The following is a 52853-nucleotide window of genomic DNA, read 5'->3' as shown; positions in this document are numbered from 1 at the left end:
ACCGCCTGGCCTCGATGACCATCAGCGACGTCGGCAGCCGCGCCAACGCGCTGGTTGAACTGTCCGATCCGGAAGGCAACCGCGTAGCCGAAACCGCGCAGGGCGACGGCCCGGTCGATGCATTGTTCTCGGCCTTGTCGGCCGCCACCGGCATCCAGCTGACCCTGGACAGCTACCACGTGCACAGCGTCGGCATCGGCGCCGATGCCCGCGGCGAAGCCAACCTGAGCGTACGCCACGAAGGCGAGATCCTCGAAGGCACCGGCACCAGCCGTGACATCATCGAAGCCAGTGCCCTGGCCTGGCTGGATGTCACCAACCGCCTGCTGCGCCAGCGTGAAGGCAGCAAGACCGAGGAAGCCGTCAGCGCCTGAGCGCGACGGCAGAACATAGGCAACGGAACGTACTGATGAGCTCCGCACCCAAAACCCTGTACGACAAACTGTGGGACGCCCACGTTGTCGTCCCCGAATCCGACAACGCGCCGGCCGTGCTGTATATCGACCTGCACCTGATCCACGAAGTGACCTCGCCGCAGGCCTTCACCGAACTGCGCCAGCGCGGCCTGAAGCCGCGCCGCCCGGACCGCACCAAGGCGACGATGGACCACTCCACGCCGACCCTGCCGGCCGGCCCGGACGGCAAGCTGCCCTACGCCAGCAAGGCCTCCGAGGCGCAGGTCGAAACGCTGGCCAGGAACTGCGCCGAGTACGGCATCGAGCTGTTCGACCTGTCCTCGGCCAACCGCGGCATCGTCCACGTCATCGCCCCGGAGCAGGGTTTCACCCAGCCGGGCATGACCATCGTCTGCGGTGACAGCCACACTTCCACGCATGGTGCGTTCGGCTCGCTGGCCTTCGGCATCGGCACCAGCGAAGTCGGCCACGTGCTGGCCACGCAGTGCCTGCTGCAGCGCAAAGCCAAGACCATGGCCATCACCGTTGATGGCGAACTGGCCCCGGGCGTCGGCGCCAAGGACGTGGTGCTGCACATCATCGGCGTGATCGGCGTCAACGGCGGCACCGGCCATGTGCTGGAGTTCCGCGGCTCGGCGATCCGCGCGATGGACATGGAACAGCGCATGACCCTGTGCAACATGTCGATCGAGGCTGGCGCCCGCGCCGGCATGGTGGCACCGGACCAGGTCACCTTCGACTGGGTCGGCAAGACCCCGCGTGGCCCCAAGGGCGCTGACTTCGACACCGCCGTGGCGTACTGGAAGACCCTGAACACCGACGACGGCGCGCGCTTCGATGTGGAAGTGCAGATCGATGCCGCCGACATCCGCCCGACCCTGACCTGGGGCACGCACCCGGGCACCGCGATTGCAGTGGATGCGCCGATCCCGGCCGCCAACGACGCCGCTGCGCAGAAGGGCCTGGACTACATGAAATTCGAGGCCGGCCATTCCCTGGTCGGCACGCCGGTGGACGTGGTGTTCGTCGGCTCCTGCACCAATGGCCGCCTGAGTGACATGCGCGAAGTGGCGCAGGTGCTGCGCGGCCGCCGCGTCGCCGATGGCGTGCGCATGCTGGTGGTGCCGGGTTCGGAGATCGTCAAGCGCGACGCCGAGGCCGAAGGCATCCACGAGATCGTGCGCGCTGCCGGTGCCGAATGGCGTGAGCCGGGCTGCTCGATGTGCATCGCCATGAACGGTGACCTGGTCGCACCGGGCCAGCTGGCGGTGAGCACCAGCAACCGCAATTTCGAAGGCCGCCAGGGCCCGGGGTCGCGCACCCTGCTGGCTTCGCCGATGAGCGCGGCATGGGCGGCGGTGAACGGCCGTGTTGCCGACACCCGCGAATTGTTTGCCAAGGAGGTGGCGTGATGGAAATTACACAAGCACACCCTCATCCGGCGCTGCGCGCCGCCTTCTCCCGGTGGGAGAAGGGCTACGCACTGGAGCTGTACTGATGGCCGCACTGACCCGCATCGTTTCGCGCAGCGTGGTGCTGCGCCAGACCAATATCGACACCGACCAGATCATCCCGGCGCGTTTCCTGTCCACCACCGAGCGTGCCGGGCTGGGCAAGAATGCCTTCAATGATTGGCGCTGGCAGGCCGATGGCTCGCCGAATGCGGACTTCGCCTTCAACCAGCCGCACAACCAGGGCCGCGCCATCCTGCTGGCCGGGCGCAACTTCGGTTGCGGCTCCTCGCGCGAACATGCGCCGTGGGCATTGACGGATCTGGGCCTGCAGGCGATTGTCAGCAGCGAGATCGCCGACATCTTCCGTGGTAACTCATTGAAGAACGGCCTGCTGCCGATCGTGCTGGACGAAGCCGACGTGCAGGAACTGATGCAGAACCCGGATGACGAACTGACCGTGGATGTAGCAGCGCGTGAGCTGCGCACGTCCAGCGGCAAGGCGTACAGCTTCCCGCTGGATGGCTTCTCGCAGACCTGTCTGCTGGAAGGCGTGGATCAGCTGGGCTGGCTGCTGGGCCGGGTGGATGAAATCGAGCGGTATGAGGCTGCGAAGGCAGCCTGACGAAACACCCCTCCCCTTGCTGGCGTTGCCGGCAGGGGGAGGTCGGGAGGGGGTTGGCTTCGGCTTGTAATGCGCAAGCGGCAACGGCAGAAGCTACCCCTCCCCAACCCTCCCCTGCGCCTTCGGCGCAAGGGAGGGAGTAAATCCGCATCGCCCGCAGGGCAGCGCGCGAAACACCCCTCCCCTTGCTGGCGTAGCCGGCAGGGGGAGGTCGGGAGGGGGTTGGCTTTTGGCTTGTAGTGCTCAAACGGCAACGGCAAGAGCTAACCCCTCCCCGGCCCTCCCCTGCGCCTTCGGCGCAAGGGAGGGAGCTCCCAACAACAGCAGCAACCGGAACCCCTACATGCAAGCCAATATCGTCGTACTGCCGGGTGACGGCATCGGTCCTGAAATCACCGCCGTCGCCGTCGACGTGCTCAAGGCCGTCGCCACCCGCTTCGGCCACAGCTTCAGCTTCAGCGAACACGACATCGGCGGCATTGCCATCGACAAGCACGGCGAGCCGCTGCCGGCCGCCACGCTGGAAGCCTGCAGCAAGGCCGATGCCGTGCTGCTGGGCGCCGTCGGTGGCCCCAAGTGGTCCGACCCCAATGCCAAGGTGCGCCCGGAACAAGGCCTGCTGGCCATCCGCAAGGCGCTGGGCCTGTTTGCCAACCTGCGCCCGGTACGCACCCACCCGGCCGCGCTCAACGCCTCACCGATCAAGCCGGAACTGCTCAAGGACGTGGACTTCGTGGTGGTGCGCGAGCTCACCGGCGGCATCTACTTCGGTGACAAGACCCGTGACGCCGACAGCGCCAGCGACCTGTGCCGCTACACCGTGGTGGAAATCGAGCGCGTGCTGCGCAGCGCCTTCCGCCTGGCCCAGCAGCGCCGCGGCAAGCTGACTTCGGTGGACAAGGCCAACGTGCTGGAAACCTCGCGCCTGTGGCGCGATATCGCCGCCCGCATCGGCCGCGAAGAGTTCCCGGACGTGGAGCTGGAACACCAGTTGGTCGACTCCATGGCCATGCACCTGATCGCCAAGCCGCGCGTCTACGACGTGATCGTCACCGAGAACATGTTCGGCGACATCCTCACCGACGAGGCCTCGATGCTGGCCGGCTCGCTGGGCCTGTTGCCTTCCGCCTCGTTGGGGGAACAAGGCAAAGTCGGCATCTACGAGCCGATCCACGGTTCGGCTCCGGATATCGCCGGCAAGGGTATTGCCAACCCCTATGCCACCATCTTGAGCGCGGCGATGCTGCTGCGTCATTCGTTGGGGCTGGAAGCCGAAGCCGCCGCCATCGAACAGGCGGTCACCGCAGCACTGGATGGCGGCCACTTCACCGCCGACCTGGCCGCGCAAGGCCAGGCACTCAGCACCCGGCAAGCCGGCGCGGCCGTGCTTGCGCAGTTGAAATGATGTAACTGGACGCGGCCTTTGGCCGCGTCTTTTTTTGCGGGCTGTTCCCGCCTGGTGGATACCACGCTGCTTTTTTTCTTGGACCTGTCTCCTATTGGACCCGTTCTTCAGGTCCCGCATTGAAAAGGAATGACCTTGAACTACCGTACCCCCGACGACTTCCTGGCCTATGTGGCCAAGCGCGACCCCAACCAATCCGAGTTCCTGCAGGCAGTCAAAGAGGTAGCCCACAGCCTGTGGCCCTTCCTGCAGCAGAACCCGAAATACACGCAATACGGGTTGCTGGAACGTCTGGTAGAGCCGGAGCGGGTCATCCAGTTCCGCGTCGCCTGGGCCGATGACAAGGGTCAGACCCACGTCAACCGCGCCTGGCGCGTGCAGCACAGCTCGGCGATCGGCCCGTTCAAGGGCGGCATGCGTTTCCACCCCTCGGTGAACCTGTCCATCCTCAAGTTCCTGGCCTTCGAGCAGACCTTCAAGAACGCACTGACCACGCTGCCGATGGGCGGTGGCAAGGGCGGCTCGGACTTCGATCCCAAGGGCAAGAGCGATGGCGAGGTGATGCGCTTCTGCCAGGCGCTGATGCTGGAGCTGTACCGCCACCTGGGCCCGGATACCGACGTGCCGGCCGGTGACATCGGCGTCGGCGCACGCGAGGTCGGCTTCATGGCCGGCATGATGAAGAAGCTCAGCAATGACGCCGCCTGCGTGTTCACCGGCAAGGGCCTGGCCTATGGTGGCAGCCTGATGCGGCCGGAAGCCACCGGCTTTGGCACGGTCTATTTCGTCGAGCAGATGCTGCACCACGCCAAGCGCCAGACCCATGGCGCCAAGGTGCTGGTCTCCGGCTCCGGCAATGTCGCCCAGTACGCGGCCATCAAGGCCAGCGAACTCGGCGCCAAGGTCCTGACCTTCTCCGACTCCGGCGGCACCCTGTACGCACGCGATGGCTTCGACGAGCAGGGCCTGCAGGAAGTGATGGCGTTGAAGAACGAGCGCCGCGGCCGCCTGTCCGAACTGGCCGACGATGCCCGCTTCGAATTCCTGGCCGACCGTCGCCCCTGGCATATCCCGGCCGACATCGCCCTGCCCTGCGCCACCCAGAACGAACTGGATGAAACCGACGCCCGCACCCTGGTCCACAACGGCGTGCTGTGCGTGGCCGAAGGCGCCAACATGCCGTCCACGCTGGAAGCGGTGGATGTGTTCCTGCAGGCCGGCACGCTGTATGCACCGGGCAAGGCCAGCAACGCCGGTGGCGTGGCAACGTCCGGCCTGGAAATGAGCCAGAACGCATTGCGCCTGTCCTGGCGCCATGCCGACGTCGACGAGCGCCTGCACGTGATCATGAAGGAGATCCACGCCAACTGCGTGCAGCATGGCGTGCGTGCCGATGGCAGCGTCAACTACGTGGACGGCGCCAACATCGCCGGCTTCGTCAAGGTTGCCGACGCGATGCTGGCGCAGGGTCTGTACTGAGGCAGCACCAGGAAACGCAGCACAGCAACGGCGCCCCTGGGCGCCGTTCTCTTTTACGGTACATCATCGTTGGCCACTTCCACATGCCACCGATGCCTGCCGCAACCCACCGCACTGTACCGCCTGGTACGCGTGCAGCAGGCTGTTGGCACTGCCAACATTCACGGCGACATCAATGCACGCGCAGCGTGCAGGCCCCCTTCTCTGCCGATAGCTGCCAGCGAAAAATTCCTTCCGTACAGCACTACAACAACGGAAGCGGTGCGTGCTTGCTTATTCGAATGCATCTTCAGGCTTGAAATATTCCGGCTATGAAGCGCTGGCTACATTCAGCGCTCCCAACGGAATGGAAGCTGGAAATGGCGATCTCCCACTCAAGCATGGACCTGCACATCGACACCGCCGGCACGTCTGCGGACGATGATGCAAGGCGCAGGAATCTCTACGGCATGCAGATCCTGGAGTGCGGCCGCAACCGCACACTGCGCGTGCTGGCTGCCGGTGGCTCGCGCTGGGTAACCGACTTTCTCTCCAACAGCCCGCTGGGGCTCAACACCCGCACCGAAGTATCACGCGCGTCCATTGATGCAATCGCCCAGTTTGGTGCCGTGCACTCCAGCGTGGCGATGGCGCGCGCGCAAACCGCGCTCACCCATGAGATCAGCCGACGCCTGGTGGAGATGAAGACCGGCGACTCACAGGCCAGAATCTATCCCACCACCCTCTCCGCCAACATCGCCACCGCCGCCGGCTTTGCCGCGGATGCCGTCGATGCCACGGCGGTCGTCCACCCGAATGCACACGCCACCGTGCACTTCGCGGTAAAGGGCGCGTTTGCAGCCAATCGCGTCATCACCACGAGGAACACCGTCGCCGTTGCCAGTGCGCTGGCAAGAACCACGCGACGCGCCGTGGTTGTCATCGAAGACGGCCTGTATTCGATGGGAGGTTTTGCCGATTTCGAGGGGCTCTCACGGTTCCTCGATGACAATGCCAATGGCCAGCTGTGGCTGGATGATGCGCACTCGGTTGGCATGCATGGCAGCAACGGCCGCGGCAAGGCCATGGAAGCGCTGCAGCAGCATGCGGGACGCACCGTTGTTACCGGTTCCTTCGGCAAGGCCTTCGGCGCGGCGGGAGGTTTCATGGTCGGCCCGCGGGCCTTCGTTGGCGGTTTGCTGAAGGATTCGGTCGCCGACCGGTTCTCCTGCAACCTGGATGCCTCGGCGCAGGGCGCGATCCTGGCAGCGATGAAGATCCTGGCGACTCCCGCGGAACATCGTCGCTTGAGCACGACCCTTGCGGCGCGCCTGGCCTTGTTCGACAGCCTGCTCGGCGCGGCTGGCATCACCACCCAGCAGGCCGGCACCGATATCGCGTTCAGGGTCATTCCCTGCCGCGATGCCGCCGCGGCCATTGCCAGTGCGGATACGCTGCTGAGCCTCCATGACGCCATCACCACCCCGGTTTACTACCCCACCATCGCCCGCGGCCAGGGAGCAATACGGGTATCCCTATCCGCAGCGCATACCGTCGACCAGGTCCGCCAGCTGGGCACGGCACTGACGGCGCTGCTGGCAGCGCCGTCGCTACGCAACCGACGCAACACGCAGCAGGCAGCGCCATGAGCAAGGGGCAAGCGCCGCCGGCCAACCTTCCTCGCCCTGCATCGAAGATTTCCTTGTTGCCTGATCCAGGTGACGTCGGCATCGAGGACAAGCAATGCCTCGCTGCGCAGCGCTTCCCAGCGCGACAGGGACAATCCGCTACGCCCGCCGCAGCCAGCAGGTGGCGCACCGTTGCGCGCCGCCTGCCCATACCCGTCACTCTTCCCCAGCGGCAATACGGCAGCTTCGCGCGTCCGACGGCGATCAGACCGGGCTGATGCGAACGCTGCTGCTCGGCGCTGTTGCCAGCCTGCTGTCCGCCATCACCGCGCTGATCGTCAGCAGCCAGGCCAGCGCATCGATCCATCCGCTATGGCTGTTGATTGCACAGTATCTGGTAGGCGCGCTGCTGAACCCGCCACAGGAGCTTCCCAAGGCTCCCCTGCGCCTGCATGCCCTGCGCAGCGTGGTGGGGGTGTGGGCGTTCGCGGCGTACTACGCCGCGCTGTCCTGGCCGGGCGCAAGCGCGATCGAGGTCTCGATGCTGCTAAACGCCGCCCCCCTGCTGGTAACGTTCCAGGCAGTGCGCGACCTGCGCGCACGTGCAGGTGCGGTGCTGGCCTTCGCCGGCCTGGCCTTGACGCTGCAACCGGGAACCGCCGGTCTCAACCTCAACGGTTCGCATCTGCTGGCCGCTTCCGCCGCGCTGGCCTATGCCGGGTCGTTCCTGACCCTGGGCCAGCTTGCGCTGGCAGGTGAACGCGCCAGCACCACCAACGGTCTCTACAACCTGTCCGCCGGCATGTTGACCCTGATCCTGCTTGCCGCCATTCGTCCTGCCTGGCCGGCATCGCTGTGGCCGGTCGCCGCGATCGGCCTGATCGCCGCCGCGCGCATCCACGTCATCACCGTCGCCGCACGCAACCCCGGTGATGCCGCCCTGGTATCGGTCCTGACCAATCTCGCTTTCTTCTGGCTGGCGCTGGCCGATATCTACCAGGGCAATACCTATGGCGCGCTCAAATGGGCAGGCCTGGCGCTGGTGGCCTGCGGCATCGGCATGACACCGTTGCGCAGGCCCCGCTGATCAGCGCGAAGTCCAGCAGCACCCCTTTGCGCGGATCAGGCAAGCACCCGGTTGCGGCCTTCACGCTTGGCCCGATACAGCTGCCGGTCCGCGGCCGCCAACAGGGTACGAACGGTATCCTGGCCGGGTCCGAGCGTGGCAACGCCGATGCTGACAGTGACTCCCACCTCGGCATCCACCTCTTCAAAGCGCAGCCGCGCCAACCGGACCCGCAATTCCTGCAGGACCTCCACCGCCGCCTGCAGCGACATGCCCGGCATCACCACCAGGAACTCCTCGCCGCCATGGCGGGCCACGAACTGGCACTTGCCCAGGCGCAGCTGCAGCAGTCCGGCGATATCCCGCAACACCTGATCTCCCGCTTCGTGCCCGTAGCGGTCGTTGATCTGCTTGAAGTGGTCGACATCGACCAGCGCCACGTTCAAGGACGTGCCATCGGCTGCCGCCTGCGACAGCGCCCTCTGCAGGTACGCATCACCCGCACGCCGGTTCGGCAGGCCGGTCAGCGCATCGTGCATGGCCTGATGCTCCAGCCGTTGCAGCAGACTTGCGCGCTCGAAATCGGCCTGCTCGAGCGCACGATTCTTCTCGCTCAGTTCCTGTGTACGCGCGGCGATCTCGTCGTTCAGGCGTTTCTGCCGCAGCCGGTAGCTGGTCGCGCGCCAGCCCAGCAACAGCAGCAGCAAACCCAGCAACGCAACGCCGCTCAACCAACGCACCCAGGGCCGCTGCCAAAGCGGGGCGGCGATATCCAGGCTCAGTACCGCCTCGCCGCCGCGGCTGGTGTTCTCCCAATCCAGCGGCAGCGACATGGCCTGGATCCGCAGCCGATAGTGTCCCGGCGGCAGATTGGTGTAGACCGCTTCGATACGGCTGCCTGCATCCACCCAGTCCCGGTCGAAGCCCTCCAGCCGATAGCGATAGCGCATCTTGTCCGGCGCGCGGAAGCCCAAACCGGCATAGGCCACGGCAATCCGGTCCACGCCGGCGGGCAAGCCATAGGCGCTGCGCAGTGGTTGCGGATCGCCATCAACCACCACGCTTTCGATGGCGACGGGGAATTTGTTGAAACGGGTATTGCCGTCCACGCGTTGCGGATCGATCACCGCCAGGCCGCCGCCAGTGGGAAACAACAGCTCCCCTTCGTTGGTGAGCCAGCCTGCCGGCGTGGATGCGCCATTGCCCTGGCTGCTGGGCATGCCATCGGTATGGTCCAGCACCTGCACCGCGAGATGGGTGCGGGCACCGGCGGCTACCGCGATCAGGTCGCGGCGGTCCAGCCGGAACACCCCCTGGTTGCTGGACAGCCACAGGTGTCCGCCACCGTCATCGATCACCCGGAAGATCTTGTCCCGCGGCAGTCCGTTGCGGTGGTCGAACACGGTGATGTCCAGCCCCCGCTTGCGCAGCAAACCGTGGTCGGTTGCCATCCACAGGTCACCATTGTCGTCCCCCAGGAAATCGAAGACATAGCGGGCAGGAAAGTCGAGATCGGCCGACCACCCTTGCAGCTTGCCGTCCTTGCCCAGGCTCGCCATGCCACCGTTGGTGCCGATCCACAGCACACCCGAGGCATCGCGATACAAGGCATGCACGGCCAGGCTTGGCAATCCCTCCTCCAGTCCGTAGTGGCGCAGCTGCCCCTGCCGGTGATGAAACAGTCCTTCGGAACTGCCTATCCACAGACCGCCATCACTCTCGCTGAGCAGGCTGCGCACCAATGGCTGGACCGTACCGGGCAACGGAATCCGTTGCAGCACCTTTCCCGCCGCGTCCAGGTGGAACACGCCCTTGTTGTACGTGCCGGCCCACAACGCATCGCCACGTGTCGCCAAGGCCAGCACCGACGCATCGCGGCCATTGCCAGGGAGCAGCCGCACGCGGCTGATCGCCTCGTCGCGCAGCCGGTCGAGCCCTTCGGAGTGGCCAATCCAGACATTGCCGTCCGCCGATTGGATCAGCGCGCGCACATAGTCCGAGCCCAGCCCGTCCTCACTGGTCAGGCCACGCGCAGCCCCCTCGTCGATGCGGAACAAACCGTCGGTGCTGCCCGACCAGACCAGGCCCTCGCGATCGATCATCAGCGCCGGACTGACCTGGCCGGGGATCGCGATCCGTTCGATATTGCCTGCATTCCAGCGCACCAGGCGTCCAGCCGACAGGCTCAGCCATACCGCACCGCTGTTATCCAGGCGTACCGCATCCACCCGCTCGCCAGGCAGCAGATGCTGGCGGCGGCCATCGCCGTGCAGCCAATGAACGCCGTCATCGGCGGCGATCAACCAGCCGCCCTCTGCGTCGGGAAGCAGGTCACGCACCACCCATCCCGCAGTGTTGTTCCACGCGCCCAGCTGTCCCTTGCGGATCTGGTAGACGCCTTTTTCAGTGGCGACGAGCAAGGTGTCACCGCTGCCGGCATGCAGCGCGGTGATGGGCACCTCGGGCAAGCCGAGGGCACTGCCCGCATCCAGCAACTGCCCCGAAGGCAGCAACTTCAGCAGTTTGTCGTTTGCCCCGATCCAGAGGTCACCGGCGCCATCGCGCAACAGCGCGCTTACCGAGAGATGCCGGGCATCGGCGCCGCCAAGCGCTTCCCAGCGGCCGCGGTGGTAGCGATAAACGCCATCGGAAACCGTGCCGAACAGCATCGCACCATCGGCCTCGGGCAGGATGCTGAGCACCCCGGACAGCTCCATGCCGGGCGTATTCTGGCGGTCGAAGACGGTGAAGCTGCGGCCATTGAAGCGGACCACGCCCTCCCACGTACCCAGCCAGATGAAGCCATCGCTGCCCTGCGCGATCGACTGCACCAGATTGTGCGGCAGCCCCTGCTCCATACCCCAGCCGGCCACGGTATGCCGGGCCGCCTGCGCGCCGCCGGCCCACAGCAGGCTGCTGGCGAGTAGCACCCAAAGCAGCCCAGCCATGCGAATGCGAACGGCCTGCAGTGCGGCAATGAGCGTGGATGGGCTGTGGCGTCTGGACAAACCCGCCTCCGCAGGTCGCGTCGGCTCCCCCGCCGACGCGCCAATTTACCATCTCAAACGTGAAATCCATCGCCGTTTCTTACGCCGTCCTTACGCAGGCCGCTTATGCGCTGGCCTGCGGTCCGTTCCCGGCGGGCGGATCCTCAGTGGCCGGCCTCGTCCGCGCGCACCCGGAACCAGGCCGCATACAGGGCCGGCAGGAATACCAGGGTCAGCACCGTACCGACGATCAGCCCGCCCATGATCGAGATCGCCATCGAGCCATAGAAGGCACTGCGCGACAGCGGGATCATCGCCAGCACTGCAGCAAGCGCAGTCAGTACGATCGGCCGGAAGCGGCGCACGGTGGCATCGATGATGGCGTGCCAGCGGTCATGGCCGGCATCGATGTCCTGCTGGATCTGGTCGATCAGGATCACCGAGTTGCGCATGATCATGCCGGCCAGGGCAATCGTGCCCAGCATCGCCACGAAGCCGAACGGCGCCTGGAACAGCAACAGGAACCAGGTCGCGCCGATGATGCCCAGCGGTGCGGTGATGAACACCATCGCCGCCCGCGAGAAGCTGCGCAGCTGCACCATCAGCAAGGTCGCCACCACCGCCAGGAACAGCGGCATGCCGGCCTTGATCGAGTCCTGGCCGCGCGCGGAGTCCTCCACCGTGCCGCCGGTTTCCAGCAGGTAGCCACTGGGCAGGGCATCGCGGATCTCGCTCAAGGTCGGCACGATCTGTTCGACCACGCCTACCGGCAGCATGCTGTCGCCGATATCGGCGCGCACGGTGACGGTTGGCAGACGGTCACGGTGCCAGATGATGCCGTCCTCGAAGGCATATTCCAGCTTGGCCACCTGCGACAGCGATACCGATTTGCCGTTGGCGGTCGGGATGGCCAGGCTGCCGAGCATGTCCAGACGCGCCCGTTCGTCATCCGGGCCACGCAGCAGCATGCCGATCTGGCGATTGCCTTCGCGGTAGGTGCTCACGCTCATGCCCGACAGCGAACTGGTCAGGAACTGTGCGATCTGCGCACTGCTCACGCCCAGTACCCGCGCGCGGTCCTGGTCGACGACCAGCCGCACCACCTTGCTCGGCTCGCTCCAGTTGAGGTTGACGTTGGTGGTATGCGGGTTCTGCCGCACCTTTTCCGCCACCTGCGCGGCTATGGCCTGCACCCGCTCGATATGCTCGCCGGAAATACGGAACTGCACCGGGTAACCAACCGGCGGGCCGTTCTCCAGCCGGGTCACGCGCAGCTGCACGTCACCGAACTTCGGTACCACCTCCTTCAACAACCAATCACGCAGCTCCTCGCGCGCCTTGGTGTCCTGCGCCAGCACCACGTACTGGGCGAAGTTGGTGGCGGGCAGCTGCTGGTCCAACGGCAGGTAGAAACGCGGCGAACCGTTGCCGACATAGCCGACAAAGTTGGCCACACCCTTGTGGCCCTTGATCAACGCCTCGAACTTCTCGGCCTGGGCCTGGGTAGCGGTCAGCGACGCGCCTTCGGCCAGTTCGATATCCACCATCAATTCGGGCCGGGTCGAATCCGGGAAGAACTGCTGCGGCACGAAGCGGAAGATCACCAGCGAGAACACGAACAGACCTGCCGTGGCCAGGATCACCAGCCAGCGACGCCGCAGGCAGGCATCCAGGAACACCCGGAAGCGCTGGTAGAACGCGCTTTTGTAGGGGTCATGGTCGTGCGCCAGCTCCTTCGGCTTGACCAGGTTGGCCAACGCCGGATTGCGGTCGGCCCAACGCAGACGCAGCGCGCGCCAGCGTCCGGCGATGCTGCCCGGCTTGGGCGGCTGCGGGTTGTGCAGGTCCGGCAGCATCTTGTCGCCGAGGTAGGGAATGAACAGCACCGCGGCGATCCACGACACCACCAGCGCAATCGTCACCACCTGGAAAAGCGAGCGCGTGTACTCACCGGTACTCGACGCCGCGGTGGCGATCGGCAGGAAGCCGGCGGCGGTGATCAAGGTGCCGGTCAGCATCGGGAACGCGGTGGAGGTCCAGGCAAAGCTGGCCGCACGCAGGCGGTCATAGCCCTGCTCCATCTTGGTGGCCATCATCTCCACCGCGATGATCGCGTCATCCACCAATAGACCCAGCGCCAGCACCAGGGCACCCAACGAAATCTTGTGCAGGCCGATGTCGAACTGGTGCATGACGAAGAAGGTCATCGCCAGCACCAGCGGGATCGACACCGCCACCACCAGGCCGGTACGCCAGCCCAGCGAGAAGAAGCTCACCAGCAGCACGATCACCACCGCCTCGGTCAGCACCTTGACGAACTCGCCCACCGATTCCTTCACCGCATGCGGCTGATCGGAAACCTTGCGCAGCTGCATGCCGGCCGGCAGCGTCTTCTGCAGCTGCTCGAACTCGCTGTCCAGGGTCTTGCCCAGCTTGAGGATGTCACCGCCGTTCTTCATCGCCACCGCAATGCCGATGGCGTCCTCGCCCATGAAACGCATCTTGGCCGAAGCCGGGTCGGCGAAGCCGCGCTTCACCTCAGCGATATCGCCCAGCCGCACCGTGCGATCACCGGCCTGGATCGGGAAATTGCGGATGTCCTCGACCGAGGTGAACTGACCGGTCACACGCAGCTGTACGCGATCGGTCGGGGTCTCGAACCAGCTGGCCGGGGCCACCGCATTCTGCTGCGCCAGCGCCTGCTGCACCTGCTGCATCGACACGCCCAGCGTCGCCAGCTTGGTGTTGGACAGCTGGATCCAGACCTTCTCGTCCTGCAGGCCGAGCAGATCGACCTTGCCCACGTCATCCACGCGCTGCAGTTGCAGCTGGATGCGGTCGGCATAGTCGCGCATCAGCGCATAGTCGAAGCCCTTGCCGGTCAACGCGTAGATATTGCCGAAGGTGTCGCCGAACTCATCGTTGAAGAACGGCCCGATCACTTCGGCCGGCAACTGCGAATGGATGTCGCCGACCTTCTTGCGCACCTGGTAGAACAGCTCGGGCACGTCCTTGGACGGCATCGAGTCGCGCGCCATGAAGATCACCTGCGACTCACCCGGGCGCGAATAGGCCTGGATGAACTCGAACTGCCCGGTGTTCATCAACGCCTTTTCAATCGGTTCGGTGACCTGCTTGGACACCTGCTCGGCGGTGGCACCGGGCCACATGGTCTGCACCACCATCGCCTTGAAGGTGAACGGCGGGTCTTCGGACTGCCCCAGGTGCTTGTACGACCAGGCACCGATGATCGCCATCGCGATCATCATGAACAGCACTAGCGGGCGGTTACCGAGCGCCCATTCGGAGAGATTGAAGCGCTTCACGCCTCACTCCCCTTTCTTTGCGGACACGGCGGCAGGCGCAAGCACCGGCCGGTTGCTGCGATCAACGGCAGTCACCTGCTGGCCCTCGCGCAGCAGATGCCCACCGGCCGCAACCACCCAATCTTCAGTCTTCAGGCCCTGCAGCACCGGCACGCTTTCCGGACCATAAGCGCCCAGCGTCACCGCGCGCGCCTGCAACTTGCCATCGGCCGGGTTCACCACCCACACGCTGGCCTGCTGCGGCTGCTTGCCAGGCTGTACTGCCGCCAGCGGGATGCTCATCACACCGTCCTTGCCGTGGGCGATGAACACCCGCGCACTCTGCCCCAGCTCGACTGCGTCCAATGCCTTAGCCGCCAGACTGACCCGCGCGGCATAGGTACGCGCCTGCGGATCGGCAGCGGCGGCGATCTCGCGGATGCTGCCTGACAGACGCTTGCCCTGCTGGTTCCACAACTCGACCTCGACCGCCTGGCCAACGCTGAAATCGCGGATGGCGCTTTCCGGCAGGGCAATAGCCACTTCGCGCGCGCCATCGGCGGCCATCGTATAGATGGTCTGGCCGGCGGCCACCACCTGCCCGGCCTCGGCCTCGCGGCTGGCGATCATGCCGCCTTCCGGCGCGAGCAGCCGGGAATAAGCCGCCTGGTTGCGCGCCACGTCCAGATTGGCCCGCGCCGCATCGGCCTGGCCCTGCGCGGCCTTCAACGCCGCAGTCTGCGCATCCAGCGCCGACTGGCTGACCAGCTGCTGGCTGGCCAGGGTCTGGTAGCGCTTGTGCTCATCGCGGGCACGGACCAGGTCGGCCTCGGCGGCGGCGTATTGCGCCTGTGCCGCGCGTGCCTGCAGGCTGTAGTCAGCCACATCCAGCTCGGCCAGCAACTGCCCCTTGTCCACCCGCTGGCCGGCGTCGACTTCACGCCGCAGCAGCTTGCCGCTGACCCGGAAGGACAGCGCGGTTTCCTCGCGGGCACGCACCTCGCCCGGATAGGCACTGATCGCTACCCCGCCATTGCCGGCCGGGTGCTCCACCAGCACGGGTACAGCATGTACAGGCGCGGTTTCAGGCTTGCCGCAGGCAGCAAGCAAGGACAACAGCAGGCAACAGCCAATCCATCGAAGGTGGGTCATAAATAAGGTCGCAAACGCAAGGGGAGAGAGATGGCGGGATTTCACCGCCATTACTGAACGCATCGGTATAGTATAAATATCGAACCAGCTGGTCTAGTATTACCTGATGTGCCCGAAAACATCCTCCCGCGCCGCCACGACAGCGACGCCACGCAGTTCCGGTCCGGGTCGCCCCAAGGATCTGGGCAAGCGCGCGGCCATCCTTGAGGCGGCCAAGGAATTGTTCATCGAGCAGGGTTTCAACGGCGTCAGCATGGATGAGATCGCCGCCCGCGCCAGCGTCTCCAAACTTACGGTGTACAGCCATTTCGGCGACAAGGACACCTTGTTCAGCGAGGCAATCCAGGCCAAGTGCGTGGAAATGATGCCCGATGATCTGTTCGTCACCGACAACGAGGCCCCGCTGCGCGGCCAGTTGCTGGGTATCGGCCATGCCTTCTTCACTCTGATCAGCAGCGATGCGGCCATTGCCACCCAGCGCATGATGATGACCCCGGATACCGACGACCGGGTCCGGCAGATGTTCTGGCAGGCAGGCCCGGCCCGCACCGAGGCGGCCCTGGCCGAGTTCCTTGGCGCCCGCGTCAGCCGTGGCCAGCTGGCCATCGAGGATACGACCCTGGCTGCCCGCCAGTTCTTCTGCCTGATCAAGGGCGAAGTCCATACCCATATGATGTGTGGCCTGTGCGCCGCTCCGGACCAACTCAATGCCGACGTGCATATCGCCGCCAGCGTCGATTTCTTCATCCGGGCGTATGCCCCGCGCCAGCAAGCTGAATGAACCGGAGGTGCGAATGACTTCCGGCACTGCGTCCAACGCGGTCCCCGCCGCAATGTTGGGCCCGTACTTTGTGCCTGGTAACCGGTAAAATGGCCGGCCCACTGCGCAGGAATGATGAGCTTCCCATGACGATCAATTACTCCCACGTCCGCGAAATGATGGTTGAACAGCAGATCCGGCCCTGGGATGTGCTGGAGGTCCGCGTGCTGGACGTGCTGGCCCGCCTGCCGCGTGAGGCCTTCGTCGCCGAATCGCACCGTGCCCTGGCCTATGCCGATATCGAGCTGCCGCTGGGCCATGGCCAGAAGATGATGAAGCCGGTCATCGAAGGCCGTACCTTGCAGGCGCTGGACCTGCAGCCCACCGACGAAGTGCTGGAAATCGGCACCGGCAGCGGCTTCCTCAGCGCCTGCATGGGCGAACTGGCCCGCGAAGTGCTGAGCCTGGAAATCCAGCCCGAACTGGCCGAGCGCGCCCGCCAGAACCTGGACGCCGCCAAGCTGGGTAGCAATGTCCGCATTGAAGTGGCCGACGGCCTGAATTGGCAGAGCCAGCGTCAGTTCGACGCCATCTGCATCACCGGTGCGGTAGAAACCGTTCCGGTGGAACTGCTGAAGCTGCTGCGCACTGGCGGCCGCCTGTTTGCCATCCGCGGCGTCTCGCCGGTGATGGAAGCGGTGCTGGTCCAGGCCGACGGCAGCGTCGCCTCGCTGTTCGAAACCGATCTTGATTACCTGCAGGGCGCTGCGCCCGCACCGCAATTCCAACTCTAAAACCGTCCAAGGAAGCCGCAATGATCCGCCGATCCCTCACCCTTGCGCTGGCAGTCGCCCTCACTCCGCTGACTTCCCATGCCGCCGACCTGTTGCAGGTCTACGAAATGGCCCGCAACGGTGACACGCAGCTGGCTGCGGCTGAATCCACGCGCCTGATCAACAAGGAAGGCCAGGTACAGGCCCGCGCAGCACTGCTGCCGCAGATCGGCGGTGAAGCGTCCTTGAACCGTACCCGCACCAGTTACGACGACATCAGCGGCAGCTCCACCTCCAAGACCCGCAACTACGGTATCAACGGCAGCCAGACCCTGTTCAACTGGAGTCAGTTCGCCAACCTGCGCGCGCAGCGTGACGTCAGCAAGGCTGCCGATTTCGATCTCGAGTCGGCCAACGACGAGCTGATCGTGCGTACTGCGACCACCTACTTCAACGTGCTGGTCGGCATCGAGTCGCTGACTGCCGCCGAGACCAACGAAGCCGCTGCGAAGAAGCAGTTCGACTACGCCGACAAGCGTCTGGAAGTGGGCCTGGCACCGATCACCGACATGCACGAAGCACGTGCCCAGTACGATCAGGCCCGCGCCAATACCATTCTTGCCCGCAATGCACTGGAAGATGCCTACCAGGCGCTGACCGAGCTGACCGGCCAGCCGGTGCGCGACCTGCGCGGCCTGCCGGTCGACTTCCGCCCGGAAGTGCCAGCCAACCGCAGCAACGTCGACCAGCTGGTCGCCGATGCGGTCTCGCGCAACCCGGCGCTGAAGGCGCAGGAGCTACAGGTCAGCGCCGCAGAGTCCAACGTCTCCTCCGCCCGTGGCGGCCACTATCCGACCCTGTCCCTGGGCGGCAGCTGGGGCAAGAGCGCGCGTTGGGGTGACAGCACCGGCAGCGGCACTGCTGTTCCGGATGCCACCACCAACTCGATCGGCCTGACCCTGAACGTGCCGATCTTCGCCGGTGGTGCCACCCAGTCCGGTGTGCGTCAGGCGCTGGCCCGTCGCGATATCGCCCAGGATACCTTCGAGCAGCAGAAGCGTGCCCTCGACCGCAACACCCGCAATGCCTACCAGGCACTGGTTGCCGGTATCAGCGAAGTGGAAGCGCGTCGCCTGACCGTGGTCTCGGCACAGAGCGCCTATGATGCCTCGCAGGTCGGCCTGGAAGTCGGCACCCGTACCGTGTTGGACGTGGTGCAGAACCAGAAGACCCTGTTCCAGGCCCAGCTGGACTACGCAACGTCGCGCTACAACTTCCTGCAGGCCCGCCTGCAGTTGAGCCAGGCCATCGGCGATCTGGATATCAGCGAAATCCAGGACATCAACCGCCTGCTGACGGTGGATGCCGCTTCCAAGCTGCAGCCGAACAACGCGCAGTAACGCTGCGCGGAAACGTAATGCAGAAAGGCGGGCCTCGGCCCGCCTTTCTTGTTTCTGGAACATTGCTGGCGAGCACCACCACCCAAACGATGCCCCCACCAGTGCAGCACAGCATTGCTTCGTTGTAGGAGCGGCGTAAGCCGCGAAGCAAGCACCGTATAAGCGTGCACGGGTGCAGAGGACTCAAGCACCATCAGCTTCGCGGCTTACGCCGCTCCTACAAACAGGCCCCAGCGCTTCGCTTACCCCGGCTAGGCAGCGGACTCACTCGGCGGCGGCAACTGCGGTGTGATCAATGCAATCGTATGTTCCAGCGCGCCACGGCCATTGGCGACCAGCGCGCGCCCTGCCTGCACCATGCGCTCACGCTCGGCCACGTCCTGCAATAGACGCGACACGGCTGCCTCCACTCCGGCGGCATCAGCACAGATGCATAGCGCTCCAGCCTCATCCATCCGTCGCGAAATTTCGGCGAAGTTGTGCAGGTGCGGGCCGGTAACCGCGGCCGTACCCATCGCTGCCGGCTCCAGCAGATTGTGGCCGCCGATGGCCTGCAGGCTGCCGCCGACGAATGCCACCTGCGCGCAGGCATAAAACGCCATCAATTCGCCCAGGGTATCGATCACGAATACCTGCGCATCCGCATCGGGCCACTGCTGTGCCTTGCGCGTGGCTACGCGCCAGCCGGCCTCGCGCGCCAGCGCCTCGGCCTTGGCAAAGCGCTCGGGATGCCGCGGCGCCCACAGCAGCAAGGCATCCGGATGCTGCTTCAGCAAGCGCGCATGGATCTCGATCACCGCCTGCTCTTCACCTTCGTGGGTACTGGCAGCAATCCATATCGGTCGCGTCGCCGGTACATGCTGGTGGAACGCCTGCAGCACCGTCGTCGGATCCGGCGGATGGATATCGAATTTCAGATTACCCAGCGCCTGCACCTGCTCGGGCAGAGCGCCCAGCTCGATGAAGCGCTCCGCATCCGCCTGCGACTGCGCGGCGACGCAGGTCACCGTGCGCAGCGCACGCCCAACCAGCGCTTTCAGCACGCGATAGCCTTTCAACGACCGCGCCGACAGGCGCGCGTTGAGAATGTAGACCGGAATGCCGCGATCACGACAGCCAAACAACATGTTCGGCCACAGCTCGGTCTCCAGGATCAGCGCCAGGCTGGGCTGGAAGTGCTCGAGAAAGCGACTGACGCTGCCCGGCACGTCGTATGGCAGATACACATGATCCACCGCATCGCCCCATAGCGCACGCACACGCTGCGAGCCGGTGGGCGTGATGGTGGTGATGATCCAGCGGATATCCGGGCGCTGTGCACGCAACGCATTGACTAGCGGCGCTGCCGCATTGACCTCGCCCACCGACACCGCGTGCAACCACACCCGCGGTTGACTGCCGCTATCCGGATACGAGGCATAACGCTCGTCCCAGCGGCGGAAATATTCGCGCACACGAAAGCCGCGCCATACCAGGTGATACACGGTGATGGGCAGCAGCAGGTAAAGCACCGCGGAGTAAATGCCGCGCAGCAGAAGTTCAACAGGATCCTTACGCATCGGCGAAGGATACGGGAGAACACCGAAAATGCGAGAGACAAGGGCCGCGGCTGCACACTGCAACGCCGTGCCTGGACACCGTTCCAGCCATTCCCCGCGCATGCGCACCGCCCGGTCATCGCCAGCCGGGCCGGCATCTGCCCGCCCACTCCAGCAAACCCCATCTGCTCCCCCGTCACCGCCCGTGGCTTAGAATCGACGCATGTCCGATTCACCCTCCAGCGCCACCCGGCCCTCGCTGCTGCAGCCACGCCACTGGCCCACCTTTGCCTGGCTGGGCATCGCCTTCGTCGCCGCGCGCCTGCCATGGACGCTGCAGCGAGCATTGGGCCGTGGCATCGGCTGGCTGGCCCTGCACCTGGCACGCAGCCGCCGCCGCGCGGCCGAGGTCAATCTCAAACTGTGTTTCCCCGAGAAAGACGAGGCCTGGCGCCAGCGCCTGCTGCGCGACAGCTTCGATGCACTGGGCGTCGGTGTGTTCGAGTTCGCCCGCGCCTGGTGGGGCAAGATCGATGTCATCCGCCCGCAGGTGCAATGGGAGGGACTGGAGCACCTGAAGGCACTGCAGGCCGAAGGCCGTGGTGTGCTGCTGGTATCAGGCCACTTCATGACCCTGGAAATGTGCGGCCGCCTGCTCTGCGATCACGTACCGCTGGCCGGCATGTACCGTAAGTACCGTAATCCGGTAATGGAATGGGCGGTAAAAAGCGGGCGGCTCAAGTACGCCTGCGCGATGTTCGCCAACGAGGACATCCGCGCCACGGTGCGCCACCTGAAGAAGGGCGGCTTCCTCTGGTACGCGCCGGACCAGGACATGCGCGGCAAGGATTCGGTCTTCGTGCCGTTCTTCGGCATGCCCGCATCCACCATCACCGCCACCCATCAGTTCGCGCGGATGACCGGCTGCGCAGTGGTGCCGTACTTCCATCGCCGCGTCGGCAGTGGCTATGTGCTGAAGATCGCCCCGCCCCTGCCCGGCTTTCCCACCGACGATGCCGTTGCCGATACCGCCCAGGTCAACGCCGCGATCGAGCAGATGGTGCGCGAGGCACCGGACCAGTACCTGTGGATCCACCGTCGTTTCAAGCGCCAGCCCGAAGGCCGCAGCCACTTCTACGATTGAGCCGGGCTACACCGCAACCGCCGACTGGCTCAAGGGTCCTGCCCGTCGGTTTCGGCCAGCAGCGCACCGGCATACAGCGCCGCCAGCAATACCGTCACGCCACCCCAGAATGCGGAGTAGAACGCCAGATGGGTATTGAGCGGGAATACCGTCACCAGCAAGGCCAGCGCTGCCGGACGCGCGCGATCACGCGCCTGCGGGCCGGAATAGATCCAGGCCCGCAAGGCCATCGCCGCACCGGCGATCCATAGCAGCAGGCCCAGCACACCGGTTTCAGCAAGGATTTCCAGGACGATCTGGTGGGCGTGCAGCGCCGGGCCCTCGCCCCACACCGGATCCTGCGCCGGGGTTGGATTGCAGCCCGGGTAGGCATCACGAAAACCGCGCGCCCCCACCCCGTTGAGCGGGTGCTCGCGCACCATGCACAAGGCCGCGGACCAGATCTGGCCGCGCCCGGACAGGGCTTCGTTCAGCCCCTCGGCACCGCCGCCGAATGCCATCGCCGTGCGCGCAAAACGTTCGCGCACCTGTGCCGAGCCGCCCGCCAGCGCGCCAATGCCGACAACCGCCGCCAGCATCACCAGCAGCAGCCATTTCGTTCCCAGCAGGCGCCAGCCGGAGATCAGCAGAACCAGCGCATAGGTGATCAGCGAAGCGCGCGAACCGGCGAGCACCAGCACCGCGCCAACCGCCGCGGCGGCCAACAACCAGCCCCCACGGCCGAGACGCGCGCCGGCCAGGAACAGCAGGAACGGCGACAGACTGGCCAGGACCTGGCCGAACTTCAGATTGCAGGGGCCGAAGATGCCTGGCAGGCGGTCGGCTGCCGCGACCTCGTCCAATGAGCACAGCCCATGCCCGCTGCTCAGCCACTTGAGTTGATCCAGGCTCCAGAACAGGGGGCTGGTCCCACTACCGGCCTGCAGCAATGCATCCAGCGTCCACAACCCGCTGATCAACGCCAGCCCGCTGAAGGTGGTGTTGCGCCGCCGGGGTGTACCCACGGCTATCGCCACCAACCACATGAAAGGCAGATAGCGCAGCCCGCCGGCGACCTTGCCCCAGACTTTCCCCGGATCCTCCGCGCCTATCGCCGAACCGAGTTGCGGCAGCCAATACGCGCAGAACAACACGCTGGTCAGCGCCAATGCCGGCACACCCAGCAGGCTGCGGATGCCGCTTCCCTTGCGCAACCGCAGCAGCAACAGGCGCACCACGGTAAACAAGGCGCCCAGCACCAGCACCGATTCGGCGATACCCGGCAACGGCAACAATGCGACATAGGCGATCACCCAGATCGGCGCCCACCAGCCTGGCTGGCGCGGAGCCACTGCAGGGGACGGATCAGCCAGCAAGTTCTGCATAGACGTCCAGGGTCGCACGCTGCATCGACTGCAACGTATAGGGGATGCGTCGGGGAAGGGATGGTGGGTCTTGCAGCAGCTGCAGCGCGCTTTGCGTCAGCTGCTGCATGTCGCCCTGGGCGACCGCACCGGAGGGCTGCAGCTGGCCAAGCAGTTCGCCCACGCCGCCATGGTTCCAGCCGACCACAGGACGGCCAACCGACAGCGCTTCCAGTACGGTACGGCCAAACGCCTCCGGTTTATCCGACAACTGCAGGACCAGATCGCTGGCGGCATAGGCCTCGGCGATGCGGGCTGTGGGTTCGCTCAGCACTACCTGTTCGGCCACCCCCAGCGTTCCTGCCAGTTGCTCCAGCTCGCGCACATAGGTTTCGCGGCCCGGCTCGCGTACGCCCGGCATCCACAGCACCGCGGGTTGGCCCTCGCGTTGCAGCGCCGCCAGCAGATGCAAGGCATGCGCATGTCCCTTCAGGCGGGTGCCGCGCCCGGGCAGCAGCAACAGCGGTACCGCCACCGCCAGGGAGGGATGCAGTGCCGCCACCGCCAGCCGCGGCCGGCGGTCGCTGCGCTCCACGCGCGGGAACTGGCCTACGTCCACGCCGCGCGGAATCACCCGCAACCTGCCCGGATCGGTCTGCCGATAGTGCTGCAGCAGATAGTCACGCACGGTCTGCGATACGCAGACCACCCGTTCGCCACTGGCCATGATGCCGCTGTAGCGGCCGGGCGAATTCAGCCCGTGCATGGTGGTCATCCAGTGCGGCCGTTGGCTCGCTGGCATGCCGCGCAACGCATACCAGCCCAGCCAGGCCGGCAAGCGCGAACGCGCATGCACGATGTCGGCACCGGTTTCGCTGAACAGGCGCCGCAGCGAGGCCACGTGCCGCAGGGTCAGCAGCGACTTGCGGCCGATGTCCAGGGTCAGATGCTCGGCACCACTGTCCAGCAAGGGCTGCAGCAGGCGGCCACCGGCGGACACGACAATGGCCCGGTGTCCGGCGGACACCAGTGCAGCAGCAATTTCCAGGGTTGAACGCTCGACGCCGCCGGAATGCAGCGCAGGCAGCAACTGCACCACCGTCAAACGGCGCATCGGTCAACGATCAGTCGGCCAGGACGAACACCGAACCGCAATACGGGCAGGCAGCCTCGCCATTGGGTTCGTTCTCGATCGGCAGGTAAACCCGCGGATGCGAGTTCCACAGTGCCATTTCCGGCGTCGGGCAGCTCAGCGGCAGGTCGGCGCGGTGCACGGTGTAACGCTTCTCGGCATTGGCGGGCGCGGTGGCGGTATGGCTCATGGCGTCATTCACGAAAAAAACCAGGACCGCGCAATTCTAGCAGTGCCGGGCCGATGCAGCCGCTTCGAAGCACCCGGATGCGGCAAAAAGCCGGCGACAACCCCAACGCAGCCGGCCAAGCCCGCCCTACCCGGCTGCTGGTGTCGCTCTGGGCCCACCGGGTAGCGATCCTGTCGGTCAAAACAACGGCGCTGGCCCGTCACCCATGCTGAGTGCCGCCGGTTACAGCCGGCAACGGGGCGACCGCCGACCACCCCGTTGCCGGCTTGCCCTGTGCCGTCGTTACTTGAAGTCCCCGGCGACAAACACACTAAGCCGCTCCGGCTTGAGGTGTTTGCGGATGGCAGCGTTGACCTGCTCCACCGTCAGCGCCTGGTAGGCGGCATCACGTTGCGCTTCAAACGACATGTCGCGCCCGTAGTACAGATGGTCGCTCAACAGCCCTGCAATGGCGCCGTCGGCCGCGCGCGACTGCTCGCGCGCCACCTTTTTCTCAGCCACCGCGCTGCGCAGCTCCTCCGCAGTGATGCCGTCGGCGACCAGCCGGACCAGCTCCTCACGCAACGCCGCCTCCAGCTTGCCCATGTTTTCCGGCGCAGCGATGGCCTGGATGCTCAGGCTGCCGTTGTCATCACGGCCCGTGCGACTTTCGTCGGCACTCAGCCCGGCACCGACGTTGTAACTCAGGCCATCCTGCTGGCGGATGCGATCGCCCAGGCGCGCCTTGAGCGGGTCGCCACCGAGGATGGCGACGGCGATGTTCAGCGCCGGGAAGTCCGCATCAGCCAGATTGATCGAGATGTTCTGCCGCGCCAGCAGTACCGCATTGGGCTTGTCAGGAGTGACGAAGCGCTCATGCGTGGCCGCGACATCCCGGTAATGGGTGCTGATCGGCGCATAGGGCTTGGGCGACTTCCAGTCGGCGAACAAAGCCTGCAACTCGGTTTTCAATGTCACTGGATCGAAATCGCCAACCACCGCGATCTCACCTTCCGCAGTGCCGTAGAAATCCCTGTGATAAGCACGCACGTCCTCCAGCTTGAGCGCCTTCAATCGGGCCAGTGACTCGTCGATCGATTGCACGTGCAGCGGGTGCCCAACCGGCCACGGATCGAAATACTGGCTCAAGCCCAGCGATGCCTGGGTTCCCGGCTCCTTGCGCTGGAACTCCAGCCCGGTGATCGCCTGCAGCCGCAGCTGCTCGAACTCGGCCTGCGGGAATGCAGGGTTGCGCAGCACGTCGGCTGCCAGTCGCAGGGCCTCGGCCAAGCTTTCGCGCTTTCCGTTGAGGCCGATACTGGCACCCTGCATGCCACCGCTCACCTGCGCCTGGGTATTGAGCGCATCAAAGCGGGCGGCGATCTGGCCACGATCCAGACGCTTGCTGCCCGCCATCAGCATCGGTCCTACCCAGCTACCGGCCTCGCTGCGCCCGGTAATGGCCTGCTCGTCGGCGAAGCGGAACGTCGCCGTCAACGCTACCGTCTGCCCGCGATTACGCTTGGGCAGCAATGAAACCCGCAGGCCGTCGCCGATGACAAAACTCTCGGTACGCGCGGCGATGTTCTCCACGCTGGGATCAAACGCTTCACCTGCGCTGACTGCCGCTCGGCCCTTGTAGCCATCCACCAGGGCCGCAACGGCGGGCGCGGCGGGAATCACTGCGCGGTCCGGTACGGCAGTCGGCACAAAGCGGCCGAGCGTACGGTTCTGCGGCTTCAGGTAGGCCGCTGCAACACGATTTACATCGGCAGCAGTCACGCCTTCGATTGCATCGCGCTGCACGAACAGCAGGCGCCAGTCGCCGGCGGCCTGGTATTCGGACAATGCCATCGCCATCGCATTGACGTCACTGGCGCGCTTGTCGATGGCATTGGCGATACGCTGTTTGGCAGCCGTCACTTCCGCCTCGGTGATCGGCGCCGCGGCGATGGCTTCTGCCTGCTTCAACAACTCGGCCTCCACCTTGTCCGGGTCGCCGTCCTTGGGCAGCACCGACATCAGGGTGAACAAGCCAGGATCATGCAGGGTCTCGCTGCTGGCGGTGGCGAAGGCGGCCAGCCTGGTTTCCATCATCGCCTTGTAAAGGCGGCCATTGGGGTTGTCTCCCAGCACATTGCCCAGCACCGTCAGCGGCGCGTTGTCAGCCTGCGCCAGCGCCGGCACGTGATAGCTGGCGGCAACCAGCGACAGCTCACTGCTACGGCGCACGCTGACTTCGCGCTCGCCGTCCTGCACCGGTTCAACGGTGTGGAAGCCGGGCAAGGTCCGCATCGGCTTTTTCAGCGGTGCGAAATGCGCGGCCACCCGGGCCAGCGCCCGCCCGGCGTCAATGCGGCCGGCAACGATAAGCAAGGCGTTGTCCGGCTGATACCAGGTGCGATAGAACGCCTTGAGGTTCTCGATAGGAACATTCTCGACGTCCGAGCGTGCGCCGATCGGCATGTTCGCGTAGTTGTGCCAATCAAACGCCACCGAACGCATGCGTTTCATCAGCACGCCGACCGGATTGTTGTCACCGGCTTCCATCTCATTGCGGACCACCGTCATCTCGCTGTCGAGGTCGGCCTTGGCCACGTTGGCGTTGAGCATGCGGTCGGCCTCCATCCCCAGCACCCAGTCGAGCGTCTCGTCATTTGCCGGAAACGAAGCGAAGTAATTGGTGCGGTCCAGCGAGGTGGTCGCGTTCTTGCTGATCCCGCGCTGCTGCATCTCGCCCGGAATATCCGGGTGCTTCGGCGTGCCTTTGAACAACAGGTGTTCAAGCAGGTGCGCCATGCCGGTTTCACCATAGTTTTCGTGCAATGAACCAACGCCATAGACCAGATTGACGGTCACCGTCGGTTTGCTGGCATCGGCGAACAGCAGCACCCGCAGACCGTTCTGCAGGCGGTATTCGCAGACGCCTTCGACGCAGGGCCCGGCCTGCACGCCGCCGGGCAGGTCGGCGCTGGCCCGGCTCGCCTGTGCCAGTGGTACCACCGCCAGCGACAGGGCCACGGCCAGGGAACAACAAAAACGCTTCATCATCGGAATCCAGCCCTCGGCAGTTTGCGATCAATACCCGAATCCATGCACATCACCTTCCCTGCATCGCACCCGCGTACGCCAGGCAGCACTGCCCATCATCGCAAAACCCGGTGATGTGGTGGCATCCCGGCCTTGGCGCTGTGGCGACCGCACCCGCCTGCCAACAGCACCCGCCGGCGCGGCTGGCGACCTCAACGCCCACCCAGCCAGCCCCCAAGCGAATACACCGGCTGCAACAGGCGATCGCTCAGCGGCTCATGCTCGCCGCTGACCAGCGCATCCAGCATCATGCCGGGTTTGAGCGGCTCCAGCCGGCCATGGGCAAGAATGGCCTGATCGGCCAACTCGACGGTGACGCGATAGAACGCCTCCCTCATCACCGGCACTTTGGGTGTGAAGCTCGCCTCTTCACTGTCCACTGCAGTGCGGCTGATGTGGGCGATGGTGCCGTGCTGTGCACCGAACTTCTGATGCGGAAACGCCTGATAGCGCAGCACGACACGATCACCGGGCGCCAGCGCGCCAATCACGCGCCCGGGCACCATCAACTCGGCCTCGAGCCGACCATCGCCGGGCAATACACTGAGCAGCGGCTGGCCAGGGTGGACCGACTGCCCCGGCTTGACCAGCCGCGCAACCACCACGCCATCAACCGGCGCCTTCACCAGCAAAGCGGCATTGGCCTCGTTCTCAACCTGATCCAGGCGCAGTTGCGCCAGATGCTCCGCGTAGGTGGCTTCATTGGCCTTGTGCCGCCCCGGCAGCTCCTGCATGGCCTGCTTCAACTGCGCGATCAGGCGCTGCGCGGCAGCCTGTTGTCGACGCAGCGACTGCAACTGCACCGTGTAATCGAGCAGCAGCGCCTCCTGTTGCTCTGCCGCGGCAAACCCGGCCACCGATGAGCCCGCGGCTTCCCGCAGACGGACCAGCACGGCGTCGGCGATGCGTATCTGCTCGCAACGGGTGGCGATCTCCAATCCGATCTGCCGTGCCTCGGTGCGTGCCGCCTGCATCTGCTCGTGCAGGCCTGCAGCCTGCGCCGCCAACTGCTCCTTCAGCGCGTCGCGCGCCAGTGCGATGCTGTCTTCGCGTTGCCGCAGCCCAAGCTCCAGCGCCACATTCGCATCACCGATCTCGGGCATCGTCCGCTGGCTGACCACCAATGCCAGCGTGTCCCCCTCCACCACCCGCTTGCCATCATCGACATCCAGCCAGCGGACCACCCCGCCCACCGGCGCCACCACCGTCGCCATCCCCTGCACCGGCACCAGCCGGCCCGCAATAGCGGCCAAGTCGTTGTCCGTGCGAATGGAAAGTACGCCCCACCCGACGACCAATAGTGCGAATGTACCCGCGGCACATGCATACAGTTTTGCAGACCCTTTGAACCCCATCCGCGCCCACCTGCATTGATCGACAGCCTGCAGCTTTTCATTCGATTCGGTTTGCGACACACATGCACCAGCAGTTAAACGCATAAGACAAAAGCCAATCAAGCTATCAGCGTTTTCCCAAGGAAATCCCATTGGTTTCGCAGCTCGCAGTGCAGCCTAGCGACATCAAACAACACGGGCAGCAGTTGCAAGTTACATTGGCAAAAGTCGTCAATATCGATGACGAGTTTCGTTCGGATAATCCACGGACGTAATGAACATTGACAATAAGTCTTTGCCGACTGCGCAAGCTCGCAATGGCTTAGGCTTTTGGTCGGCTCTCATGGTCAACGCTCGAGGAGAAATTTATGCATGACCATCTGGGAATCCGCATCCGCAAAGCGCGGAGGAAGATGAAGATGACGCAGGCGGAGTTGGCCAGCCAACTGAAAGTAAGCCGTAGCGCGGTGGGTAACTGGGAAAGTCCGACGGGCATATCACCCAGCACGATGCGTCTGATCACCATCGCACTGGTGACCGACGTTTCATTTGAATGGCTGGCGACAGGGCGCGGGGAACTGGATGCAATCTCCGCGGCGATCCCCAGCGAAAACGCAGAGCTGGTGGATGACCCGTCGGAGCGGAGGTTGTTGCTGGCCTATCGCTCCTGCCGCGCAGCTACCCGCAAACTCGTATTGCAGATAGTGGAGGCGCAGAAGATTCCACAGTTCTGATGCTTGGCGGCGACCGGGAATTCAACCGGCGCCGCCTGTCCGATACACATGCCATTGATTGTGGAAGCGGCGTCAGCCGCGAAGCTGGCATTCCCAAGGTATCAGGCAATTCTTCCATCTGACGGAGCGCCTGCTTCGCGGCTGACGCCGCTCCTACAAAAGATCGGCAGTTCTCGCATCACCGGCAAAAGAAAAGCCGGCGCAAGGCCGGCTCTGCTTTGACGCATGCGGGTTGGCAATCAACCTGCGCGTTCGGCTTCCATCTGCTTGCGTATCTGCGCATCCACCGCGGCAATCGCGGTCATGTTCAGCACGCGGCGCGAACTGGCACTGCTGGTGAGGATGTGCACCGGCTTGGTCATGCCCATCAGGATCGGGCCGATCGCAACCCCGTTGGTGAACACGCGCACCAGGTTGTAGGCGATGTTGGCCGCTTCCAGGTTGGGCAGCACGAACAGGTTGGCACGGCCCTTGAGCGTGCTGTTGGGCAGCAATTTCTCGCGCAATGCCTCATCCCATGCGGTGTCACCCTGCATTTCGCCGTCCACGTTCAGGCGCGGGTTGCGCTTGAGCAGCGCCTCACGTACCTGGCGCATCTTCAGCGCGTCCTTGGAATCGTGGCTGCCAAAGTTGGAATGCGACAGCAGCGCGATCTTCGGCTCGATGCCGAACAGCTTCATGCGGTAGGCCGCCTGCAGCGTGGATTCGACGATCTGCTCGACGCTCGGGTCTTCCTGCACATGGGTGTCGACGAAGAAGAACACGCCCTGGTTGTTGATCACGCCGGTCATGGCCGAGGTCGAGCTGACCTTGGATTCCAGCGGGATCACGCTGCGCACATAGCCGAGCTTCTTGTGGAAGCGGCCAACCAGGCCCGACAGCATCGCATCGGCCTCACCGCGGGCCACCATCACCGCCGCGATCAGGGTAGGACGCGAGCGCATCAGGTTCTTGGCCGCGGCCACGGTGACGCCCTTGCGGCCGGTCATCTCGTGGTAGTACTGCCAGTACTCGTTGAAGCGCGGATCGTCGTTGATATTGGTGATTTCAAAATCGACACCGGCGCGCATGCGCAAGGCCAGCCGCTCGATGCGGGCCTCGATCACGTCCGGACGGCCGATCAGGATCGGGAAGGCCACGCCTTCGTCGATCACGTTCTGCACCGCCTGCAGCACCACCTCTTCCTCACCCTCGGCGTAGACCACCCGCTGCTTGTCCGAGCGCGCGCGGTCATAGACCGGCTTCATGAACAGACTGGTGCGGTAGACGAACTGGGCCAGCTTGTCGCGGTAGGCCGCCATATCGGCGATCGGGCGGGTCGCCACGCCCGAGTCCATCGCCGCCTGCGCCACGGCCGAGGACAGCTCGACCAGCAGGCGCCGGTCGAACGGACGCGGAATCACATAGTCACGGCCGAAGCTGGGGACCTCGCCGCCGTAGGCCGAGCCCAGGTCGGACGCTTCCTTGCGCGCCAGCGCGGCAATCGCGCGCACGCAGGCGACCTTCATTTCTTCGTTGATGGTGGTCGCGCCCACGTCCAGCGCACCGCGGAACAGGTAGGGGAAGCACAGCGCGTTGTTGACCTGGTTCGGGTAATCCGAACGGCCGGTGCCCATGATGATGTCCGGGCGCACCGCGTTGGCATCTTCCGGCAGGATTTCCGGGTAGGGATTGGCCAGGGCGAAGATCACCGGATCACGCGCCATGCTGGCGACCATGTCCTTGCTGAGGATGCCGCCGGCCGACAGGCCCAGGAAGATGTCCGCACCATCAACGATCTCGGCCAGCGTGCGCTTGTCGGTATCGCGGGCGTAGCGGGCCTTTTCCGGGTCCAGGTCGGTACGGCCGGTGTGGATCACGCCGTCGCGGTCGTAGGCCAGGATGTTTTCCGGCTTCAAACCCAACGAAACCAGCATATTGACGCAGGAAATACCCGCCGCGCCCATGCCGGTGGTGGCCAGCTTGACCTCTTCGATCTTCTTGCCGGTGATCACCATGGCGTTGAGCACGGCAGCACCGACGATGATCGCGGTGCCGTGCTGGTCGTCATGGAACACCGGGATGTTCATCCGCTCGCGCAGCTTGCGCTCGACGACGAAGCACTCCGGTGCCTTGATGTCTTCCAGGTTGATGCCGCCGAAGGTCGGCTCCAGCGAGGCGATGATCTCGACCAGCTTGTCCGGGTCGTTCTCATTGACTTCGATATCGAACACATCGATGCCGGCGAACTTCTGGAACAGCACACCCTTGCCTTCCATCACCGGCTTGCCGGCCAGCGGGCCGATATTGCCCAGGCCCAGCACGGCGGTGCCGTTGGTGATCACGCCAACCAGATTGCCGCGCGCGGTCATCTCGCTGGCCATGGCCGGGTCTTCCATGATCGCTTCGCAGGCATGTGCCACACCCGGCGAATACGCCAGCGACAGGTCACGCTGGGTCAACATGGGCTTGGTAGCCACCACCTTGATCTTGCCGGGCGGCGACATCCGGTGATATTCGAGGGCGGCCTGCTTGAAATCTTCGTTGGACATCGAGTTGTGAGCGCTAATGGGCAAGAAGGACGGGAGATGATAACGCCGTTAAGGCGGCTGGACCTGTCGCTATGCTGTCGCAGTCATGCTGCAACCGCACAATTCCGATCCTTCCACGCAACCGCATGTGTGCAAGTCTCCGCCCTGGGGATGACAGGCTCGGGACGGTAAAAAAGTCGCGGGGCCGCCTGCTCGGTTGCGAGCCCCGCGCAAAAACGCACACACACACAGGTAAAGCTCAGGCCCTCGTCGTCTGCGAAGGCGGCAGTTCCGACGGCTCCATGCCGGCGAGCACCAGTGCCAGGCGCTGCCGATCCAGCGCCCCCTCCCAGCGCGAAACCACCACCGTCGCCACGGCGTTGCCGATGAAATTGGTCAACGAACGGCATTCACTCATGAAGCGGTCCACGCCCAGGATCAACGCCATGCCCGCCACCGGCACCTCCGGCACCACCGCCAAGGTCGCGGCCAGGGTGATGAATCCCGCACCGGTAACCCCGGCCGCGCCCTTGGAGCTGAGCATGGCCACCAGCAACAGCGCGATCTGGTGGCCAAGGCTCAGTTCGGTGTTGGTGGCCTGGGCGATGAACAATGCCGCCAGGGTCATATAGATGTTGGTGCCATCCAGGTTGAACGAGTAGCCGGTAGGCACCACCAGGCCGACGACGGACTTGCTGCAGCCGGCCCGCTCCATCTTCTCCATCAGCGAGGGCAGCGCCGATTCGGATGAGGAGGTGCCCAGTACCAGCAGCAGTTCGGCCTTCAGGTAGCGGGCCAGCTGGAATACCGAGAACCCGCAGACGCGGGCCACCGCGCCCAGCACCACCACCACGAACAGCAGCGAGGTCAGGTAGAACGCGCCCACCAGCCAGGCCAGGTTGACCAGCGAGGCGATGCCGTACTTGCCAATGGTGAAGGCGATGGCGCCGAACGCACCGATCGGCGCAGCCTTCATCAGCAGGTGCACCAGTTTGAACACCGGGCTCGTCAGCGCTTCCAGCAGGGCCAGCACCGGCCGTCCTTTCTCGCCAACCGAGGCCAGGGCGATGCCGAACAGCACGGCCACGAACAGCACCTGCAGGATGTTGTCGCCAACGAAGGGGCTGAGCAGGGTCCTGGGAATGATGTCCAGCGCAAAGCCGACCAGGCTCAGCTCATGCGAGCGCTGCACGTAGCCATCCACCGCACTCTGGTCCAGATCAGCAGGATTGATGTTCATGCCGGCGCCGGGCTGCACCACATGCGCCACCACCATGCCGACCACCAGTGCCAGGGTGGAGAAGAACATGAAATAGGCCATCGCCTTGGCAAACACCCGGCCAACGCTGCGCAGGTGGGTCATCCCGGCGATGCCGGTGACGATGGTCAGGAAAATCACCGGCGCGATGATCATCTTCACCAGCTTGATGAAAGCGTCACCCAGCGGTTTGAGCTGCTCGGCGAACAGCGGCTCGAAGTGACCCAGCAGCACGCCCAGCGCGATCGCCACCAACACCTGTACATACAACTGGCGATAAAGCGGCAACCGACGCCCGCAAGGGCCGGCAACAGAAGCGGAAGGGGCAAGCATGACGGGGAACACCTCGAGTTCACTACCGGTTGTTTTTTACCCGCCAAAGCGCGCGCCGCCGATAACGCATTGGTGTTACTGCCAACACGCCGCGCGATCCAGCCAGCACTTCCAGGCCGGCCTCGCCAATAACCGGACAAGACCTATGGCCGGCTGCGACAGCGCTGCCAGACCATCGGGGGCATGCCGTTCTTTCCCACCCATCGGCGCCGCATGCGCTGGCTGCTGCCACTCACAGCCAGCGTAGCCATCACCGCGACCGGGCTGGTGGCCCTGCGCCATTTCGAGCGCAGCAGCCTTGCCGGCGACGCCGAGCGCGCGACCACCCAGTTGCACCTGCATGGCGAGGCCCTGCAGGCCCTGATCGAACGCCACCGTGTGCTGCCAGCGGTGCTGGCGCTGGATCCGGATGTGCGCAGCGCCCTGGCCCGGCCCACGCTCGACCAGGCGGAGCTGAAGCGCCTGAATCGCAAACTCGAGCGCGTCAATGGCGTGGCCGCCACCTCGACCCTGACCCTGCTCGACCGCAACGGACTGGCCCTGGCCGCCAGCAACTGGCGCATGCCACGCAGCAACAATGTCGGCAATGACTACCAGTTCCGCCCGTACTTCCAGCAGGCAATGCAGGACGGCAGCGGCACCTTCTATGCCGAAGGCGTGACCACCGCCATGCCCGGCTATTTCCTGTCTGAAGCGGTACGCGACGAGCGCGGCCAGCCGGTCGGCGTGGTGGTGGTCAAGGTCATCCTGCGGCCGCTGGAGCAGACCTGGGCCGATACCGCCGATATGGTTTTCGTCAGCGACAGCAACGGTGTGATCTTTCTCTCCAGTCATCGACCATGGCGTTATCTGACCCTGCAGGCACTGGATGACAAGGTCCGCGAGGAACTCCAGCGCACCCGCCAGTACACGCAGCTGCCCCGGCAGCTGCTGCAGCGTTCGCCCGGCACACGACTGGGCCCAAACCAACAGCGGGCGGAACTGGCCGATGCCGGCGACGTGATCTGGGTCTCGCAGCCACTGCCGCAACAGCAATGGACCCTGCATCTGCTGCGCAGTACCGCCAGCAGCAGCAACAGCGCGCGCAGCTTTGCCGCCGCGGTGATGGCCAGCCTGATCGCGGTGCTGCTGCTCGGTTATGGCCTATGGCAACGGCAACGCCTGGCGCGGTTGCGCGAGCGCAGCCGTCGCGAGCTGGAGCAACTGGTGGAACTGCACGCACAGGAGCTGCGTACCGCCCAGGACGGCGTGGTGCATGCCGCCCGTGCCGCCGACTATGGCGAGAGCGCCAGCCTGCAGCACCTGCCGCAGGGCGTCTGCGTGGTCGATGCCCAGCTCAACCTGGTGGCCTGGAACCGGCGCTATGTCGAACTGTTCCGGTTCCCGCCGGGGTTGATCCAGGTAGGCCGGCCGATCGCCGACGTCTTCCGTTACAACGCTAGGCGCGGCCTGCTCGGCCCTGGCCCGATCGAGCAAGCCATCGAACGCAGGCTCAACCACCTGCGATCGGCCACCCCGCACATGCACGAACGCGAGAGTGGCGACGGCAATGTGATCGAGATCCGCGGCAACCCGCTGCCGGATGGCGGCTTTGTCACCAGCTATACCGATATCACCGCCTACCGCAATGCCGCCCGCGATCTGCGTTCGCTGGCCGATACACTGAGCCTGCGGATCAGCGAGCGCACCCACGACCTGGCCGGCGCCAAGCGTGATGCCGAGGAGGCCAACCAGGCCAAGACGCGTCTGGTGGCCGCAGCCGTGCACGACCTGCTGCAGCCGCTGAATGCCGCACGCATGTTCCTGTCGGCGCTGCGCAGCCGCCTGCCCGATGCAACCAGCCGCGACATCGCCGACAACGTCGACAATGCGCTGACCGCACAGGATGGCATCCTGACCAGCCTGCTCGATATTTCCCGGCTCGAATCCGGCGCGCTTGAGAAACGGGTCCGTGACTTCGCGCTGGAGCCCATGCTCGAAGCATTGAGCATCGAGTTCGGCATCCTCGCCAATGCGCGTGGCCTGCGGGTCAGCCATGTCGCCACCCGCGCGGTGGTGCGCAGCGACGAGGCACTGCTGCGGCGTATCCTGCAGAACCTGCTGTCCAATGCCGTGCGCTATACCCGCAACGGGCGCATCGTCGTCGGTTGTCGCCGCGATGGCGAGCAGCTGCGCATCGAAGTCCACGACACCGGCACCGGCATCCCGGAGGCACGCCAGCAGGAGATCTTCGAGGAATTCCGTCGGCTCGACAATGCAGGCAGCGAGGAGCCGGGCGCCGGCCTGGGTCTGGCCATCGTTGATCGCATTGCCCACCTGCTCGATCACCGCATCGGCCTGCGCTCGACGCCTGGGCGTGGCAGCGTGTTCTCGGTCAGCCTGCCACGCGGTGATGTTGGCTGCTGCACCCTGCCGGTGATGTTGCCGGAGGAACCGCAGATGGACTCGCTGTTGGCCGGGTGCCGGACCTGGTGCATCGACGACGATCCACGCATCAGCCTGGCCACCCGCCTGCTGCTGGAACGCTGGGGCTGCCAGGTGGAGTTCGCCGGCGGCGTGGATGCGGCACAGGCCACAGCACAGCCAGGCAACGACCCCGACCTGCTGTTGCTGGATGTGCGCATGGGCGATATCAGCGGCCCTGCGCTGTTGCCCTTGCTGGTGGAACGCTGGGGCAACGAGCCCGGCGTGATCCTGTTCACCGCCGAACAGGACCCGGACCTGCGCGAGCTCGCACGCGAGCGCAACTGGGGCTTTGTTTCCAAGCAGGCACGAACCGCGGCGTTGCGTTCGCTGATGACGCATCTATACCAGCGCGCGAGCTGAGCCAGCACTGGTATGCGCTGCACGGTAGCGCCGAGCCGTGCGCGGGGCATTACCCGGAATGCCCCACCTGTAGAGCCGAGCCATGCTCGGCTGGGGCATTACCCGAAATACCCCACCTGTAGTGCCGAGCCATGCTCGGCTGGGGCATTACCCAAAATGCCCCACCTGTAGAGCCGACCCATGCTCGGCTGGGGCATTACCCGGAATGCCCCGCCTGTAGTGCCGAGCCATGCTCGGCTGGGGCATTACCGGGAAAGCCTCTGCCGAGCATGGCTCGGCACTACCCCAACGTCCTGGGCTACTCCGGCTCCCACTCCGCCTCCAGCGTCTTCAACAACACCGCCGCCTGCGTGCGGCTATTGCACTCCAGCTTCTTCAGCACGGCGGTGACATGTACCTTCACCGTGTTCTCGGCCAGCCCCAGCACATGGGCGATCTGCTTGTTGAGCAGGCCATCGGCCATGCACAGCAACACGCGGATCTGCTGCGGGGTCAGCCGCGCCAGCCGTGAGGCAAGCAGCGCGTCGTGCTCGGAGCGCACCGCTGCCAACGGGGGGAAGCAGGTATCACCGTCCATCACCGCAGCCACTGCAGCCCCTATCGATTCCACAGGTGCGGATTTGGGAATGAAGCCGACCGCACCGAACTGCTGGGCACGGCGGATCACCCGCGGATTGTCGTTGGAGGAAATGATGATCACCGGCAGCTCGGGCCGCTCACCCCGCAGCCACACCAGCGAGGAAAATCCATGCGCCCCCGGCATGGTCAGGTCCAGCAGGACCAGATCCACATCGGCGTGCCCGGCCACTGCCTCGGTCAGCGCCGAGACACTGGCCACTTCCAGCATCTCGCCCACGGCCCCGCCGTCGCGCAATGCATGCAGCACTGCGGCGCGGAACAAGGGATGGTCGTCGGCAACAAGTACCTTGATCAGACTCATCGCAGCAGTTTGGCACGGCCACCGCCCAGCTACCCTAGCCCTAGTCCCAAATCGTTATTGGTGGCTGCATTCCCGCTGTCTATCGTCCGCACACTTCCCCTGTGTCGAGGCAACGGATGGCCGATTTCCCCCTGTGCACTGCATTCACCGGCCTGCTGATGCTGGCCACCGCGCCCACCGCACTTGCCAACGACGACATCACCGCCAAGTTCAGCGGCCGCCTCTACTACGAGTTCGCCCATTTCGACAATGACACGCGCGGCCCCGCAGAACGCAGCGGCGACGATCTGCGCGCTGCGTGGTTGGGCGTGGCAGGCAAGGTGCACAGCGTGGGCTACAAGCTCGAGGCCGACTTCGCTGGCCATCGCCCGGTCGCACGCGACGTATATCTCACCCACAAGATCGGCACTGCCCTGCTGACTGTCGGCCAGTTCAAGCAGTTCTACACGCTGGATGATCGCAGCAGCGCCAACCACACCCCCACCATCGAGCGCAGTTTCCTGGTGCAGTCGCTGGGGACGGCTTACCGGTTGGGCATCGGTGCGCAAGGCAACCATGCAGGCATTTTCTGGAGCGGCAGCGTTTTCAGCCTGGAGAGCATCGACGTCTGGCAGGCCAAGGGGCACGTCATCGGCGGCCGCGTCGGCCACGCGCCCTGGCAGCAACCGGGCCATGTCCTGCACTTTGGTGTCTCCGGTGCCCACGAGCACCACAGCCATCCAGGTGCCGATGGCGCCCTGCCGCTGCGTGCGCAGGCTCGCACCACCGGCCACTACGGTGACAACGGCGGTTTGCCACTGGTGGACTTCCGCAGCGGCCGCGCAGTCTCGGTGAACCGCTACAGCTTCGAAACCGCAGGCGTGTCCGGCCCCTGGTCGTGGCAGGCCGAGTACGGCGGCGCCCGCTACGACGACGGCCAGCAACGTGGCGAAGTCCAGGCCGGCTACCTGCAAGGCAGCTGGCTGCTCACCGGCGAAACCCGTCCCTATGACCCCAAAGGTGGCCGCTTCATCCAGCTGGAACCGGAGGGGGACATCGGCGCCTGGGAACTTGTCGCCCGCTACGACCGCATCAACGGCCGCCAATGGCCAGCGCAGCAGCGCGATGTCACCGCTGAAGCCTGGACCCTTGGGGTGAACTGGTACGCCTCCAGCAAGGTCCGGCTGATGCTGGACTGGACCGACAGCCGGCGCCGTGATGAACTGCGCGGGCAGACGCTGGACCATACCGGCGTGCTTGCCGGACGCGCCCAAATGCACTTCTGAGCCCGCTTGTCAGGCCCGCCCGGGCGGGCGCCGTGCACACAAGAAAATAATTTTCACGTATTCTCCACCTTTCGCCCCAATCGCCATCCATAATCCCGGGTGACCACGGCAAGAGGCAGGATTCGTGCAGGAAAATTACTTTCATTCCGAAGCAGTTCTAGTCGGCAAGGGCCTCCCCAGCGGCGGCCCGTGGACGCCTGCGTCGATCGCAGCCGCCGCACCTTCGATCCTGGAGGAGCAACTGAGCCTGCCAGCCGCGGTGCTCAGTGCCCCGGCGCTGCAGCACAACCTGCAGTGGATGCGTCGGTTCGCGCAGGCCTATGGCTGCCAGTTGGCGCCGCACGGCAAGACCACCATGAGCCCGGCCCTGTTCCGCATGCAGCTCGATGCCGGTGCCTGGGGCATCACCCTGGCCACCGCGGCACAGACCGTCGCTGCCCATGCCGAAGGCGTGCAGCGCGTGCTGCTGGCCAACCAGCTGGTCGGCAAGGGCAACTTCGCGCTGATCGCCTCCCTGCAGCAGCGCGACCCGGGCTTCTGGTTCGCCTGCGTGGTGGACTCGGCCGCCAATGTGGCCGCGCTGGGCAGCTATTTCAGCGCGCGCGGGCAGCAGATCAAGGTGCTGCTGGAGATCGGCCTGGCCGGGGGACGTACCGGCGTACGCGATGAGGCGCAGGCGCAGGCGGTGCTGGAGGAAATTGCACGCTGGCCCGATGCCGTGGCATTGGTGGGCGTGGAAGTCTACGAAGGTGTCGCCGGCGACGAGGCCGGCGTCCGCGCCATGCTGCAGCGCAGCCTGGCACAGTGGCAGGCGATCCACGCCAATGGCGGCTTCCGCCAGTTGCCGGCCATCCTCAGCGGCGCTGGCTCGGCCTGGTTCGACGTGGTTGCCGAGGAATTCTCGGTGCTGGCCAACGATGCGGATGCACAGATCGTGCTGCGCCCGGGCTGCTATCTCAGTCACGACGTCGGTATCTACCGGCAGGCCGCCGAACGCATCCACGCCAGCAACCCGGTCGCCCGCGAAATGGGCAGCAGCCTGCAGCCAGCGCTGCGCCTCTGGGCCTATGTGCAGTCACGGCCGGAACCGGGCAAGGCGATCATCGGCCTGGGCAAGCGCGATGCCGCCTTCGATGCCGGCTTCCCGGTCCCCGCCCTGCACTATCGCCCCGGCGAGGCGGCGCCGAGCAACGCCGCCGCGCATTGGAAGGTCACCGCGATGATGGACCAGCACGCCTTCCTCGAAGTGCAGGCCGACGATGCGCTGCAGGTGGGCGACATGCTCTGTTTCGATATCTCCCATCCCTGCCTGACCTTCGACAAATGGCGCCACCTGCTGGTGGTCGATGACGCACACCGCGTCGTCGGCGCCGTTTCCACGCAGTTCTAACCGCTTCCTCCGGGCCTGTACGCATGACCGACGGTAATCTGCTGTTGATCTACGCCGCCTTGTCGATCCTCGCACTGATTGTGCTGATCGCCCGCTTTCGGCTTAACCCCTTCATCAGTGTCACCCTGGTTTCAGTGGGCCTTGCACTGTTTGCCGGCATGCCGGCACCGGAAATCCTGCCGGCCTATGAACAAGGCGTGGGCAAGACCCTGGGACATATCGCCCTGATCGTCGCGCTGGGCACCATGCTCGGCAAGATGATGGCCGAGTCCGGCGGCGCCGAGCGCATCGCGCGCACGTTGATCGCCCGCTTCGGCACGAAGAACGTGCACTGGGCGATGATGCTGATCGCCTTCTGCGTGGGCTTGCCGATCTTCTTCGAAGTCGGCTTCGTGCTGCTTATCCCGATCGTGCTCAACGTGGCCCGCCGCACTGGCGTGCCGCTGCTGCTGGTCGGCCTGCCGATGGTGGCCGGCCTGTCGGTCGTGCACGGCCTGGTGCCACCGCATCCGGCGGCGATGCTGGCGGTGAATGCCTATGGCGCCGATGTCGGCCGCACCGTGTTCTATTCGCTGCTGGTCGGCTTGCCGACGGCCGCCCTGGCCGGTCCGGTGTTCGCCAAATTCGTTGCTCCCAGGGTGCAGCTGCCCGCGCACAACCCGATGGAAGCGGCATTGCTCGATGAAGGCCATAGCCGCATTCCCGATGAGCAACTGCCCGGTTTCGGCATCACCCTGGCGACCTTGTTGCTGCCGGTCGGGTTGATGCTGCTCGGTGGCTGGGCCGACCAGATCGCAACACCCGGCTCGTCCCTCAACCACGGCCTGCGTTTCATCGGCCATTCGGTGGTGGCGCTGCTGCTGGCGACCTTGATGAGCTTCATCACCCTGGGCCTGCTACGTGGCTTCAGCCGTGAGCAGATCCTCAAGTTCACCCAGGAGTGTTTGGCCCCCACCGCTGCCATCACCTTGCTGGTGGGCGCCGGCGGTGGTCTCAACGGCATCCTCGTGCACACCGGCGTTGCGGCGGAAATCATCGGCCTGTCGCAGCGCTTTGAACTGTCGCCGCTGTTGATGGGCTGGACCATGGCCGCGCTGATGCGGATCGCCACCGGCTCGGCGACCGTGGCGATGACCACGGCCTCCGGCATCGTCGCGCCGATCGCCGCGGCGATGGGCTACGCCCACCCCGAGTTGCTGGTGCTGGCCACCGGTGCCGGCTCGGTGGTGCTGTCACATGTCAATGACGGTGGCTTCTGGCTGGTGAAGGAATACTTCAACATGACCGTCGCCCAGACCTTCAAGACCTGGACGGTGCTCGAAACCCTTATCTCCGTCGTCGCCCTGCTGCTGGTGATGGCCCTCTCCATGGTGCTTTGAACATGTCGCAGAATACGTTCGATATCGTCTATGAGCTGCGCCAGCGCCAGCATGAGTTCAGCCCGGTGGAAGCACGCATCGCCGCGGCCATCCTTGCCGACGTGGACGCCGCTGCACAGTACGGGGTCAGCGAACTGGCCGAGCGTGCCGAGGTCAGCGCCGCCGCCATCTCGCGTTTCGCCAAGGCCCTGGGCTGCGAGCACGTGCGCGAACTGCGCGCACGCCTGGCCTCCGCCAGCGCGGTCGGCAAGCGCTTCCTGGAGCAGCAGAACGCGCCGCCGGTATCGGCGCTGTACGCGCAGATCTGCGATGACATCCAGGAAAGCCTGCGCCACAACATCGCCAACCTGAAGGAAGACGTGGTGCAGGGCCTGGCCGAGGCGTTGTGCAAGGCGCGGATGATCCACATCTTTGGCCTGGGTGGCTGCTCCACCGTCTTCGCGCAGGAACTGCAAAGCCGCCTGGTGCGCTTTGGCCGCCCGGTATCGGCCTGCAGCGACGCGCTGATGATGAAGATCATCGGCGCCACGCTGGGACCGGACGACCTGGTGCTGGTGTTGTCGGTCAGCGGCATCACCCCGGAGATCGTATCCGCCGCCGATATCGCCCGCACCTACGGTGCGCGCATCGGTGCCATCACCCAGGCCGGCACCGCCCTTGCCGAGCGCAGCGACTGGCTGCTGCCGATCCAGATCGAGGAAACGGATTTCGTGTTCAAACCTTCCGCGTCGCGCTACGCGATGATGCTGGCGATCGACGTACTCGCCACCACCACCGCACTCAGCGACGCCAACGCCAACCACGAGCACCTGCGCCGCATCAAGCTGGCACTGGACCGCCACCGTGGCGGTGATTCACGCCTGCCGCTGGGTGACTGATCCATGCATGACTTCTTGATACGCAACGCGCTGATCTTCGATGGCAGCGACCAGGCCGGCGTGCAGGGTGATGTGGCCATCCATGCCGGCCGCATCGTCGCCGTTGGCCAGCTTGGCGATGCCGCGGCGGCAAATGTGATCGACGCCCAGGGCCTGGCCCTGGCGCCGGGCTTCATCGATGTGCATACCCATGACGACCTGGAAGTGATCCGCAATCCGGACATGCGCAGCAAGTTGTCGCAGGGCGTGACCACGGTGGTGGTCGGCAACTGCGGCATCAGCGCCAGCCCGGTGCATATCCGCGACCAGGTGCCGGACCCGATGAACCTGCTCGGCGATGCCGAGGATTTCCGCTACGCGGATTTCGCCAGCTACCGCAGGGCGGTGGAGCAGGCCGGTCCGGCGGTGAACGTAGCCGCGCTGGTCGGCCACACGGCCCTGCGCCAGAACCATATGGACCGGCTCGACCGTGCCGCCAGCGCCGATGAGATCGACGCGATGCGGACACAGCTGCGTGAGAGCCTGGCCCAGGGCGCGCTGGGACTGAGCAGTGGCCTTGCCTATGCCTCGGCCTTCAGCGCGCCATCGTCGGAAGTCGACGCACTGGCCATGGAGCTGCCGCGCAACGGCTTGTACGCCACCCACCTGCGCGACGAATTCGGCGGCATCCTCGATGCGATGGAGGAGGCCTTCAGCGCCGCACGTGCACCGCAGGCCGCCGTCCGCGTCTCGCACCTGAAGTGCGCCGGCATCGACAACTGGGGACGCAGCGGCGAAGTGCTGGCCAGCCTGCACGCCGCCTCCGCCACCCAGGACGTTGCCTGCGACTGCTACCCCTATGCCGCCAGCGCCTCGACGTTGGACCTGAAGCAGGTCACCGACGCCTTCGACATCCTGATCACCTGGTCCGAGCCCGAGCCCGACCAGGGCGGCCGCCTGCTGGCGGCGATCGCCGCCGACTGGAATGTGTCGCTGCTGGACGCCGCCATCCGCCTGCAGCCTGCTGGCGCCGTCTACCACGGCATGGACGAGGCCGACGTCCGCCAGATCCTTGCCCATCCACTGACCATGATCGGTTCGGATGGCCTGCCGCGCGACCCGCGCCCGCATCCGCGGCTGTGGGGCACCTTCCCGCGCGTACTTGGCCACTATTCCCGCGATGAGCAGTTGTTCCCGCTGCATACCGCCGTGCACAAGATGACCGGCCTGCCCGCGTCGCGCTTCGCGATGGGCGCGCGCGGCTTCATCCGCGCCGGCTGGTGTGCCGACCTGGTGCTGTTCGACCCGGCACGGGTACGCGATACCGCCAGCTTCCACGATCCGATCCGTGCCGCCGAAGGCATCAGCGCGGTCTGGGTCAATGGCTGCCTGAGCTACGACGGCCGGCAGGTCGTGGCCCGCGCAGGCCGTTTTGTCTGCCCCGAGGCTGCACCAGCCGCCTGAATGCAACCGCTGTACCCAAAACAAAGGACTACCGATGAGTGACATCAAACGCTATGGCGCCGAAGGCGGCGTAGGCCAAGGCAAGCAGCACATGCCGTTCTCGCGCGCGGTCGAAGCCGACGGCTGGCTGTTCGTCTCCGGGCAGGTACCGATGCGTGATGGCGAACTGGTGGCCGGCACCGTGACCGAACAGTCGCATGTGGTCATCGGCAACGTACTGGCGATCCTGGCCGAAGCCGGCTACGGCCCCGAGCATGTCGTGCGCTGTGGCGTATGGCTGGACGATGCCCGTGACTTCTACGCCTTCAATGGCGTGTTCAAGCACTACTTCGGCGAACACCCGCCGGCCCGCGCCTGCGTCGAAAGCCGCATGGTGGTGGATTGCAAGGTGGAAGTGGACTGCGTGGCCTACAAGCGCCCGCAGCGCGACTGATCCAACCGTAGTGCCGAGCCATGCTCGGCTGAAGCTGTACCGGTAATGCCTCTGCCGAGCATGGCTCGGCACTACACCTGATTTTCCTGGTAATGCCTCTGCCGAGCATGGCTCGGCACTACATCTGGATTTCCTGGTAATGCCTCTGCCGAGCATGGCTCGGCACTACACCTGGTTTTCCTGGTAATGCCTCTGCCGAGCATGGCTCGGCACTACAACTGGATTTCCTGGTAATGCCTCTGCCGAGCATGGCTCGGCACTACATCTGGATTTCCTGGCAAGGCCCCTGCCGAGCATGGCTCGGCACTACGGTGGATTTCTGGCCATGCATCTACCGGGCATGGCCCTGCACCGCGCGATTACCGCTACCAGAAAGCACCCAAAACCCGGTCCAGTGCCAATAGGCCCGGTTGCTATTGTGCCGGGGGAACGACAAAGTTCGCCTTTCGCTGGTGTAAGGTCCCCGCCCTGATGATTCAACTTGACGCCGTACAGACGGTCGCCTTTGCCGGCCTGACCCTGTTCGCCGGCTACGCATTGTGCCGTGCCATCCCGTTCTTCCGCCGCTACAACCTGCCCGAACCGGTGGTCGGCGGCCTGCTGGTGGCCCTGGCCGTGTGGTGGGCACATGGCCAGCAGACCACCCTGTTCACGCTTGATACCACGCTCAAGACCCCGCTGATGGTGGCGTTCTTCACCACCTTGGGCATCAACGCCAGCCTGCGCCTGCTGCGGGTCAGCGGCAAGCAGGTGATGCTGTTCCTGCTGATCGGCAGCATCTTCGCGGTGCTGCAGAACCTGATCGGCATCAGTGTCGCCAAGCTGTTCGGCCTGAATCCGATGTTCGGCGTATTGGCTGGTTCGGCCACGCTGACCGGCGGCCCGGCCACCGGCCTGGCCTTTGCCGGGCACTTCGAGCAGGCCGGCCTGGTCGGCGCGGAAAGCCTGGCGGTGACCGCCGCCATGGCCGGCATCATCTGCGGCGGCCTGGTCGGTGGCCCGGTGATCACCGTGCTGATGCAGCGCTTCAAGGTGCAGCACCCCAGCCAGAAGGCCACCGGTGCGCAGCTCGGCGAGGACGAAGCGGTGGTCGTGCGCTATCCCAGCGAATCGGCGCGCGAGTTCGATGCGTTGAAGAGCATCGTCGTGTTGCTGATGGCGATGTGGCTGGGCGTCTGGGTAGGCAAGGGTTTCGAAGGCATCGGCCTGACCCTGCCAACCTATATCGGCGCGATGCTGGTTGGCGCGGTGATCCGCAACATCGACGACTACACCGGCTGGATCAAGCTGTCGGTGCCGACCACCGACCTGATCGGCAACATCAGCCTGGCCTTGTTCCTGGCCATCGCGTTGATGGATCTGAAGCTTTGGGAATTGGCCGGCATGGGCTTGCCGCTGTTGGTCAACCTGATCATCCAGGTCTCGGTGGTGGCGCTGTTCGCGGTGCCGATCTACTGGCTGATGGGCCGCGATTACGACGCGGCGGTGATGGGCGGCGGCTTCATCGGCTTCATGCTCGGCACCACGGCCAACGCGATGGCAGTGATGCGGCGGCTGGCGCAGCGCTACGGGCCGGCGCCGCGCGCCTTCCTGGTGGCACCGTTGGTGGGCGCGTTCTTCATCGACTTCATCAATGCGCTGATCATCACCGGCTTCCTGAATTTCTGGCCGCACTAAGCCGTCGGTTCCGTGCGCCATACCCGTGCCTTGTGCACGGGTTGGCGCGACAATGGGCCCTTACCCGCCCCGTAACGCCGCTCTGCTGATGACATCCAACGCTGCGCCCGCGCTTTCTTCCCGCCATGACCTCGTCGTCATCGGCGCTGGTGTGGTGGGTCTGGCCACCGCCTATGCCGCAGCAAGACGCGGTTGCTCGGTACTGCTGCTGGATCGCAACGCCGGTCCGGCACTGGGCACCTCGTTCGCCAATGGTGCCCAGCTCAGCTACGCCTATACCGACGCGATGGCCGGCCCGGCAACCTGGGCGCAGCTGCCGGAAATGGCATTTGGCCGCAACGGACCTTTTCGCACACGCTGGTCAGCCGACCCGGACTTCCTGCGCTGGGGCCTGGCCTTCCTGCGCCAGGCCAGTACGGCAGGCCTGCAGCGCAATACCCTGGCCACGCTGGAACTGGCACTGGAATCACGCCAGGCCATGCAGGCCCTGCTGCAGCAACACCCCATCGATTTCGACCATGAGGTCTCCGGCAAGCTGCACCTGTACCCGTCCACCGAGGGCGTACAAGGCGCAGCGGCGATGATCGCGCTCAAACGTGGCCATGGTGTGCAGCAACGGCTGGTCAATGCAGCCGAAGCCACCGCCATCGAACCTGCACTGACTGGCGCGCAATGGCTGGCCGGCGGTGTCTACTCGCCGGATGAAGAAGCCGGCGACCCCTTCCGCTTCAGCCAGGGCCTGCTGCAGGTGTTGCAGCAGCAATACGGCATGCAGGCACTGTTCGGTTTCGATACGCAGTCGCTGCGTCGTGCGGATGGGCAGTGGCAGCTGCAGGCCCGCGATGGCCGCACGCTGCAGGCAGCACGCGTACTGGTCTGTGCTGGCATCGACAGCCCTGCCCTGCTCAAACCCTTGCGCCTGCGCATGCCAGTGATGGCGATCAAGGGCTATTCCTTCACCGCCCCCTTGGGCGCCAATGCACCCAGGGTCAGCATCACCGACACCAAGCGCAAACTGGTGTTCTGCCGCCTGGGCGAGCGCGTCCGCGTTGCCGGCCTGGCCGACCTCAACGATTGGAATCCCGCGCCCGAACCGGCGCGGCTGGCAACGCTGATCGCGCAGGCACGCGCCTCGTTGCCCGAAGCCGCGGATTATGAGCACATCGAAAGCAGTTGGGCCGGGCTGCGTCCGGTCACGCCGTGGACTTCGCCGATCATCAAAAACCTCGGCGACGGCCTGGCCTGCAATATCGGCCACGGCATGCTCGGTTGGACATTGGCGATGGGCAGTGGCGAACGGGCGGTGCAGCAGTTGCTGGGTACGCCCTGAACCAACTCAGGTTTCGCTGATCTGGTCCATGCGGATGCGGTTGGCGAACAGCGAGAACGCCAGTGCGCCGGCCAGGCCATTGGCGCGGTTGATCCACTGCGGCAACCAACGCGGCGGTGCCAGAACGCCGGCCTCGAACAACGGCGTCAGCGCCTGTGCGTCTTCCAGGGTCATCTTGCCGGCGAACAACCAGCGGCAGGTCTGCAGCTTTTCATCACGCAGCATCTGCCGGAAGAAGGTGTGCACAGAGACCAGGCCGCGCAGGTAGACGGTGTCCTTGGTGAAGGCAGCGCCGCCGCTGGTGGGCACGCCCCGGAACACGCGCTGTGCGGAAGAAAAACTCTCCTCGGCAGTCTGCCCTGCTGCGCGGAAGTAGTTGAACACCTCGATGAAATCGGCCCCATCGCGCGCCATCGCAATCGCCTCGATGCGCAGGCTGATGCGCTTGAGCCGCTGGATGTCGATGCTGCCGGTGATCTGCTCGGCGAACGTTGCCAGGCCTTCCTGGGTAGCGGTGATACGCGGCGAGGACAGCGCAAGGCTGGGCAAGACCACCTGGTCGCGGCCGTTGAGCGCGGTCAGCGAATGTACCAGCGCTTCGTGGTGATAGAGCTGCGCACGGTCATAGGCGCTGAAGGTGGCGCGGGTGCGCAGGCGGATGCGGGTTGCCCCGGCGGCAGCCTTGGCAATCAACTCCGGATCCAGCTCCACGGTGATCATGCGCCCGGCGAAGAACTCATCCAGGTCGCTCTGCAGCATCAGTTGCAAGGCCGTGGCCGATACCGGCACCTGCTCTTCCGGTGCCAGCAACTCGTGGTCCAGTTCCTGCGCGATCTGGATGAAGTGCCCTGCCGCATCGCGGGTGGTCGGGCCATTGCCCGGCATCGGCTGCTCGGGCACGCCGAACAACTGGGTGGAATAGTCGTCCACCGCGCGCGTGCCCAGGCCTTCCAACAGACTGGCGGCCAGATCCCAGCTGCGCGCAGAATCCTGGATGTAACTGCCCAGCGGATGGCTCGCGTCCACCGCATCCATTACCGCCGCCAGTTCGCGCCGGGTTTCGCTGAAGTCGAGCTTGGGGTAGTCCACCTGCGGCAGCATCGGGTTACCGCGCGCCACGCTCTCCAGAAACGGTGCCTGCGTATCCGCCGGCCAGCTGGTCAGGCTCAGCAGGCGGATGCCTTTCACCGCCGCCACCATGCGCGCGTCAAGCGCGGCGTGATGGCTGATGGCTGGATCGTTGTGGGTATCAACTGTGGTCATGCCTGCCTCGATCAAATCAGGTAATAACGCGCAGCCATCGCTCTTGCAGGAGCGGCGGGAGCCCAAGCAGCGGCGCAAGTCGCGAAGCCACGACCGCATTAGCACGCGAACAGCCTACCCCTCCCCAACCCGTCCGGCCCGAAGGCATAGCCTTCGGTCGTTCATCAGGCCGCGCGCCAGTGGCGCGCAAGCGGGCCTTCTTCACCCCCTTCGCTACGCAAAAGGGAGGGAGCCTAGGCAGCGGCGTAGGCCGCGAAGCCTCGACCGCATCAGCGCGCCCCCCCCTTCACCGTGCAAAAGGGTGGCAGCCCAAGCAGCAAAGGCAAGCTTCAACGCCGTTTGCCCTTGTTGATCGGCCGCCATTGCGCACCGCGCCCACTGTGTTTGCGTTCGGTCGCCTGCTCTGCCTGACGCTGGGCCAGCTTGGCTGCGGCCTGCGCCACTTCCTCGCGCAGCTTGAGGTAGCTCTCCAGCCGGCTCTCGTCGATGTCGCCGCGCTCGATGGCTTCCTGCACCGCGCAACCCGGTTCGCTGTGGTGCGAGCAATCGCGGAACTTGCATTGCGTGGTCAGCTCTTCGATATCGGCAAAGCCGCCTTCAGCCAAGGTCTCCTCGCCGGTCGGCTTGAGCTCGCGCATGCCGGGCGTATCGATCAGGCAGGCACCGTAGGGCAGCGGCATCAGCGCTCGATGGGTGGTGGTATGGCGGCCGCGCGAATCATTGCTGCGCACTTCGTTGGTCTTCATCCGATTCTCGCCCAACAGCGTGTTGGTCAAGGTGGATTTGCCGGCGCCGGAGGAACCTACCAGGACCACGGTATTGCCCGGGCCCAACCACGGCAGCAGGGCGGAGACGCTCTCCGGGTCCTTGCCGTTGATCGCCAGCAGCGGAATCTGCTGCGCGGCCAGGTCTTCCAACACCGCCAGCGCGTCTTCGCTGTATTCAGTCTGGTCGGCCTTGGTCAGCACCACCACCGGAGAGGCACCACCGCCGCCAACCAGCAGCAGGTAGCGCTCGATGCGGCGCGGATTGAAGTCGGCGTCCAGGCCACAGACGATGAATACCGTATCGATATTGGCCGCGATCACCTGCTGGTGATAGTGCTCACCGGCCGCACCGCGCTTGATCGAGGTATGCCGTGGCAGCAGCGCGACGATGCGCTTGCCGTCCAGCAACACCCAATCACCTACCGCCGCGCGCTCATGGCTGGGAAAGCGCGGCCGCTGCCATTCCGGCGGCGATTCGGTCTTGAGGCTGTTATCAGGTGCATCTGCAACCACATAGCCGGAACGGTGCTGTTCGATCACGCGCCCCGGGCGGGCCTGCGGGTGGGCGGCAAAAGCTTCCTGCCATTGCGGGTCCTCGGGAGCACCGGGCCAGGGCCAGCCGATATGGCGCAGCGAATCGAAGTCGATGGAATCAGTCATTGGGGGATTCTACCGGGGTGGCGCTTGGCGCCGGGAATGGCGGTTCAGTTGCGCCTGGTGTTTGGGCCAAAGCCGTAGCCAGAGCCCCCCCTCCCCAACCCTCCCCTTGCCTGCGGCAAAGGGAGGGAGCCAAGCCTTGCCCCCTCCCTTGCGCGTAGCGCGGGGAAGGTTGGGAAGGGGTGCCTTTGCCTTGTTTTTGCCTGTAACCAATCCGCATTCCCGAATCCCCAATCACGCCACCAAACGCTCGCCCCGCAGCGCAACAATTCGGCTACCATGCAGAATCCACGCCCGTGATGGCCCTGAGAAAATGTCAAGCCCTGTCAAACCGCTAGCCACTCGTGAACGCCTGTCCGAAGTCCGCTACGAAATCCGTGGTGAACTGGCCCGACGAGCGCGGGAGCTGGAGGCCCAGGGCCGCAAGCTGATCAAGCTCAACATCGGCAATCCCGGCAATTTCGGCTTCCGCGCACCTGCACACCTGCAGCACGCCATCGCCGATGACATGGGCCGTACCGATCCCTACACCCACCAGCAGGGCCTGCCGGTCGCACGTGAAGCCATCGCCGCCGCCTACGCCCGCCGTGGTGCGCCCGATGCCGTGGCTGACCGCGTGTTCCTGGGCAATGGCGTATCCGAACTGATCGATCTGTCGCTGCGCGCCCTGCTCAACCCGGGCGACGAAGTGCTGGTGCCGTCGCCGGACTATCCGCTGTGGTCGGCCGCCACCATCCTCAACGATGGTCGACCGGTGTATTACCGCTGCCGCCCGGAAAACGGCTTCCTGCCCGATCCGGTGGAGATGGAAGCGCTGGTGTCCTCGCGCACCCGCGCCATCGTGTTGATCAACCCGAACAACCCAGCCGGCGCCAGCTACCCGCGCGAGCTGCTGGAGAAAATCGTCGCCATCGCCCGCAAGCACAACCTGCTGCTGCTGGTGGACGAGATCTACGACCAGATCCTGTACGACGGCGCGCAGTTCCAGCCGGTCGCACCGTTGGCCGGCGATCATCCCTGCCTGACTTTCAGCGGCCTGAGCAAGGTGCACCGCGCCTGCGGTTGGCGGGTGGGCTGGATGCTGCTGTCCGGTGCCGGCGAGCAACTGGGCGAATTCCGCGCCGCACTCGACCTGCTCAGCGCGCTGCGCCTGTGCGCCAACGTGCCCGGCCAGTACGCCATCGAAGCCGCGGTCAACGGCCCGGATACCATCTCCGAACTGTGCAGTCCCGGCGGCCGCCTGTATGAAACCCGCCGTGCGGTGATCGAGGCCTGTGAGGCCAGTGAGCACCTGTCGCTGGTCGCGCCGTCCGGCGCGCTGTATGCCTTCCCGGCCGTGATCGGCCCCGCGGCGCAAGGTTTTGATGACCACGACTTCGCGCTGCAGCTGATGGAAGAAGAAGGCGTGCTGGTGGTACCAGGTTCCAGCTTCAACGTGCCCTACCGCAACCACTTCCGCGTCACCCTGCTGCCCGAGGCCAGCGTGATGCGCGAGGTCTTCGGCCGCATTGACAAACTGCTCAGCCGTCGTGCCGAAGCGGTCACCAAGGTGGTACAGCTGAAACCACGCAGCGCGGTGGGTTGATTGGACTTGATGAGCGATAACGCAGCCACCTCCACGTCTTACCTGGCGCTGGGCGACTCCTACACCATCGGCGAAGGCGTGCCGCAGTCCGGCACCTGGCCCTTCCAGCTCGCCGCCGCGCTGCGCGCGCAGGGCATCGTGCTGGACGACCCGCAGGTCATCGCCACCACCGGCTGGACCACCGACGAACTGGCTGCCGCCATCGACGCCGAAGCCCCGCAAGGGCCGTATGCACTGGTGAGCCTGCTGATCGGGGTCAACAACCAGTACCGCGGACGGCCGCTGGCCGAGTACCGGCAGCAGTTCGAACAACTGCTGCAGCGCGCGATCGCCCTGGCTGGCGAAGACCCGCGCCGGGTACTGGTGCTGTCCACGCCGGACTGGGGCTTTACCCCGTACGCGCTGCAGAACGGCCGCGATGCGGCCCAGGTCGCCCGCGAGATCGACGATTTCAACGCCGCCGCACACGCCTGCTGCGGGGATTATGGCGTCGCCTTCGTCGATATCACCCCGACCAGCCGCGACCGTGGTGACACCCCGGAGATGCTCGCCGATGATGGCCTGCACCCTTCAGCGGCCATGTACCAGCGCTGGATGGAAGCGGCCTTGCCTGTCGCTGTGGAACTGCTGCAGGCAGCCCCCGCCGCGTGACTGGGCACTCTGGCCAGCAAGCCTTTCCGGCCGAGGCCGCCAGGGCCATCGCCGGCGCATTTGCTCCAATACAGCCCTGGGGCAACCGCTGGGACTACTACTACACGCTGGGCAAACTGCGCAGCGACCCTCTCTACCCGGGCGTGCTCGAAGCACTACGTGGCAGCGCAGCCCCATTGCTGGACATGGGCTGCGGCCTGGGCCTGCTTGCCCACGCGCTGCGCCACGACGGCCAGCACATGCCGTACCGGGGCGTGGACAACGACGCCGCCAAGATCCAACGCGCCGACAAGGTGGCCAAACGCGCCAGCCTGACTGCCGGCACCTTCGAAGTCATGGACCTGGCCACCACCCTGCCTGTCCACCGCGGCAGTGTCGCCATTCTGGATGTACTCCAGTACCTGCCCGAGCAGGCCCAGCAAGCCCTGCTCCGCAATGTGGCGGCGATGCTGGAGGATGACGGAAGGCTGGTGATGCGCATGGCGCTGGCCGACCACACCCGCCGTGGCCGCATATCGCGCATTGGCGACCGCGCGGCCAACCTGATCGGCTGGATGCAGTTCAGGCCCCGCCACTATCCCGATGCCGACTCTTTGCGCGCATTGCTGCAACAATGCGGCCTGACCGTCAGCCTCACCCCGCTGTACGGCAACACCCCATTCAACAACTGGCTGCTGGTCGCCCGACGCGGTTGAGCCACGGTCAAGCCGTTTGCACCGATAATGGCGGCATTCCCTGCCGGCCCAACCGGGCCGGCGCAGCAACGAGATTCCCGTGAAGAAGACCTATAGCCTCGCCATCGAAGGCAAGCACCCCGACCGCCTGCTGGAAGCCAGCAAGCACGACATCCGCAAGTACACCAAGCGTGAGCGCGGCAAGACGCTGCCAGCCGGTGCCGATAGCTGGGGCTTTGACAGCAAGCTGGGCGTGGACGAAGCCTCTGCCGGGCCGGTGGGCTACGACGAGCTGTTCCGTGCCATTGATGCACTGGTGGCCGCTGGCAATACCCAGTTCTACGTGGAAGTGCTGAGCAAGCCGGTCAAGCGCAGCCCGCGCCCGGCGGCTGAAGCAGCTCCGGCCGCAGAGACCGATTTCGAAGATTGACCGCGCAGTGCCGAGCCACGCTCGGCAGAGGCCTTCCCGGCAAAGCCCAATGTAGTGCCGAGCCATGCTCGGCAGGAGCCTTCCCGGCAAAGCCCAATGTAGTGCCGAGCCACGCTCGGCAGAAGCCTTCCCGGCAAAGCCCAATGTAGTGCCGAGCCATGCTCGGCAGAGGCCTTCCCGGCAAAGCCCAATGTAGTGCCCGAGCCATGCTCGGCAGGAGCCTTCCCGGCAAAGCCCAATGTAGTGCCGAGCCA

General features: G+C 65.3%; 39 protein-coding genes. 25 read left to right on the top strand and 14 right to left on the bottom strand.

The window, feature by feature from the left end:
• From RT131_RS12505 to RT131_RS12475, 7 genes are all read left to right on the top strand, one after another.
• The coding region (locus tag RT131_RS12505; protein ID WP_313173134.1) for an alpha-isopropylmalate synthase regulatory domain-containing protein at positions 1-374 on the top strand (374 nt) is incomplete at its 5' end.
• Positions 375-409: 35 nt separating this feature from the next.
• The gene (leuC, locus tag RT131_RS12500) at positions 410-1828 is read left to right on the top strand and encodes a 3-isopropylmalate dehydratase large subunit (protein ID WP_313173133.1); all 1419 of its coding nucleotides are present in this window, start codon (positions 410-412) and stop codon (positions 1826-1828) included.
• Positions 1829-1913: 85 nt separating this feature from the next.
• Positions 1914-2492 carry a 3-isopropylmalate dehydratase small subunit gene (gene leuD, locus RT131_RS12495; RefSeq protein ID WP_313173132.1) on the top strand — a complete coding sequence of 193 codons (579 nt, stop codon included), beginning with the start codon at positions 1914-1916 and terminating at the stop codon, positions 2490-2492.
• A gap of 343 nt (positions 2493-2835) precedes the next feature.
• Positions 2836-3897 carry a 3-isopropylmalate dehydrogenase gene (gene leuB, locus RT131_RS12490; RefSeq protein ID WP_313173131.1) on the top strand — a complete coding sequence of 354 codons (1062 nt, stop codon included), beginning with the start codon at positions 2836-2838 and terminating at the stop codon, positions 3895-3897.
• A 135-nt stretch (positions 3898-4032) separates the two neighbouring features.
• The gene (gdhA, locus tag RT131_RS12485) at positions 4033-5376 is read left to right on the top strand and encodes an NADP-specific glutamate dehydrogenase (RefSeq protein ID WP_313173130.1); all 1344 of its coding nucleotides are present in this window, start codon (positions 4033-4035) and stop codon (positions 5374-5376) included.
• Between the two features lie 359 nt (positions 5377-5735).
• Positions 5736-7004: an aminotransferase class I/II-fold pyridoxal phosphate-dependent enzyme gene (locus tag RT131_RS12480; RefSeq protein WP_313173129.1), complete on the top strand. Its 1269-nt coding sequence runs from the start codon at positions 5736-5738 to the stop codon at positions 7002-7004.
• Between the two features lie 256 nt (positions 7005-7260).
• Positions 7261-8070: a hypothetical protein gene (locus RT131_RS12475; protein WP_313173128.1), complete on the top strand. Its 810-nt coding sequence runs from the start codon at positions 7261-7263 to the stop codon at positions 8068-8070.
• A 35-nt stretch (positions 8071-8105) separates the two neighbouring features.
• On the opposite strand, the gene RT131_RS12470 is transcribed toward RT131_RS12475, so the two are convergent.
• The 3 genes from RT131_RS12470 to RT131_RS12460 form a co-directional block, all read right to left on the bottom strand.
• Positions 8106-11057 carry a diguanylate cyclase gene (locus RT131_RS12470; protein ID WP_313173127.1) on the bottom strand — a complete coding sequence of 984 codons (2952 nt, stop codon included), beginning with the start codon at positions 11055-11057 and terminating at the stop codon, positions 8106-8108.
• Between the two features lie 143 nt (positions 11058-11200).
• On the bottom strand, positions 11201-14362 hold the full coding sequence (locus RT131_RS12465) for an efflux RND transporter permease subunit (RefSeq protein WP_313173126.1): 3162 nt from the start codon (positions 14360-14362) through the stop codon (positions 11201-11203).
• 3 nt (positions 14363-14365) lie between these two features.
• Entirely contained in the window at positions 14366-15493 is a 1128-nt protein-coding gene (locus RT131_RS12460; RefSeq protein WP_313173125.1) for an efflux RND transporter periplasmic adaptor subunit, read from the bottom strand.
• Positions 15494-15599: 106 nt separating this feature from the next.
• Here RT131_RS12460 and RT131_RS12455 point away from each other — a divergent pair, with 106 nt between their 5' ends.
• The 3 genes from RT131_RS12455 to RT131_RS12445 all read left to right on the top strand — a co-directional run bounded on the left by RT131_RS12455 (position 15600) and on the right by RT131_RS12445 (position 18426).
• On the top strand, positions 15600-16274 hold the full coding sequence (locus tag RT131_RS12455) for a TetR/AcrR family transcriptional regulator (protein WP_313173124.1): 675 nt from the start codon (positions 15600-15602) through the stop codon (positions 16272-16274).
• A gap of 125 nt (positions 16275-16399) precedes the next feature.
• Entirely contained in the window at positions 16400-17047 is a 648-nt protein-coding gene (locus RT131_RS12450; RefSeq protein ID WP_313173123.1) for a protein-L-isoaspartate O-methyltransferase, read from the top strand.
• Between the two features lie 20 nt (positions 17048-17067).
• Positions 17068-18426 carry a TolC family outer membrane protein gene (locus tag RT131_RS12445; RefSeq protein ID WP_313173122.1) on the top strand — a complete coding sequence of 453 codons (1359 nt, stop codon included), beginning with the start codon at positions 17068-17070 and terminating at the stop codon, positions 18424-18426.
• A gap of 251 nt (positions 18427-18677) precedes the next feature.
• Here the strand turns inward: RT131_RS12445 and waaA are convergent, their stop codons facing one another.
• Positions 18678-19985, bottom strand: coding sequence for a lipid IV(A) 3-deoxy-D-manno-octulosonic acid transferase (gene waaA, locus RT131_RS12440; RefSeq protein WP_313173121.1), 1308 nt, complete (start codon positions 19983-19985; stop codon positions 18678-18680).
• A gap of 202 nt (positions 19986-20187) precedes the next feature.
• Here waaA and RT131_RS12435 point away from each other — a divergent pair, with 202 nt between their 5' ends.
• The gene (locus RT131_RS12435) at positions 20188-21108 is read left to right on the top strand and encodes an LpxL/LpxP family Kdo(2)-lipid IV(A) lauroyl/palmitoleoyl acyltransferase (RefSeq protein ID WP_313173120.1); all 921 of its coding nucleotides are present in this window, start codon (positions 20188-20190) and stop codon (positions 21106-21108) included.
• A 29-nt stretch (positions 21109-21137) separates the two neighbouring features.
• Here RT131_RS12435 and RT131_RS12430 read toward each other — a convergent pair whose 3' ends face one another.
• The 5 genes from RT131_RS12430 to RT131_RS12410 form a co-directional block, all read right to left on the bottom strand.
• Positions 21138-22472 (bottom strand): O-antigen ligase family protein, encoded by a 1335-nt coding sequence (locus RT131_RS12430; RefSeq protein ID WP_313173119.1) that lies wholly within the window; start codon positions 22470-22472, stop codon positions 21138-21140.
• On the bottom strand, positions 22453-23565 hold the full coding sequence (locus RT131_RS12425; protein WP_313173118.1) for a glycosyltransferase: 1113 nt from the start codon (positions 23563-23565) through the stop codon (positions 22453-22455). The genes RT131_RS12430 and RT131_RS12425 overlap by 20 nt, the downstream gene beginning before the upstream one ends.
• A 10-nt stretch (positions 23566-23575) precedes the next feature.
• Positions 23576-23773, bottom strand: coding sequence for a zinc-finger domain-containing protein (locus RT131_RS12420; RefSeq protein ID WP_282267169.1), 198 nt, complete (start codon positions 23771-23773; stop codon positions 23576-23578).
• 282 nt (positions 23774-24055) lie between these two features.
• Positions 24056-26800 carry a pitrilysin family protein gene (locus RT131_RS12415; protein WP_313173117.1) on the bottom strand — a complete coding sequence of 915 codons (2745 nt, stop codon included), beginning with the start codon at positions 26798-26800 and terminating at the stop codon, positions 24056-24058.
• 194 nt (positions 26801-26994) lie between these two features.
• Positions 26995-28095 (bottom strand): HlyD family efflux transporter periplasmic adaptor subunit, encoded by a 1101-nt coding sequence (locus RT131_RS12410; RefSeq protein ID WP_313173116.1) that lies wholly within the window; start codon positions 28093-28095, stop codon positions 26995-26997.
• A 449-nt stretch (positions 28096-28544) separates the two neighbouring features.
• Here RT131_RS12410 and RT131_RS12405 point away from each other — a divergent pair, with 449 nt between their 5' ends.
• Positions 28545-28910 (top strand): helix-turn-helix transcriptional regulator, encoded by a 366-nt coding sequence (locus RT131_RS12405; RefSeq protein ID WP_313173115.1) that lies wholly within the window; start codon positions 28545-28547, stop codon positions 28908-28910.
• Positions 28911-29149: 239 nt separating this feature from the next.
• Here RT131_RS12405 and RT131_RS12400 read toward each other — a convergent pair whose 3' ends face one another.
• Positions 29150-31441 (bottom strand): NADP-dependent malic enzyme, encoded by a 2292-nt coding sequence (locus RT131_RS12400; RefSeq protein WP_313173114.1) that lies wholly within the window; start codon positions 31439-31441, stop codon positions 29150-29152.
• Between the two features lie 238 nt (positions 31442-31679).
• A complete protein-coding gene (locus RT131_RS12395; RefSeq protein ID WP_313173113.1) occupies positions 31680-33011 on the bottom strand; it encodes a dicarboxylate/amino acid:cation symporter in 1332 nt (443 codons plus the stop codon).
• 183 nt (positions 33012-33194) lie between these two features.
• Between RT131_RS12395 and RT131_RS12390 the strand changes: the two genes are divergently transcribed.
• Entirely contained in the window at positions 33195-35837 is a 2643-nt protein-coding gene (locus RT131_RS12390; protein WP_313173112.1) for a PAS-domain containing protein, read from the top strand.
• A 298-nt stretch (positions 35838-36135) separates the two neighbouring features.
• Here RT131_RS12390 and RT131_RS12385 read toward each other — a convergent pair whose 3' ends face one another.
• Positions 36136-36777 carry a response regulator transcription factor gene (locus RT131_RS12385; RefSeq protein ID WP_313173111.1) on the bottom strand — a complete coding sequence of 214 codons (642 nt, stop codon included), beginning with the start codon at positions 36775-36777 and terminating at the stop codon, positions 36136-36138.
• Between the two features lie 116 nt (positions 36778-36893).
• On the opposite strand from RT131_RS12385, the gene RT131_RS12380 reads away from it, so the two are divergent.
• The 8 genes from RT131_RS12380 (at position 36894) to RT131_RS12345 (ending at position 46572) form a co-directional block, all read left to right on the top strand.
• Positions 36894-38042, top strand: a complete 1149-nt coding sequence (locus RT131_RS12380; protein ID WP_313173110.1) for a porin — start codon at positions 36894-36896, stop codon at positions 38040-38042.
• Between the two features lie 124 nt (positions 38043-38166).
• Positions 38167-39432 carry an amino acid deaminase gene (locus RT131_RS12375; RefSeq protein WP_313173109.1) on the top strand — a complete coding sequence of 422 codons (1266 nt, stop codon included), beginning with the start codon at positions 38167-38169 and terminating at the stop codon, positions 39430-39432.
• A 23-nt stretch (positions 39433-39455) separates the two neighbouring features.
• On the top strand, positions 39456-40811 hold the full coding sequence (locus RT131_RS12370; RefSeq protein WP_313173108.1) for a gluconate:H+ symporter: 1356 nt from the start codon (positions 39456-39458) through the stop codon (positions 40809-40811).
• 2 nt (positions 40812-40813) lie between these two features.
• Positions 40814-41689: a MurR/RpiR family transcriptional regulator gene (locus tag RT131_RS12365; RefSeq protein WP_313173107.1), complete on the top strand. Its 876-nt coding sequence runs from the start codon at positions 40814-40816 to the stop codon at positions 41687-41689.
• 3 nt (positions 41690-41692) lie between these two features.
• Positions 41693-43132, top strand: a complete 1440-nt coding sequence (locus RT131_RS12360; RefSeq protein ID WP_313173106.1) for a D-aminoacylase — start codon at positions 41693-41695, stop codon at positions 43130-43132.
• Between the two features lie 34 nt (positions 43133-43166).
• Positions 43167-43565, top strand: coding sequence for a RidA family protein (locus tag RT131_RS12355; RefSeq protein WP_313173105.1), 399 nt, complete (start codon positions 43167-43169; stop codon positions 43563-43565).
• 471 nt (positions 43566-44036) lie between these two features.
• Complete coding sequence (gltS, locus tag RT131_RS12350) at positions 44037-45242, top strand: sodium/glutamate symporter (protein ID WP_313173104.1); 1206 nt, start codon at positions 44037-44039, stop codon at positions 45240-45242.
• An 88-nt stretch (positions 45243-45330) separates the two neighbouring features.
• A complete protein-coding gene (locus RT131_RS12345) occupies positions 45331-46572 on the top strand; it encodes an FAD-dependent oxidoreductase (protein ID WP_313173103.1) in 1242 nt (413 codons plus the stop codon).
• A 6-nt stretch (positions 46573-46578) separates the two neighbouring features.
• Here RT131_RS12345 and RT131_RS12340 read toward each other — a convergent pair whose 3' ends face one another.
• Both RT131_RS12340 and rsgA read right to left on the bottom strand, forming a co-directional pair.
• Entirely contained in the window at positions 46579-47835 is a 1257-nt protein-coding gene (locus tag RT131_RS12340) for a flavohemoglobin expression-modulating QEGLA motif protein (protein WP_313173102.1), read from the bottom strand.
• 329 nt (positions 47836-48164) lie between these two features.
• Complete coding sequence (gene rsgA, locus RT131_RS12335) at positions 48165-49262, bottom strand: ribosome small subunit-dependent GTPase A (protein ID WP_313173101.1); 1098 nt, start codon at positions 49260-49262, stop codon at positions 48165-48167.
• Positions 49263-49572: 310 nt separating this feature from the next.
• Here rsgA and RT131_RS12330 point away from each other — a divergent pair, with 310 nt between their 5' ends.
• The 4 genes from RT131_RS12330 (at position 49573) to RT131_RS12315 (ending at position 52599) form a co-directional block, all read left to right on the top strand.
• Positions 49573-50844: a pyridoxal phosphate-dependent aminotransferase gene (locus RT131_RS12330; protein ID WP_313173100.1), complete on the top strand. Its 1272-nt coding sequence runs from the start codon at positions 49573-49575 to the stop codon at positions 50842-50844.
• A gap of 9 nt (positions 50845-50853) precedes the next feature.
• Positions 50854-51495, top strand: coding sequence for an SGNH/GDSL hydrolase family protein (locus RT131_RS12325; RefSeq protein ID WP_313173099.1), 642 nt, complete (start codon positions 50854-50856; stop codon positions 51493-51495).
• Positions 51492-52190, top strand: a complete 699-nt coding sequence (locus tag RT131_RS12320; RefSeq protein ID WP_313173098.1) for a class I SAM-dependent methyltransferase — start codon at positions 51492-51494, stop codon at positions 52188-52190. The genes RT131_RS12325 and RT131_RS12320 overlap by 4 nt, the downstream gene beginning before the upstream one ends.
• A gap of 79 nt (positions 52191-52269) precedes the next feature.
• On the top strand, positions 52270-52599 hold the full coding sequence (locus tag RT131_RS12315) for a DUF6172 family protein (RefSeq protein WP_313173097.1): 330 nt from the start codon (positions 52270-52272) through the stop codon (positions 52597-52599).
• Positions 52600-52853: the final 254 nt, after the last annotated feature.

The sequence above is a fragment of the Stenotrophomonas sp. genome, assembly GCF_032066555.1.
Lineage (GTDB): Bacteria > Pseudomonadota > Gammaproteobacteria > Xanthomonadales > Xanthomonadaceae > Stenotrophomonas.
The sequence above is the reverse complement of the archived record's forward strand: the minus strand, read 5'-3'. Positions and strand labels throughout refer to the sequence as shown.

Bases quoted from the DNA above. Each gene is read 5' to 3' on its own strand.
- leuC (WP_313173133.1), top strand. From the start codon at position 410: ATGAGCTCCGCACCCAAAACCCTGTACGACAAACTGTGGGACGCCCAC.
- leuD (WP_313173132.1), top strand. From the start codon at position 1,914: ATGGCCGCACTGACCCGCATCGTTTCGCGCAGCGTGGTGCTGCGCCAG.
- leuB (WP_313173131.1), top strand. From the start codon at position 2,836: ATGCAAGCCAATATCGTCGTACTGCCGGGTGACGGCATCGGTCCTGAA.
- RT131_RS12480 (WP_313173129.1), top strand. From the start codon at position 5,736: ATGGCGATCTCCCACTCAAGCATGGACCTGCACATCGACACCGCCGGC.
- RT131_RS12475 (WP_313173128.1), top strand. From the start codon at position 7,261: ATGCGAACGCTGCTGCTCGGCGCTGTTGCCAGCCTGCTGTCCGCCATC.
- RT131_RS12460 (WP_313173125.1), bottom strand. From the start codon at position 15,493: ATGACCCACCTTCGATGGATTGGCTGTTGCCTGCTGTTGTCCTTGCTT.
- RT131_RS12455 (WP_313173124.1), top strand. From the start codon at position 15,600: ATGTGCCCGAAAACATCCTCCCGCGCCGCCACGACAGCGACGCCACGC.
- RT131_RS12450 (WP_313173123.1), top strand. From the start codon at position 16,400: ATGACGATCAATTACTCCCACGTCCGCGAAATGATGGTTGAACAGCAG.
- RT131_RS12445 (WP_313173122.1), top strand. From the start codon at position 17,068: ATGATCCGCCGATCCCTCACCCTTGCGCTGGCAGTCGCCCTCACTCCG.
- waaA (WP_313173121.1), bottom strand. From the start codon at position 19,985: ATGCGTAAGGATCCTGTTGAACTTCTGCTGCGCGGCATTTACTCCGCG.
- RT131_RS12435 (WP_313173120.1), top strand. From the start codon at position 20,188: ATGTCCGATTCACCCTCCAGCGCCACCCGGCCCTCGCTGCTGCAGCCA.
- RT131_RS12430 (WP_313173119.1), bottom strand. From the start codon at position 22,472: ATGCAGAACTTGCTGGCTGATCCGTCCCCTGCAGTGGCTCCGCGCCAG.
- RT131_RS12425 (WP_313173118.1), bottom strand. From the start codon at position 23,565: ATGCGCCGTTTGACGGTGGTGCAGTTGCTGCCTGCGCTGCATTCCGGC.
- RT131_RS12420 (WP_282267169.1), bottom strand. From the start codon at position 23,773: ATGAGCCATACCGCCACCGCGCCCGCCAATGCCGAGAAGCGTTACACC.
- RT131_RS12415 (WP_313173117.1), bottom strand. From the start codon at position 26,800: ATGAAGCGTTTTTGTTGTTCCCTGGCCGTGGCCCTGTCGCTGGCGGTG.
- RT131_RS12405 (WP_313173115.1), top strand. From the start codon at position 28,545: ATGCATGACCATCTGGGAATCCGCATCCGCAAAGCGCGGAGGAAGATG.
- RT131_RS12400 (WP_313173114.1), bottom strand. From the start codon at position 31,441: ATGTCCAACGAAGATTTCAAGCAGGCCGCCCTCGAATATCACCGGATG.
- RT131_RS12395 (WP_313173113.1), bottom strand. From the start codon at position 33,011: ATGCTTGCCCCTTCCGCTTCTGTTGCCGGCCCTTGCGGGCGTCGGTTG.
- RT131_RS12390 (WP_313173112.1), top strand. From the start codon at position 33,195: ATGCCGTTCTTTCCCACCCATCGGCGCCGCATGCGCTGGCTGCTGCCA.
- RT131_RS12385 (WP_313173111.1), bottom strand. From the start codon at position 36,777: ATGAGTCTGATCAAGGTACTTGTTGCCGACGACCATCCCTTGTTCCGC.
- RT131_RS12380 (WP_313173110.1), top strand. From the start codon at position 36,894: ATGGCCGATTTCCCCCTGTGCACTGCATTCACCGGCCTGCTGATGCTG.
- RT131_RS12370 (WP_313173108.1), top strand. From the start codon at position 39,456: ATGACCGACGGTAATCTGCTGTTGATCTACGCCGCCTTGTCGATCCTC.
- RT131_RS12365 (WP_313173107.1), top strand. From the start codon at position 40,814: ATGTCGCAGAATACGTTCGATATCGTCTATGAGCTGCGCCAGCGCCAG.
- RT131_RS12360 (WP_313173106.1), top strand. From the start codon at position 41,693: ATGCATGACTTCTTGATACGCAACGCGCTGATCTTCGATGGCAGCGAC.
- RT131_RS12355 (WP_313173105.1), top strand. From the start codon at position 43,167: ATGAGTGACATCAAACGCTATGGCGCCGAAGGCGGCGTAGGCCAAGGC.
- gltS (WP_313173104.1), top strand. From the start codon at position 44,037: ATGATTCAACTTGACGCCGTACAGACGGTCGCCTTTGCCGGCCTGACC.
- RT131_RS12345 (WP_313173103.1), top strand. From the start codon at position 45,331: ATGACATCCAACGCTGCGCCCGCGCTTTCTTCCCGCCATGACCTCGTC.
- RT131_RS12340 (WP_313173102.1), bottom strand. From the start codon at position 47,835: ATGACCACAGTTGATACCCACAACGATCCAGCCATCAGCCATCACGCC.
- rsgA (WP_313173101.1), bottom strand. From the start codon at position 49,262: ATGACTGATTCCATCGACTTCGATTCGCTGCGCCATATCGGCTGGCCC.
- RT131_RS12330 (WP_313173100.1), top strand. From the start codon at position 49,573: ATGTCAAGCCCTGTCAAACCGCTAGCCACTCGTGAACGCCTGTCCGAA.
- RT131_RS12325 (WP_313173099.1), top strand. From the start codon at position 50,854: ATGAGCGATAACGCAGCCACCTCCACGTCTTACCTGGCGCTGGGCGAC.